This is a genomic window from Pandoraea soli, from assembly GCF_902459595.1.
GTDB lineage: Bacteria > Pseudomonadota > Gammaproteobacteria > Burkholderiales > Burkholderiaceae > Pandoraea > Pandoraea cepalis.
Genome location: NZ_CABPSG010000005.1, coordinates 1 through 56,783 on the forward strand (window position 1 = coordinate 1; position 56,783 = coordinate 56,783).

Below are 56,783 nucleotides of genomic sequence, written 5' to 3' on the forward strand. Positions count from 1 at the left end.
GGCGGCGGCATCGGCGCGTTCGTCGCGCGCAAGGTCGAGATGACCAAGATGCCGGAGCTGGTCGCGGCCATGCACTCGCTGATCGGTCTGGCGGCCGTGTGTATCGCGGTGGCGGCGGTCGCGGAACCGGCGGCGTTCGGCATTGTGCCGGCCGGGGAAACGGTGCTGCCTTCCGGTAACCGTATCGAGCTGTTCATCGGCACGTTCGTCGGCGCGATCACGTTCTCGGGGTCGGTCATCGCCTTTGGCAAGCTCTCGGGCAAGTACAAGTTCCGTTTGTTCCAGGGCGCGCCCGTCCAGTTCACGGGCCAGCACACGATCAACCTGCTGCTCGCCATCGCGATGCTCGGCTTCGGCGTCATCTTCTTCCTGTCGCAAAGTTGGCTGCCGTTCGTGCTGATGACGGCCATCGCGTTCGTGCTCGGTGTGCTCATCATCATCCCGATTGGCGGCGCGGACATGCCGGTGGTCGTGTCGATGCTGAACTCGTACTCGGGCTGGGCGGCCGCCGGTATCGGCTTCTCGCTGAACAACCCGATGCTCATCATCGCGGGTTCGCTCGTGGGTTCGTCAGGCGCCATCCTGTCGTACATCATGTGCAAAGCCATGAATCGATCGTTCTTCAACGTGCTTCTCGGTGGGTTCGGTGCAACGCCGGGCGCGAGCCCCGCGGGCGGCGAGCAACAACAACGCCCGGTGAAGTCGGGGTCGCCTGACGACGCCGCGTTCCTGATGAGCAACGCCGAATCGCTGGTGATCGTGCCGGGTTACGGTCTGGCCGTCGCCCGCGCGCAGCACGCCCTGAAGGAGTTGACCGACAAGCTCACCGAGAAGGGCGTGAATGTGCGCTACGCCATTCACCCCGTGGCAGGCCGCATGCCGGGCCACATGAACGTGCTGCTCGCCGAAGCCGAAGTGCCGTACGATCAGGTGCTGGAGATGGACGAGATCAACGGTGAATTCGGCCAGACGGACGTGGTGCTGGTGCTCGGCGCAAACGACGTGGTGAACCCGGCCGCGAAGAACGATCCGACGTCGCCGATTGCCGGCATGCCGATTCTCGAGGCGTACAAGGCCAAGACGATCATCGTCAACAAGCGTTCGATGGCGGCGGGCTACGCCGGTCTCGATAACGAGTTGTTCTATCTCGACAAGACCATGATGGTCTTCGGCGACGCGAAGAAGGTGGTCGAAGAGATGGTCAAGGCCGTCGACTAAGGCGACACGTTCGCCATTGGCCGAACTGCGGGGCTGCACGGGAAGGTGACCGGCAGCCCCGCGCTACAATGCGCGCTCCTCATTACACCCAGGAACCGCGCCATGACGCTCGGCATTGTCGCCGCTCTTCACGAAGAAATTACCGATCTGCTCGCCGAGATGGCGCCCGGCGCGCACGTCGAGTCCATCGGTATGCGCGACTACCACGTGGGCAAGCTGCATGGCCATGACTGTGTCGTCGTGCTCGCACGTGTCGGCAAGGTCGCGGCGGCCGCCACGACCGCCGCGCTGATTCACCGGTTCGCGATCGACGAGCTCGTTTTCACCGGCGTGGCCGGCGGACTCGCGCATGGGTTGTCGGTCGGCGACATCGTCGTGGCCGACACGCTCGTGCAGCACGACATGGACGCCAGCCCCCTCTTCCCTCGTTTCGAAATCCCGCTGCTCGGACGCAACGCCTTCGCCAGCGCACCGCCGCTGCGCGACGCCCTCGCGAAAGCGGCGCGCGATTGGCTCGCCGAGGAGATGGCCGCGCAAGTGCCTGTCGCGCTGCGCACCGAATGGCAGATGAGCGCCCCACGCGTGCACGTCGGGCAAATCGCGAGCGGCGATCAGTTCGTCTCCAGCGCGGGCGAGGTCAGCCGGCTGCGCGACGCGCTGCCGCAAACCCTCGCCGTGGAGATGGAAGGGGCCGCCGTGGCACAGGTGTGTCATGAGTACGGTGTCCCGTTCGCCGTGATGCGCACGCTCTCCGATAGCGCCGACGACACCGCACACGTCGACTTCCCGCGCTTTTTGCGCGAGGTGGCCAGCCATTACTCGCACGGCATCCTGCGCCGCTTCCTGACTGAACGGCACGCATGATCCGGGGACCCGCCGCGGACCATTCGAGCGCTTCGCCATCGGACCCTTCGAGGCGTCCGCCCCCGTTTGGACAATGACGGCGCACGATCTCGACACCTCGCGCCGGACGCCTTCGCGACAATGCCTTCTCTTGCATTGTCCGAAGGAGAGTTCCGATGAACGTGGAAAATCATCATGTCGGCACAGGCGCCACGGCGCATTTGAGTACGCCGGCACTGGCGTCGATCTATCGAACGCTATGCTGGAGCGACGTCGTCCAGATTCGCGCGCTCAACCCCAAGTGCAATCCGACAAAGGAGGCGATCACGGCAGCGGCCGAGCACCCGGATTGCGTATTCGGACGCGAAATCGAGCCGTACATGGGCAAAACGGCCATCGGCGAACCGGCACGCAACGCGCAACAGCAACTGGCGCTGCGTCGGCTCGCCGTGCTGGAAGACCACGAGGTGACGCTCGATTCGCTGCGGGATACGGGGTTGCCCAGTGCCATTGCCGTCGATCTTGTGCAACGGCTGAGTGCACGCCCGATGGGCTGGTCCCTCTTCGAACGGCTCGTGATCACGCCGACGCTGAACGACTGGGCGCGATCCGTGCTGGAGCGCCACGAGCCCGTGCACGTGGCCGACGATGTGCTGACGCTGCGCATCCTGCAGGCGTTCGGCCATGACGTCGCCGTGCCGTGGACGTTCGATGTCACCAACAAGTGGGTGTATTTCTACAGCGTATCGTCGGGCGACATAGGGTGCCTCACGCGACTCCTCAATACGGCCACGCGCGATCGACCGGACGATAGTGTCCGGCGCGAGGCATGCCGCAAGGCCTATCAGGCGCTGGCATACACGCACTACGGCGCAGACGGCCAACTCTGGCCGCATTGGGAAGTGAGAGGCGACCTCTGGGAGATTTATCCGGACCCTCGCGGCGAAACCTTCCGTGACGACATCGTGTCCGAGAACGCCATCACCTGCGAGACGGAGCGGTGGCTCAGAAACGTGACGCCCGTCGGATTCGTGAACGTGTCCGGCCACTCGCCGCGCACCGGCCTCGACTACGACAGCGATCTGTCGGACCCGGACAACGTGACGTGCGATCCGGAGCGCGCTCCGGTCTCGCCGAGCGAACTGCGCGTACGCCTCGCGATACTGGCGGCGCAGCGACGCGGGGAGACGCAAGCCGCACTGGCGGTACCGCTTGCATCACTTGCATCACTTGCATCACTTGCATCACCTGTACCACTTGCACCACTTGCGCCCCCTTCAGGCAGGCGGGCCGCCTGGTCACCCGCCACCGACCAGTAGCCACGACGCGCCCATCGCGCCAAAGCAAAAGACCGGCAGTCGCCGGTCTTTTGTCGTAACGTCGAACGAGACGATTCGCTTACGCTTGCGGCGCGCCGGCTTCGTCCTTGCCTTCGCCCTTAGCCTCACCGTCCGCGCGCTTGCGCACCGAACCCGCAATCAGGTCGAAGCGGAACAGACGGCATTCCAGCGCACCGTTGAACAGCGGCGTACGACGCGATTCGCGCAGACGCATCTGTCCGGGCAGGCTCATGTCGGCCGTCAACAGGTAGGCACTCCAGCCCGTGAAGCGCTGCTTGAGCGCGTCGCCGAAGGCGCGGAAGAACGCGGCGTCGACACCGTCCGGCTGATCGCGCTGGAACTGGCCGCCGCGATTGCCCTGCATGTCCGGCGATTGGTCGCCGTCATCGGCTTCGCGCGATCCGCGACGTCCGCGCACTTCGATACGCTCGCCGTACGGCGGATTTGCGACGATGATGCCGGGGCGATCCACCGGGGGCGACATATCGCGCGCATCCACCTGCTTGAGGCCGATGTCGCCCACGCCCGCACGCTCCAGGTTGGCGCGGGCCTTGGCCAGCATGTCGCCCGAGATATCGCTGCCGAAAATCGTCGGCGGCACACCGCGCACGCGGGCATCGCGTTGCGCTTCGGTGGCCTGCACCTTCAGCGCCTGCCATGCCGTGATGTCATAGCCCTTGAGCTTCTCGAAGCCAAAGCGGCGCTCGGCACCCGCGGGCACGCCCAACGCAATCTGCGCCGCTTCCGCGAGGAAGGTGCCGCTGCCGCACATCGGGTCGTACAGCACCATGTCGGCCGCCGTGTCGGTGCGCCAGCCGGCCAGACGCAGAATGCCCGCGGCCAGATTCTCGCGCAGCGGGGCCGCCCCCTTGTCCAGACGCCAGCCGCGCTTGAACAACGCTTCGCCCGAAGTATCGAGATAGAGGGTGGCGTCGGTGGCGGTCAGGAAGGCGAACACCCGCACGTCGGGCTGCGACGTATCGATGTTCGGCCGCGCGCCGGTCTTCTCGCGCAGGCGGTCGCACACAGCGTCCTTGATCCGCAGGGTGACGAATTCGAGGCTGCGCACGGGCGCCTTGATGCCGGTGACGTCCACGCGCAGCGTCTGCTGAGACGAAAACCACTCTTCCCAGCGCTGACGCAAGGCGAAGTCGTAGATGTCCTGTTCGGTGCGGTACGCCTGCTGTGCGATGCGCAGCAGCACGCGGCTGGCGATGCGCGAATGCAGGTTGGCGGCCATGCCGGCTGCCCACGGACCGGCGAAATGCACGCCACCGGGCACCTGTTTGCCCACCGACACGGGCGCCAGACGTCCCAGCTCTGCCAATTCGGCGGCGAGCGCCTCTTCCAGTCCGCGAGGACAGGGCGCGAAGAATTCGAAGGAAGCCATTTCGATGCGTACGACCGGCACGCGAAGTGCCGGCGGAGGGAATAAACCGCTATTGTACGCGCGCCGACCCGGCCGGCGTCAGCGCCGCACCGCCGGGGCAGGCCGCGAGTTTGTGCAACAGCGTCTCGACGATGGCGTCGGGCGACTCGCGGATGTCGATCACCAACGCGTCGCGCGGCTCTTCGAGCGTGTCGAACTGGCTTTGCAACAGCGCCGGGTCGAAGAAGTGCCCTCCACGCGACGCCAGGCGTTCGCCGATCACTTCCGGGGCCCCCTTCAGGTAGACGAACACGACGTCGCCGTCGTGCTCGCCCAGCACGTCGCGATAGCGCGAGCGCAACGCCGAACACGCGAACACGTGGTGACGCCCCGCCACGCGGCGCGCGACGATCGCCTCGCGAATCGCCGCCAGCCACGGGGCGCGGTCGTTGTCGTTAAGCGCCTCACCGCGCCGCATCTTTTCGATGTTCGCGGCGCTGTGAAACGAATCCGCGTCGGAAAACCCGCAGCCCAGACGCTCGGCAAGTCGTTGCCCGACCGTGCTCTTGCCGCTGCCCGATACGCCCATTACCACGACGATCATGGCTCGCCTCCTTGTAACCGGCTGACTCGCGTCAGCGTATTGACGCTGTTGCACGCCGCGCATCGCTACCTCACACCACCGTGGCGAGGCCGAGCGTCAGCAGCAACGCCACAACCGAAATGATCGTCTCGCACACCGTCCAGGTCTTGAAGGTCTGCGGCACGGTCATGTTGAAATATTCCTTGACCAGCCAGAAGCCACCGTCGTTGACGTGCGACAGGATCAGCGAGCCCGCACCCGTGGCCAGCACCATCAGTTCCGGTTTCGCCGTGGCACCGGCGGCCGCCGCGATCGGTGCGACGATGCCGCACGCCGTGGTCATGGCCACCGTGGCCGAGCCCGTCGCGATACGGATCAGCACCGCCACCAGCCAGCCCAGCAGCAGCGGCGAGAGGTGGGCGTTCGTCGCCACATCGACGATCGCCTTCGACACGCCGCTGTCCATCAGGATACGCCCGAAACCGCCGCCCGCTCCCACCACCAGCGTAATCGTGGCGATCGGCGCCAGACACTCGTTGGTGAACTTCAGGATATTGTCGCGATTAAAGCCGCGCTGCTTGCCGAACGTGAAGAAGCTTACGAGCGTGGCAATCAGCAGCGCCATCACCGAGTTACCGATCAGGCGCAGGAATTCGTTGGCGAACGTCTTCGGCGCGAAGAACAGGTCGGCCCAGCTACCGATGAGCATCAGGATCACCGGCAGCAGGATCGTGAACAGCGTGACGCCGAAGCCCGGCAGTTCGTTCAGCGCACGGTCCTTTTCGACGAACTGCGAGAGCAGCGGATTGTCCGGGTTGGGCACCACGTGGCGCGCCATGAGCTTTGCGAACAGCGGGCCGGCAATGGCCGCCGTCGGAATGCCGACGATCAGCGCGTACATGATGGTGTGCCCGATGTCCGCGTTATAGGCGGTCACGGCCAGCAACGCGGCCGGGTGCGGCGGAATCAGGCCGTGCACGACTGACAGGCCCGCGACCATCGGAATGCCCACGAGGACCATCGACGTACCGGTCCGCTTGGCGACGTTGAACGCAATCGGAATCAGCAGCACGAAACCGACTTCGAAGAACACCGGCAGACCGACGATGAACGCGATCACGACCATCGCCCAGTGCACGTTCTTCTCACCGAAGGCGCCGATAAGCGTGCGCGCAATGCGCTCGGCCCCGCCCGACTCGGCCATCATCTTGCCGAGCATCGTGCCAAGCCCCACCACCAGCGCAATGTGCCCCAGCGTGTTGCCCACGCCTGTCTCGAACGCCTTGACGATTCCCCCCATCGGCATGCCCACCGCCAGCCCGAGCACGAGCGAGACGACGATCAGCGTGATGAACGGATTCAGTTTGAAACGCGCGATCAGCAGAATCAGCGCGATTACCGCGACTAGCGCGTACACCAGCAGCAAGTTGCCTTGCACCGCGACCATGGGGGGTCTCCTCGTTTGGCTAGATGGGCGAATGCCCGAAGGGCTTGCGCCCGATTATTGGAATTGTTGGATGTGATGCGTTGCTTCGATGAAACCGGTGTTGCCTAGCGGCGCGGCAAGGCAGTCGCCGCTCGCGCGAGACGCGTAATGCCGTTCCAGTCCTGCGCGTCCACGAGCGCCTTGGGCGTCAGCCACGACCCCCCCACGCACACCACATTGGGCTGCGCGAGATACGACGGCGCCGATTCGGCGCTGATGCCGCCCGTCGGGCAGAAGCGCACGTGCCGGAACGGACCGTAAAGCGCCTTGAGCATCGGCACGCCCCCCGACGGTTCGGCCGGGAAGAACTTCACCGTGTCGTAGCCGTCGGCGAGCGCCGCGAGAATGTCGGACGGCGTCACCACGCCCGGCAGCAGCGGCAGCCCTGCCGCCCTGGCCGCCGCGCCCAGCGCGCTCGTGTAGCCCGGCGAGACGCCGAAGCGCGCGCCGGCCGCCACGGCCTGCGCCATTTCCTCCGGGCGCGTGAGCGTGCCCACGCCGACAATCAGTTCGTCGGACAGCCCCGCCACATGGCGAATGACGTCCATCGCGGCGGGGGTGCGCAGCGTGATTTCGAGGACCCGCACGCCGCCCGCGAGCAGTGCGCGCGAGACCTGCTCGCCCTGCTCGACGTTGTCGAACTGGAGCACCGGAACCACGGGGCCGGCACGCACGATGTCATTGATGTCCATAACGTTTTCCTTGAATGCAGCGACGTGACCGGGACGTCACTCAGAACCGAAGAACACGGACGCGCCGGCTTCTGCCGCGCCCACCGCCGCGCGCATGTGACCGAAGAGCAGACGCCCGGTGTCGTCGCCCGAGACCGGCACTTCAGCCATCTCGCGCGCCTCCCACGCCTGCGGGGCCACCTCGGCGTGCAGCATGCCTGCGTTCGCGTCGAGCACGATCAGATCGCCGTCGCGCACCCGTGCCAACGGGCCACCGCCCGATGCTTCGGGCGACATATGAATCACGGCGGGCACCTTGCCCGAGGCGCCGGACATCCGGCCATCGGTCACGAGTGCCACCGCGAACCCTTCGTCCTGCAAAACACCGAGCAGCGGAGTGAGGCGATGCAACTCGGGCATGCCATTGGCGCGCGGGCCCTGGCCGCGCAGCACCACGACCACGTCACAACGCAACTCGTCGGCGTCGAACGCGGCCTGAACCGCTTCCTGTGAGGCAAATACGCGTGCCGGTGCGGCCACGCGCCGATGTTCCGGCTTGACCGCCGACACCTTGATGACGCCGCGCCCCAGATTGCCGTGCATCAACCGCAAGCCGCCATCGGGGGCGAACGGTTCGGCGTGGCCGCGCAGGACGTCACGATCACCACTGTAGGCGCTACCGGCGCGCCACGCCAGCCCGTCGGGCGATAACCACGGCTCGGCGCGGTAGCGCGCAAGGCCCGGACCGGCCACAGTCTTGACGTCGTTGTGCAGCAGGCCGGCGTCGAGCAATTCCCCGATCAGGAAGCCCATGCCGCCTGCCGCGTGGAAATGATTCACGTCGGCCTTGCCGTTCGGATAAACGCGCGCCATGAGCGGCACCACGGCCGACAACGCGTCGAAATCGTCCCAATCGATGATGACGCCCGCCGCGCGGGCCATCGCCACGAGGTGGAGGGTGTGATTGGTGGAGCCTCCCGTGGCCAGCAGGCCGACGATGCCGTTGACGACGGCGCGCTCGTCGACCACATGGCCGATCGGGGTGTAGTCGGGCGTGTCGGCGCCGATGGCCAGCACGCGCGCGAGGGCACCGTCGGTCAATGCGTCGCGAAGCGGCGTGTGCGGATGCACGAAGGCCGCGCCCGGCAGGTGCAGGCCCATGATTTCCATCAGGAGCTGATTGCTGTTGGCCGTGCCGTAGAACGTGCAGGTGCCTGCGCCGTGATAGGCCTGCGACTCGGCTTCGAGCAGCGCGTCGCGGCCGACCTTGCCCGTGGCATACGCCTGACGGATCTTGGCCTTCTCGTCGTTCGACAAGCCGCTCGCCATCGGACCGGCCGGCACGAAGATCGTCGGCAGATGACCGAATTGCAGCGCACCGATCACGAGACCCGGCACGATCTTGTCGCACACACCAAGCATCAGCGCGGCATCGAACATGTTGTGCGAGAGCGCGATCGCCGTACTCATGGCGATGATCTCGCGCGAGAACAACGACAACTCCATGCCTGCGTTACCTTGCGTGACGCCGTCGCACATCGCCGGCACCCCGCCCGCGACCTGCACCGTGGCGCCGAGCTTGCGCGCGGCTTCGCGCAGACGCGCCGGGTACGACTCATACGGCTGATGTGCCGAGAGCATGTCGTTGTAGGCCGTCACTACGCCGACGTTCGGACGACGCTGTTCGCGCAAGACGAGCTTGTCGTTGGCCGGCATGGCGGCGAATCCGTGCGCCAGATTGGCACACGACAGCGCGCCGCGCTGCGGGAAGCGTCCGGCGCTGGCGTCAACGCGGGCCAGATACGCCGCACGGGTGTCGCGGCTGCGCGCGGCAATGCGCGCCGTGACGGCCATTACGGTCGGGTGCAGGGGCTTCGTTTGCTCAGACATCATGCCAGGGAACGGAAATTGCGACGCACCCAGGGGCAGGTGCGATTCGGAGCGGATTTTAGTAGAAATTCTACATCCCATCAATCGAAAGACGTCGGCATCCGGGCTTGTCCCTAGTGTTATCCGATAGTTACGTTTATTTTTACCGTATCGAGAAACGCGACCTCATAATATGGAATGTATATTTTTTGTAGTTTTTGTACATTTACACCCCAACTCGCACACCTGATGACCCGCGCCCGCGCTGCGGCGCCGGGACCTGCGGGTGCTATAGTGGGCGCCTGCTTTTGTCGATGCCCGCCATGCTGAACCGAATCAAAGCCACGCTGACCCAATTGCGCCCATCCGAGCGCAAGCTCGCGACCTATGTACTGGATGCGCCGCGCGAAGTCGTCGATCTGTCAATGAACGAACTGGCCGAGCGCGCCAGCGTCAGCCAACCGACGATCGCCCGGTTTTGTCAGGCCGTGGGATGCAGTGGCTATCGGGAGTTCAAGATCCGGCTGGCGCAGGGCATCGCGCAAGGCGTGCCTTTCGTACACCGCGACGTCCGCCCCGACGAACCGGTGCCGGGCATCGCCAGCAAGGTGCTCGATCGCACCATCGGCAGCCTCATGCAGGTTCGCAACAATCTCTCGCCCGACAGCATCGGGCAGGCCATTGAACTGCTTGCCGGGGCACGGCGCATCGAGTTCTATGGCGCGGGGGCGTCGGGGATTGCCGCACAGGACATGCAGCACAAGTTCTTCCGGCTCGGGGTACCGGCCGTGGCATACAGCGATCCGCACGTCTACGGGATGTCGGCCGCGCTGCTGCGACAAGGGGATGTGGTGGTGGCAATCTCCAACACCGGGCGCACGCAGGATCTGCTCGAAGCCGTCCAGTTGGCGCGAACGGCGGGCGCGAGCGTGATTGTGATCACGCACAGCAATTCGCCGCTGGCGCGGCTGGCGAGCGTGGCGCTCTTCGCCGATGTCGACGAAGACACCGACGTCTACTCGCCACTGACCTCGCGTATCGCGCACCTGGCCATTGGCGATGTGCTCGCCGTGGGCATGGCCCTGCGCCTGGGGGATCGCCTGCCCGCGCAGCTCGCCCGCGCGAAGGAAGTCATCAATCGCCGCAGGACGACGAACGAAGGGCGATAGCCCCGGCTATCGCCTCACCCTCGTCATTTCGCGTCGCTTAGGTCGGCGCCTATGCCGCGCGCTCAGTGCTGCTGTGCCTGCGGATTGACGGCGTTCTGTAGCGGCTTGCCGGTCAGCGCAGCGATCAGGTTGTCCGCCGCGCACGCGGCCATGGCGTGGCGCGTCTCGTGCGTTGCCGAGCCGATGTGCGGCAGCGCAACCACTTGCTTCATCTTCAGCAACGGCGAATCGACCGACACGGGTTCACGCTCGAACACGTCGAGACCTGCCCCACGCAGATGGCCCGACACCAGCGCATCGATCAGCGCCGCCTCGTCGATCACCTTGCCGCGCGCCGCGTTGATGAAGATGGCCCCCGGCTTCATCTGCGCGAATTCGTTCGCCCCGATCAACCGTTCCGTCGCCGGCGATAGCGGCACCAGCGTCACGACGAAATCGGCTTCGGCCAGCAACGCCGGAAGTGCCCGGTGCTGCGCGCCGTATGCCTGCTCTGCAGCTTCGTTGCGCGAACGGTTGCTGTACAACACCTTCATGCCGAAACCGAGCGCGGCACGGCGCGCGACCGCGCCCCCGATGCGGCCCATGCCGACGATGCCGAGCGTCTTGCCTTGCACGTCGGTACCGAAATGCGCCTCGTCGAGACTCGCCGTCCAACCGCCCGACTTCACCAGTTCAGCCAATTCGACCACGCGCCGGGCACTCGACAGAATCAGTGCGAAGACGGTATCCGCCGTGGTTTCCGTCAGCACATCGGGGGTATTCATCAGCACGATGCCGCGACGCGTGAGATCGGCCACGTCGAACTGATCGTAGCCCACGGAAATGGTCGCCCAGGCCTTGAGCCTGGGTGCGGCGTCCAGCAACGCGGGCGTGACGTTCATGCCCCCGCCGATGGCGCCCTCGGCGCGGCCCAGCGCCGCCATGAATGCTGCGCGGTTGCCGTCGTTCACCCCGTCGAATTCCGTCAGCGTAAAGGTTTCGGCCAACCGCGCGCGCACGTCTGGCGGCACGCTCTTGTACAGCACCACTTCCGGAAGACTCATCCTCTTCACTCCTTGGGGGGTTGCCGCTACCCGCACCCGCGGGCACCGGACGACATGTTCGGTATGCCGGGTCAGCGCCGAGCGCCCTGCGCATCGGCAAAAGCCCGTTCGAGAAAATCGAGGCGGTCCTGCCCCCAGTAGGGCTGGCCGTCGAAGACGAACCACGGCGCGCCGAAGACGCCGGCGCGTTCGGCGTCGTCGGTGTTGGCGTCGTAGGCCGCCTGCACGTCGGCCGTCTTCGACGCCGCGAGCAGCGACGCGCCGTCGAACGCCAGGCTGTCGGCGATAGCCTGCAACGTTGCCTCGTCGGCGATGTTGCGCTCCTCGGCCCACAGCGCCTTCGAAATGGCCGCCGTCAGCGCGAGCGCCTTGTCCGTGCCATGCGCGAGCTGCGCGGCGACGATCAAACGCGCCGCCGGATCGCCCGCCACCGGAAAGTACTTCGGTTCCAGGTTGAGTGGCACGCCGAGATATCGGGACCAACGCGCAAGCTCGACCAGACGATACGCTTGGCGCTGCGGCGCACGCTTGGCCAGCGGCAGGCCGCCCGAGCCGGCGAATATGTGGCCGATATCCATCGGCTTCAACTGGATCTGCACGTCGTAGCGACGTGCCAGTTCGACAAAGCGGGCCTGCCCCATGTAGACATAGGGCGACGGCGGTGCCACGAAATAATCGCAGGTCAGACTCACGGCGGACTCCTCTCGGGTATCGGTGGTTGGCGCGGGTGAGCGCGCAATGGTGCAGTGGCCAGTGTTGGCGATGCGCGACGACGTGGATGAAAAATGACCCGGCGCGTCAGAACGGCTTCACGACCACGAGGATCACCGCCGCGAGCAGCCCCAGCACCGGGAATTCGTTGAAATAGCGATACCAGCGATGCGTATGCGTATTGCGGCCGGTTTCGAACTTGCGCAGCAAACGGCCGCACGCGTGGTGGTAACCCAGCAGCAACACCACGATGAGCAGCTTGGCGTGCAACCAGCCGCCGTAGCGCCCGATACCGTAGTACAGCCAAAGGATCAGTCCGAAAGCGAGGGCGGGCACCGCCAATATCGTCATGAAGCGATACAGCTTGCGGGCCATGAGCAGCAGACGCTGCGTGGCAGCGGGATCGCTCTCCATCGCGAGGTTGACGAAGATGCGCGGCAGGTAGAACAGGCCGGCGAACCACGAGGCGACGAAAACGATATGGAGCGCTTTGATCCAGAGCATCGGGGACGGGCGGCCCGCAAACAGGCCATCGAATATTTGAACAGCAAGCAATGTACAACAATCCGTCGCGTCGCGAAGGGCAACGTCCCGCGTGCTCAGGCCCGGGCACCGCGACAAATCGACGCTGCGCGGCCTGCGGCGTCATCGCGCGTCGGGGCGGTCCCCGTTGGCGCGCGGCGTCATCGCGTCTCACCCGATGAAACACGACGTGGGCGACGCTCTCGCGCGGCTGTGCCAGAATACGGGCCATATTGGCGTCTTCGCCCCGCATCGGTCGGCACACCGATCATTGGCCCCCGCATGAGAATTCTTGGCATCGACCCCGGGCTGCGTGTCACTGGCTTCGGCGTGCTCGAAAAGCACGGCAGCCGTCTGCAATATGTGACGAGCGGCGTCATCCGCACCGGCGAAGGCACGCTGCCCGCCCGGCTGCGCATCATCTTCGAAAGCGTGGCGGAACTGGTCGACACCTATCGGCCCGACCAGGCCGCCATCGAGAAGGTGTTCGTCAACGTCAACCCGCAATCCACGCTACTGCTCGGACAAGCGCGCGGCGCGGCGATCGCGGCGCTGTCGGTCGGCGGGCTCGAAGTCTTCGAGTACACGCCGATGCAACTCAAGCAGGCGGTCGTCGGCTATGGCCGTGCCCGCAAGGAGCAGGTGCAAGAAATGGTCACCCGCCTGCTTACGCTCAGCGGCACGCCGGGCAAGGATGCGTCCGACGCGCTGGGCGTCGCCATCTGCCATGCCCACAGCGGCGAAACGTTCTCTGCGCTGGCCGGCGTCGCCCCAACGCTCGCGGCCAAGGGCCTGCGCGTGCGGCGCGGCCGCCTGGTCGGCTGAGCCTCATCGCCGTCACCGCTGCCGGCATCGCCCTCGTACGCTGCGCAATCTCCCGCCGCGCCGCCCCGGCAAGCGACGTCCGAAGCGCTACAATGCAGCCATGATCGAAACCGACAAACTCGCCGCCGAGCGCATCATTGCGCCGACCCCGGCCTCGCCTAACGAAGAAGCCTTCGAGCGTGCGCTGCGTCCCAAGCTGCTCGACGAATATGTCGGTCAGCGCAAGGTGCGCGGCCAGTTGGAAATCTTCATCGAGGCCGCGCGCAAGCGCTCGGAACCGCTCGACCACGTGCTGCTTTTCGGCCCGCCGGGCCTGGGCAAGACAACGCTCGCCCATATCATCGCCCGCGAAATGGGGGTGCATTTACGCCAGACGTCAGGGCCCGTGCTCGAGCGTCCGGGCGACCTCGCCGCGCTGCTGACCAATCTCGAAGCCAACGACGTGCTGTTCATCGACGAAATCCACCGGCTCTCGCCGGTCGTCGAGGAAATCCTGTACCCGGCGCTCGAGGATTACCAGATCGACATCATGATCGGCGAAGGCCCTGCGGCGCGCAGCGTCAAGCTCGATCTGCAACCGTTCACGCTCGTGGGGGCGACCACGCGCGCCGGCATGCTGACGAACCCGCTGCGCGACCGGTTCGGGATCGTGGCACGCCTGGAGTTCTACACGGCCGAAGAACTGACCGGCATCGTGCGCCGCTCGGCCGGCCTGCTCGGCGCGGCCATCGTCGACGACGGCGCCTTTGAGATCGCCCGCCGCGCGCGCGGCACGCCGCGTATCGCCAACCGGTTGCTGCGGCGTGTGCGCGACTACGCCGAAGTGAAGGCCGACGGGCGCATTACCGCCGCCGTGGCCGACGCCGCGCTCTCGATGCTCGACGTCGATTCGGTCGGCCTTGACGTGATGGACCGCAAGCTGCTCGAAGCCGTGCTCCACAAGTTCGACGGCGGCCCCGTGGGCGTGGACAACCTCGCCGCCGCCATCGGCGAAGAGCGCGACACCATCGAAGACGTGATCGAGCCGTACCTGATCCAGCAGGGTTTCCTGCAACGCACGCCTCGCGGGCGCGTCGCGACACTTGCCGCGTATCGTCACTTCGGACTGGCCGCCCCCGGCAGTGCGCCGGACAGCAGCTCGCTCTGGTCGCCCGACGCCCCCGGCAAGTGATGATGCCCGCCGCCGCTTTGACATCGTCACGCTGAACCTCGCATGTCCTCGCACGACGACCTCCCGACACCGCCTCCGGCCACGCCCTTGCAACCTGCCGGTCCGGTCGTGGGCGTATCGGGACGTGTGCGGCACGCCATTGCGATGCGGCTGGTGAGCCTGACGTCAGGCCCCGGCGCTCCGCGTCTGAACTACGACACCCCGGCTGGCGACCCCGGCCTGTTCGGCCCGGACGCCGCCTGTTGGCACGTGCACGGCGACTTCACTTCCATGATGATCGGCGGCATCAGCGCGCTGTTGATGCAGTCGTTGCATCCGCTTGCGATGGCCGGCGTCTGGGATCACTCGACCTTCCGGCAGGACGTGATCGGCCGTTTGCGCCGCACGGCCACATTCATCGGCGGCACGACGTTCGGCAATACCGCAGACGCCAACGCGCTGCTCGACCGGGTGCGACGCATCCACCTGCAAGTCAAGGGCGTTGCCCCCGACGGCCGCCCGTACGCCGCCTACGATCCGGATCTGCTGACGTGGGTGCATGTGGCCGAGACGTCGAGCTTCCTGCGCAGCTATCTCGTCTATAAGGATCCGACGTTCGCCCGCAGCGAGCAGGATCGCTATTACGCGGAAGTCTCACGCATTGCGACGGCGCTTGGCGCACGCGACGTGCCTACGAGCGTGGCGCAGATCGACGACTATCTCGCGGCCATGCGTCCGGCCTTGTGCTCGAGCGAGCGCACCGACGAAGTCGTGCGCGTGTTGCGCAATCTGCCCGCGCCCTTCACAGGCGCGCGCCTGTTCAGCGGCGTGTTGTTTCGCGCAGGCATCGATTTGCTGCCCGGCTGGTCGCAGGCGATGCTCGGCTTCGGGGAAGGGGCGATGGTACGTCGCCTGACGGTGCGGCCCACCGTGCGGCGCATGGCGCAGGTCTCCCGCTGGTCGATGCGCAACAGCGTGGCGCACCGCGCGCGACGCCGCGCATTGGCGACGCCAGATGTCGTGGTCGTGCAGTCATCGCTGGAACGCTAGGCACGTCTGCTGCACGGCCGGCCCTTGCGCAACCTGCCCGCCCGTTACACCACGCGCGGATCGACGCGATCCATGGCGGCAGCGCCCTCCGGCCTGTCGTTGCTTTCGTCTCGCACGGCGGCGTCCAGATGCGTGACATCCCCCCAACACAGCACGTGCCAGCGCTGGCCATCGTAGGCCAGGCGGTTCACGCTCGCATTGAGCAGCGGATACGCGCGCGGCTCGGTCAATGCAAGCTGCGTTGCGAGCCGATAGCAGCAATCGAGCACACCGCCATGCGCCACCAGTGCCAGATGCTGGCCCGCGTAGTCGCGCAGCAGTTGAGCGACGGATTCGGTGATACGCGTGTAGAAACCTCGCGTGGACTCGCCGCCGGGAATCACGAAATCGGGATCGCGGCTCTGCCAGCGCACATAGTCCTGCGGAAATTTCGCCTGGATCTCGTCCGGCACACGGGTTTCGAAGACCCCGTAGTGACGCTCCCGCAAACTCGCCGTGCGCACCAGCGGCAAGCCACAGGCGCGTGCGACGGGTTCCGCCGTCTGCACCGCTCGCTGCAAATCGCTCGTGAGCACGTGGTCGAAAACGCGTCCGCGCGCCGCCACCTCGCGCTCGATACGCTGCCCGAGCAAGACCGCCTGATGCTCGCCCTCGGTCGAGAGCGGGATATCGGTATGGCCTTGAATCCGTTTGGCGCGGTTCCAGTCAGTCTCGCCGTGGCGAATCAAAGTCAGGGTCGTGGTCATGCCGGTCATCGATGCGATTGCGTGTGGCGTGAGTCAAAGCGGGCGGGGGCAAACGGTGCGCCGTCAGGCCAGCGCCGGATTGAGCGTGTAGGTGCCCGTCACGCGCGCCTGCCCAAGCACGTGCGGCGCAATCGCCGCGAGCACGTCGTCGCCCCCGAAACGGCCGTCGAGCGGCATACGGGCGATATCGAGCGCGTACACAGTGAAGTGGTAGTGGTGCACGATCGTGTCGTTCCACGGGGGGCAGGGGCCGTCGTAGCCGTAGTAATCGCCGCGCATGCTCTCGTCGCCCGCAAACCAGGCCGTGTAGTCGTTCACGCCGTGACGCATGCCATCGAGCGCATCGGGGCCGAACTTGCCGCGCGGCGTGACGTGATTGCTGTGGCTGGCCGCCGGGATCTCGGACACCGACGCCGGTACGTCCACGAGCACCCAGTGATAGAAATCGACGCGCGGCAGATTCGCCGGCACTTCGCGCCCTTCCTGATTGACGTCGTCGCCCTGGCTCGGTACGTCGCTGTCGGTGCAGATCACGACAAACGAACGGGTACCGGTCGGTACATCGGACCACGCCAGATGGGGATTCTTGTTCTGCGACAGCGCCACGTGCGCCTGTGCATCCGGTTTGCCGAAGGCGAACTGTTCATCTATCGCCGCATTGTCGGCAAACGAGTCACTCCAGACTTTCATCGGTTTCTCCCAAGCATTGTCGTTTCGGAACTCGACGACGGTATCACACCGATTCGAATCGCGTGCGGGCGCGCCCTCACATCCAGACGATTCCGAGCAATTTTCGGGATAGAACCCGGGCGGATGCGGGCGGCGGAACAGGTTACGCGCAGCATCGGTAGCGCGCGCCCCCCCACCCCGAACGTCAACCAGCGTCGGGACGCGTCTGGAGCCAGAACGTGACCGGTCCGTCGTTCACGAGCGAGACGCGCATGTACGCGCCGAATTCGCCCGTTTCCACGATCGGATGGCGTGCACGCGCCTGCGTCACGAAATGATCGAAGAGCCGCTTGCCGTCGGCCGGACTGGCCGCCGGGGTGAAGCTCGGCCGGGTGCCGCTGTGGGTGTCGGCCGCCAGTGTGAACTGCGAGACGAGCAGCAAGCCGCCGGCGGCACCGTTGCCATCGAGGCTCGAGACGCTGCGGTTCATCTTGCCCGCCTCGTCAGCAAACACGCGATAGCCGAGCAGCTTCGCGAGCAGTTTGTCCGCGCTCGCCTCGGTGTCGCCTCGCTCGGCACACACCAGGGCGAGCAGGCCCGGACCGATGGCGCCCACCGTGCGGCCATCGACCGTCACGGCGGCTTCGAGTACCCGCTGGATGAGCGCGATCATCGCGTGAATCGCAACGGCACGCGCAACACGAGCGGCGATCCGGCGGCGACGCTCAAGCGAGCGTCACGCGCGCGAAGCGGCGCTTGCCGACCTGCACGACGTAGGTGCCGGCCTCGACCTTCGCACCCTTGTCGGACACGGCCTCGCCATCGATGCGCACACCGCCCTGTTCGATGTTGCGGTTGGCTTCCGACGTCGACGGCACCAAGCCGGCCTGCTTGAGGAGCTGAGCGATCCCCAGCGGCGCGCCTTCAAGAGAAACTTCCGGAATGTCATCTGGCACGCCGCCCTTGGCGCGCGCGTTGAAGTCCTCGAGCGCACGCTCGGCGTCGGCTTGCGAGTGGAAGCGCGCCACAATCTCCTGCGCAAGCAGCACCTTCACGTCGCGCGGATTGCGCCCGCCTTCGACGTCCTTGTGCAATTGGGCGATCTCGGCGAGCGTCCGGAACGAGAGCAGCTCGTAGTACCGCCACATCAGATCGTCCGAGATACTCATGAGCTTGCCGAACATCTCGCTCGGCTTCTCGCTGATGCCTACGTAATTGGCCTTGGACTTCGACATCTTCTCGACGCCGTCCAGCCCTTCGAGCAGCGGCATCGTCAGAATGCACTGCGGCTCTTGGCCGTATTGCTTCTGCAACTCGCGGCCCACGAGCAGGTTGAACTTCTGGTCGGTACCGCCGAGTTCCAGATCCGACTCCAGGGCCACCGAGTCGTAGCCTTGCATGAGCGGATAGAGGAATTCGTGGATGGCGATCGGCACGCCGCCCTGGAAACGCTTGGTGAAGTCTTCGCGCTCGAGCATGCGCGCCATGGTGTAGCGCGACGCGAGCTTGATCATGCCGTCCGCGCCCAGCTTCATCGACCATTCGCTGTTGTAGCGAATTTCGGTCTTGTTGCGGTCGAGCACCAGCGCGGCCTGCTCGAAATAGGTCTTGGCGTTCGACTCGATCTGCTCGCGCGTGAGTGGCGGACGCGTGCTGTTACGCCCCGACGGATCACCGATCAGCGACGTGAAATCGCCGATCAGGAAGATGACCGTATGGCCCAGATCCTGCAACTGGCGCATCTTGTTGAGCACCACGGTGTGGCCGATGTGGATGTCGGGCGCCGTCGGGTCCAGTCCCAGCTTGATGCGCAGCGGCTTGCCGGTCGCTTCGCTGCGCGCCAGCTTCTGGAGGAACTCCTCTTCCACGAGCAGCTCGTCGCAACCGCGCTTGGCGATCGCCAGTGCGGCCCGCGCGGCGTCGGTCACGGGATACTTCTTTTCCGAGGTGAGTGCGTGTTCACTTGTCATAACATCATTGTCCAGACTGGTTCAGGGTTTCCCTTGACCAGTCAGTAAAGGCGAAGGCCGCGGTAGCTCTGCTATAATCGCGGCTCAATTCTCGGCTCGGGCCGAAGCGACGCCGGGTTGCCCCGGAATTCCGATAGGCAATCTCGAAGCGTGCCGCTCCGCCCGGGCTTTTTTTGTAAGTTGCGCAGAATTTTACGTGATGTGGCCAAAACTCCGTGATTTTTTTGCGCGTGAACTGCTGACGCTGATCGATCCCACGCAGCCCAAGCACCGTCGCAGGAAGGTGCAAATCGTGGCAACGGTCGGTTCTGCCCTGACGTTGGGAATGGTGACCGCTTTCGGCGTGGCACCGATGGTGCCCGACGCGGCCCGCAACGGTGCGAGCGTGACATTGCCGCTCACCTTCCCCGACCTGGCCAAACAGATTCAGCAGCTCGACGCGCAATCCCAGACCTTTATTCATCAAGTGGCCCTGCGCCGCGGCGAAACCCTTGGCGACATGCTCTCGCGGCTGTCGATCCAGGACCCCGCGGCCGAGCGGTTCATTCGTGAGAACGCCGTCGCCCGTCGCCTGATCGGCGTGCCCCCAGGGAACGTCGTGCAGGCCGAGACCGATGACGACGGCAAGCTCGTCTCGCTCTCCACCGTGTTGTCGAATGGCAGCACGGCGGCCCAGCAACTGGTGATCGATCGCAACGACGGCGGTCGCCTGCGCGCCCGTATGGAGCAGCTTGCCAACGATACCGAATGGGCCATGCGCTCCGGTGCCATCGCGGGCAATTTCTTCACGGCGATGGACGATGCGGGCGTGCCCGATGCTGTCGTAGCGCAGATGGTGAACATCTTCTCCGGGGTGATCAACTTCCAGCGTGACGTGCGCCGCGGCGACCGCTTCCGCCTCGTGTACGAGGTGATCAAGCAGCAGGATCGTACCGTGCGCACCGGCCGTGTGCTGGCGATCGAGTTCATCAATCAGGGCAAGACGCACCAGGCCATCTGGTACGCCGATCCGAAGGGCTCGCCCGAGGGCGCGTACTACGGCTTTGACGGTCGTAACCTGAAACAGGCTTTCCTGCGCACGCCGGTCGAATTTTCGCGGATTTCGTCGGCCTTCGGCGGTCGCGAGCATCCGTTCCAGCACAAGTGGAAGAAGCACGAAGGCGTGGATCTGGCAGCGCCTATCGGCACGCGCGTGTTTGCGGCCGGCGACGGCGTGGTCAAGTTCGTCGGCAAGCAAAACGGTTACGGCAATCTGGTCGAGATCGATCACTCAGGCAATTACCAGACGCGTTACGCCCACCTGTCCGGCTTCGGCCAAGGCATGAAGCCCGGCACGCGTGTCACCCAAGGCCAGGTCATCGGCTTCGTCGGACAGACGGGCTGGGCCACCGGCCCGCACCTGCACTATGAACTGCGCTTCAAGGGCGTGCCGCTCAACCCGTTCTCAACGGACGTGGCGGCGGTCGCGCCGCTCTCGGGTCCGCGTCTGAAGCTATTCGACATGTACGCCGAGAACCTTCTCAAGCGCATCGATCTGATGCGCACCGTGCAGGTCGCCGAGCGCGATTGAGGTATGCTGGAGACCGCACTGTGCGGGGAGATAGGTGACTCACCTGTGCCCCCTCCCGGTGCGGATTCGATTTCTCCGGCCCCGCTCTGCCCATGACCGACATCGCTCGCCACCTCGACGCCCCAGCATCTCCCTCCCATTTCATCGGCCTGATGTCAGGCACCAGCCTCGACGGCGTCGACGGCGTGCTCGTCGCGTCAGCCACTGGGCAGGTGCTCGCAGAAGCCTATCTCCCTTTTCCGGGCGATCTGCGTGAAACGTTGATGGTGTTGCAAGCGCCCTCGGAAAACGAGCTGCACCGGGAAGCGCTGGCGGCGAACGCATTGGTGCGAGTCTATGCGGACTGCGTGCGCGAGCTGCTCACGGCCGCCGGATTGCCGGCGTCCGCTATCGCTGCCATCGGCGCCCATGGGCAGACGATCCGCCACCGTCCGGGCGAGTTCGATGGAATCGGTTATACGCGCCAACTCAACGCGCCCGCACTGCTTGCGGAATTGACTGGCATCGATGTCGTCGCAGACATTCGCAGCCGGGATGTCGCCGCCGGCGGCCAGGGCGCACCGCTTGTGCCCGCCTACCATCAGGCGGTGTTTTCGGAGGCCGGGCAAACGCGCGTCGTCTGCAATCTCGGCGGCATCAGCAATGTGACGATTTTGCCAGCGGCCGCATCCGGCCAGCCCGTCTGCGGCTTTGATTGCGGCCCGGGCAATGCGCTGCTCGATGGCTGGGCCGCCCGTCATCTCGGAACCTCGTACGACGACGCAGGCGCCTGGGGCGCCAGCGGACACGTCGACGAGGCCTTGCTGGGCACCTTGCTGAGCGAACCGTACTTCCGTCAGGCGCCGCCGAAGAGCACCGGTCGCGACCTGTTCCACGCGAACTGGCTGGATGCCCAACTGGCGGCCGCTCCAGGCGTGTCGCCGGTGGATGTCCAGGCCACGCTCGTCGCGCTGACCGCGCAGTGTGTCGCCGACGACGTGTTACGTTACGCGCCCGACTGTCGGGGCTTTTACGCCTGCGGCGGCGGAACGCGCAATCATGCGCTCATGCAAGCCATCGCAGCGCGTTTGCCGGGCATGACCGTCGCGACGACCGAGGCGCTCGGCGTACCGCCACATCAGGTCGAGGCCCGCGCCTTCGCCTGGCTCGCGCAACGTTGCCTGGTCAGGCAACCGGGGAATCTTGCGTCAGTCACCGGCGCGAATGGCCCGCGCATTCTCGGCGCGATCTATCCGCACTGAGAGAGGTTCGCCACCGATGCCACGAACGCGCTGGAGGCGTTGAGCGTGACAGCGGTGACGAGGGCAACGAAGGTGACAAGAGCAACGCCCCAATAAGAAAGGGCCCTTGCGGGCCCTGTCTCGTACTGCATCCAGATACTGCTTTCGTGCCGTTCAGACCGAGAACGAAGAACCGCAGCCACACGTCGTGGAAGCGTTCGGGTTCTTGATCACGAACTGCGCGCCATTGATGTCTTCCTTGTAGTCAATCTCGGCGCCGACAAGGTATTGATAGCTCATCGAGTCAATCAGCAGCGACACGCCGTTCTTGTCGAGCACGGTATCGTCTTCGTTGACGTCTTCATCGAAGGTGAAACCATACTGAAAGCCGGAGCAACCACCGCCCTGCACAAAAACGCGCAGTTTCAGCTCGGCGTTGCCTTCCTCGTCGATCAGTTGCTTGACCTTGTCCGCGGCGCTGTCGGTAAAGACCAGGAAAGCGGGCATTTCCGTGACGGCGGCCTCAAGCGGTGCGTTCATCGCAAATCTCCAAAAATCGGTTCGGTATCATTCTAGTCTCTATTCCCAAATTGTGCCGACGGCAGAAAAATCAAGGGCTTAGAGGCCATAAATACCGTTACGGCAGTACGGGAATATGGGTTAGCCCCATATTCTCCGGCAAGCCGAACATTAGATTCATACACTGCACGCCCTGACCGGACGCGCCCTTGACCAGATTGTCCTCGACGACGAGGATCACCAGCGTATCTTCATTGCCCGGACGATGCACCGCCATGCGCACATAGTTCGACGCACGCACCCACCGCGTTTCGGGCATCGAGCCGGCCGGCAGCACGTCGACGAACGGCTCGCCCGCGTAATACGTCTCGAACAATGCCTGGAAGTCGGTGTCGCGTGCTTCGGGCAGGATCGTCGCGTAAAGCGTCGAGTGGATGCCGCGAATCGTCGGCAGCAGGTGCGGCACAAACGTCAGCCCCACGTCGTAGCCCGCAATCGCCTCCAGACCCTGCTTGATTTCCGGGTGATGGCGATGGCCCTTCACGGCGTAGGCCTTGAAGTTGTCGGCCGACTCCGCAAGAATCAGCGACGTCTCACCCTTGCGACCCGCACCGCTCGCCCCTGACTTGGCATCGGCGATCAGGTGCTTGGGGTCGACCAGCTTGCGTCCACCGGCAAACAGCGGCGCGTAGCCCAATTGCACGGACGTGGGGTAACAGCCCGGCAGACCGATCACGCGGGCGCTCTTGATCTTGTCGCGATTGATTTCGGGCAGGCCGTAGACGGCTTCCTCGAGAATGTCGGGGCAAGCGTGGGGCATGCCGTACCACTTTTCGAACGTGGCGATATCTTTCAGGCGGAAGTCTGCCGCCAGATCGATCACGCGCACACCGGCGGCAAGCAGCTCGCGCGCTTGCGCCATGGCCACGCCATGCGGTGTGGCGAAGAACACCACGTCGCAATCGGTCAGACGGGCGTCGTCAGGTGTGCAGAATGCCAGGTCGACACGGCCTCGCAGGTTCGGATACATGTCGGCGACCGGCGTACCCGCTTCCTTGCGCGAGGTAATCGCCGTCAACGTCACTTCCGGGTGCTGTGCCAGCAAACGGAGCAGCTCCACACCGGTATAGCCGGTGCCGCCTACGATACCTACCTTGACCATGTCCTACCCCTTTCAATCAGAACCGCGATTCTATCAAGCTTCCACGACGCGTGTGGGACGGCAACACGCATGAAGCCCGCGCGAGCCACACACACCCAAGGCGACGCACAATAGAAAAAAGGCCGCGCGAGGCGGCCTTTCCTTGCATCCGCCAGAGGCAGATGCAAACAAGCACTCGGGCGATTAACGCTTCGAGAATTGCTTGCGACGGCGGGCCTTGTGCAGACCCACCTTCTTACGTTCGACTTCACGGGCGTCGCGCGTGACGAAGCCAGCGGTCGACAGCGTCGGCTTGAGCGTCGCGTCGTAGTCGATCAGTGCGCGGGTGATACCGTGACGAACCGCACCGGCCTGACCCGTTTCACCGCCGCCGGACACGTTGACCTTGATGTCGAACGTTTCAGCGTGGTTGGTCAACTCGAGCGGCTGACGCACGATCATCAGCGACGTCTCGCGAGCGAAGTACTCTTTGATCGGCTTGCCGTTGACGACGATGTCGCCCTTGCCAGCCTTGATGAAGACGCGAGCAACAGCGCTTTTGCGACGGCCGGTGCCGTAATTCCAATCATTTTTGAACATGGCGTGGCCCTTAGATCTCGAGCGACTTCGGTTGCTGCGCTTCGTGCGGATGGTTACCGTCGGCGTAAACCTTCAGCTTCTTGATCATCGCGTAGCCCAGCGGACCCTTCGGCAGCATGCCCTTCACGGCCTTCTCGAGCGCACGGCCCGGGAAGCGCTCTTGCATTTTGCCAAACGTGGTTTCGTAGATACCGCCCGGGTAACCCGTATGACGATAGTACTTCTTGTCGGTTTGCTTTGCGCCCGTAACTTTCAGCTTGGCAGCATTGACGATGATGATGTAATCACCCGTGTCAACGTGCGGCGTGAATTCCGGTTTGTGTTTGCCGCGCAGACGGCGTGCCACTTCGCTGGCGACACGGCCGAGGACTTTGTCCGTCGCGTCAATCACAAACCATTCGCGCGTCACCTCTGCCGGCTTAGCGGAAAACGTCTTCATGATCGATCCAAATAAAATACATTTGCCCCATTAACATCAACTTCCTGCTTGTCTGCCGGCCGCGTCCGCGCGATTTGCGTCGCATGGCGAAGTCCTGTGCTTGCAGGCTCTCCCTGATGTATCTTCCGTGGGCATTTCCGGAAAAGCCGTTGATTATACAGAAAAAACCACTCATCGGTAAACCGCGTTTCCCGACGCACAAAAAAAACCCGAACCTCATGGGTCCGGGTTAAATCCACCAAAGGAGGAGGGTGGAGGAGACACTGGCAGAATTGCTGTGAAGCACAACAACCAATGAATGAAGTCTAGCAAACCCGATGGTGCGACGCAAGAAAATCTATAGTACGAAATCAATCACCATAATGCGGAATGCTCGAAAAACGAGGGCGTGACAATTATTTTCATTGAAATCAAATAGTTGAGAGACAAATCCTCCGCGCGATAACCTGAGCAGTAGAGTCCCCCCCTAAATATAGGGTTTATCCTCCTGAAATCTCGATCAAAAAAACGCCAATATTGCGACGCAGCAACCCGTGCTGCCAAGGTCGGCATCCCAAGGTCGCGCCGAGCGTCGTACGCACCTCTGCGGAAGCCGTTACAATTTTCGCTTGAACGGGATATCGGGGTTTCGGAATATGGAATGCAAGGTCAGTTGGATGGGCCAGGACGGCATGGCTTTCGTCGCGCAGACGGGAAGCGGGCACATTGTCGCGATGGACGGTGCACCGGAGGGTGGCGGTCACAATCAGGCACCGCGTCCGATGGAAATGCTGCTGGTCGGCACGGGCGGATGTACCGCGTATGACGTGGTGCTGATTCTCAAGAAGAGCCGGGCCGAAGTGAAGGATTGCAGCGTCACGCTCAAGGCCGAGCGTGCCAGCGAGGATCCGAAGGTCTTCACCAAGATTCACTTCCACTTCACCGTCACGGGCCGCAACCTGAACCCCGCCACGGTAGAGCGCGCGGTGACCCTCTCTCACGACAAGTACTGCTCGGCATCGATCATGCTCGCGAAGACGGCGGAGATCACCCATAGCGTCGAGATCGTCGAAGGCTGAGAACCGCGCGGTCCGGCCATTTGTCGCCGACGCGATGACGTTAGAAACACAAAAGGCTCCCACCGGGAGCCTTTTGTGTTCTGTTCGGATGCAGAGCCGGCCGATAAGCCGGATTCTGTGAACGCGACTCGCGCCGCGCCTGACAATCATTCCTCTAGGCGACGCATCACTGCGCCGCTCAAGCTTCCTACCCGCAGGCTCCCGGGGGCCCCGTTGCCGACATCCGCACAAGGCGCATGCCGTTCACCTGCCTATTTGGAATTGCTCCGGGTGGAGGTTACCGTGCCGTGTGCGTTGCCGCACGCCGCGGTGCGCTCTTACCGCACCGTTTCACCCTTACCTGATCCGCCTGGCTTGCGCCAGGGGCCATCGGCGGTCTGTTCTCTGTTGCCCTGTTCCGCGTCTCACGACGGATGGCCGTTAGCCATCACCCTGCCCTGTGGAGTCCGGACTTTCCTCCCCCTCCCAAAGGGAGGCGGCGATTGTCTGGCCGACTCTGCGGGGCGAAGTGTATCACGCACCCCGCCGTGCCGCCGCCCTACCTCCGCGCCTAACTCTGCCCGACGTCCGCCCTCCCGGCCCACGCGCCACCGGGACACTCAGCTCGTCCGACGCCGGCCAGGCCGGAAGACCGAGGTGTCCCGATAATAGGCGGGGTCGTGGTTGGCCGGCCACCAACCGGGGATGCCCAGCACCGGCAACGGCGCGAAGTCGCGTGTCGTGAGCGGCCCACTGGCGAGCCCCGGCGCGATCCGGGCGTCAAGCCAGGCGCGGCGCGCAAGGGGTGTCCAGTCAAAGTAGGCTTGTGGCACTTCCACGATCCACGCGTGCGAGGTCACTGCCGGGTACGGGGCAACGAGCTTCTCCAGCAACGCATGTCCGAAAGGCTGCACCTCGCAGGCGCGGCCCCAATCGGCACGCCGAGCAACGAAGAGCGTGCGCCAGTCGAACATCCGTAGCGCCTTGCCGAGGGCCGGGTCGCTACACGCGAAGAGGACGGCGTTCTCGTCGAAGAGCGTGGCGGCATCGCGCGTGGCACCGCGCGTGCCTTGCACACCGTCGACGGCGATGGCGGCGGCCTGACGGGCGTTGAGCGCCGCCTTGCCGCGCGGATAGGCCAGCCAGATCAGCGCATTGAAGAAGTCATGCAGATTAGGGCGCGTCGGCACCCCGCCTGTGTCCGCGATGAAGGCCTCGTAGGCGGTGTCGGCGGGAAGCGCCTGCGGGGCGACGAATCGCAACGCCCGCCCCCGCCCACTCACCTGCCCGGCCGCCGCCGCTTGCGCCGAAAGCGCCTCGCGCCAGTCAGCGGCCAACAAGGCGTCCCGCCCCCGCTCGGCGAGCGCATCGAACCAAGGGGCGTGCCAGTCGATTGCCGGCAAGCCTGTCCGCGTGGACGCCAAAGGCGCCGACGCGTCCTCTGGACTCACCCCTTGAGCTTCCAACCGATGACTTCACCGCCACGCAGCGGCACGACAGTCGCGTCGCCCATCGGCAGCTCTGCCGGCAGTTCCCAGTTTTCGCGCACCAGGGTGATCTTGTCAGTATTGCGCGGCAGTTCGTAGAAATCCGGGCCATGGAAGCTGGCGAACCCTTCGAACTTGTCGAGCGCCCCCGCCTTGTCGAAGGCTTCGGCATACAGCTCCACCGCGTGCAGCGCCGTATAGCAACCAGCGCAGCCGCAGGCGGCCTCCTTCACGTCGCGCGCGTGCGGGGCGCTGTCGGTGCCGAGGAAGAAGCGCGGGCTGCCCGAAGTGGCCGCTTTCACGAGCGCCTCGCGATGCGTTTCGCGCTTTAGCACCGGCAGGCAGTAGTAATGCGGACGAATACCGCCCGTGAAAATCGCATTGCGGTTGTACAGCAGGTGATGCGCGGTGATCGTGGCGGCAATGGGACCGTCGGCCTGCGCCACGTACTCGGCGGCGTCCTGGGTCGTGATGTGCTCGAACACCACCTTGAGCCCTGGGAAATCTCGGCGCAGCGGCGACATCACGCGGTCGATAAAGACCTTTTCGCGATCGAAGATGTCGATGTCGCCGCTCGTCACCTCACCATGCACGAGCAGCGGCATGCCAACGTCCTGCATCGCTTCGAGCGCGCCGCGGCACTTGGCCAGATCGGTCACCCCGGCGTCGGAGTTCGTCGTGGCACCGGCGGGGTAGAGCTTCACCCCGTGCACGAAGCCCGACGCCTTCGCGCGACGGATTTCGTCGGCAGCCGTGTTGTCGGTCAGATACAGGGTCATGAGCGGCTCGAACGCATTGCCGGCCGGGCGTGCCGCGAGAATACGCTCGCGATACGCCGCGGCGAGTTCGGTCGTGGTGACCGGCGGCTTGAGGTTCGGCATGATGATCGCGCGCCCGAACTGGCGGGCGCTGTCGGGCAGCACGCTCTTGAGCACGTCGCCATCGCGCACGTGCAGGTGCCAGTCATCGGGGCGGGTGATAGTCAGTTCGTTGATCATGGGCGTTTTCCGGGAGCTGGGGGAGACGGCTAGCCCATGAGACCGTTGCGGCGCGGTGACGCGTCGGCGCGACGGACCGATTGGGCGGGAATGTACGTACACAGGGGCCAGTGCTATGCTTGTGCAACCCCATATTGTACTGGTTGCGGCGCTCCGACACGACGAGCGCAACCCATCTTCGATTGACCCGCCCCATGTGCCAACTGCTCGCAATGAATTGCGCGGAACCGACCGACATCACGTTCTCATTTACCGGTTTCGCGGCGCGTGGGGGCGGCACGGATCACCATGCGGACGGCTGGGGCATTGCGTTCTTCGAAGACAAGGCCTGCCGGCTGTTCATCGATCACCAGGCCGCCGCGAACTCGCCCATCGCCGAGCTGGTGAAGAAATACCCGATCAAGTCCAAGAACGTCATCGCGCATATCCGCAAAGCGACGCAGGGCATCGTTGAGCTGGAGAACTGCCACCCGTTCCAGCGCGAGCTGTGGGGACGCCACTGGATCTTCGCGCACAACGGCGATCTGCACGACTACGATCCGTTTCTCTCGGGCGTCTACCAGCCCGTGGGGACGACCGACAGCGAGCGCGCCTTCTGCGACATCATGCAGGGCCTGCGCAAGCGCTTCCCCGGTTCGCAGCCGCCGCTCGACGAATTGTTCCATGCGGTCGAGGACATTACGCGCACCATCACGCGCCACGGCGTATTCAACTTCGTCCTCTCGAACGGTCAGGCGTTGATCGCGCACTGTTCGACACGGCTGCACTTCATCGCCCGCCAGTGGCCGTTCACGAAGGCGCATCTGATCGACGCAGACTGGGAAATCGATTTCTCCAAGTTCACGACGCCGGCCGATCGCGTGGCGGTGATCGCCACGGCGCCGCTCACCGACAACGAAGTCTGGACGACCTTCGCGCCGGGCGAGTTGATTCTCTTCGAAAAGGGGGGACCGTCGCTGCGCACCGTAGTGCCGATTCCCGAAGCGGTTCGTCTGCGCAACGAGCAGAACACTGCCTGCCAGTAAGGCCGCGACGACGCCGACGCGCATAAAAAAAGCGTGCCCGAAGGCACGCTTTTTTCATTCCACCGGCAACAACGATCAGTGCAGGATCTTGGCCAGGAAGTCCTTGGCGCGGTCCGACTTCGGATTCGCGAAGAACTCGTCCTTCTTGTCGTCTTCGACGATGATGCCTTGATCCATGAAGATCACACGGTTCGCGACCTTCTTGGCGAAGCCCATTTCGTGCGTGACCACCATCATGGTCATGCCTTCCTGCGCCAATTCGACCATCACGTCGAGCACTTCGTTGATCATTTCCGGGTCGAGGGCCGAAGTCGGCTCGTCGAACAGCATGGCAATCGGGTCCATGCACAGGGCGCGGGCGATGGCCACGCGCTGCTGCTGACCGCCCGAGAGCTGGCCCGGGAACTTGTGGGCATGCGCCGTCAGGCCGACGCGCTCGAGCAACTTCAGCCCCTTGACTCGGGCGGCGTCCTTGCTGCGACCGAGCACCTTCACCTGCGCAAGCGTCAGGTTTTCGGTGATCGACAGGTGCGGGAACAGTTCGAAGTGCTGGAACACCATGCCAACGCGCGAGCGCAGCTTGGCCAGGTTCGTCTTCGGATCGGCGACCGATGTGCCATCGACGATGATCTCGCCTTGCTGGATCGGTTCCAGACCGTTGACGGTCTTGATGAGCGTGGACTTGCCCGAACCCGACGGGCCGCACACCACCACGACTTCACCCTTCTTGACTTCAGTGGAGCAGTCCGTGAGCACCTGGAACTGGCCGTACCACTTGGAGACGTTTTTAAGGGTAATCATTTCGCCAACCTCTTCTGAAGACGTTTAACCGACATCGAAACCGTGAAGCAGATCACAAAGTAGACCGCTCCGGCAAACACAATCATTGCGGGCAACGTGCCGTCACGCTGGCCCACCTGGTACGCCATGCCGAAGAAGTCGGCCAAGGCGATCGCGTACACGAGCGAGGTGTCCTGGAACAGAATGATGCCCTGGGTCAGCAACAACGGCACCATGTTGCGGAATGCCTGCGGCAGCACCACGAGCGCCATCGCCTGCCAGTACGACATGCCCAGCGCATAGGCCGCGGACATTTGGCCGCGCGATACGCTCTGGATACCCGCGCGAATGATTTCCGAATAATACGCCGCTTCGAACAGCGAGAAGGCGACGAGTGCCGAGACCATCCGGATGTCCCAGGTCGGCGGCACATCGAGCACCGAGCGCAGCACCTGCGGCACGATCAGGAAGAACCACAGCAGCACCATCAGCAGCGGAATCGAACGGAACAGGTTCACGTACAGATCCGCAAACCATTTCAGCACGGTCACGCCCGACAGACGCATCATCGCGAGCATCGTGCCCCAGATGATGCCCACGACCACGGCAAGCACCGTGATCTGCAGTGTGGTGATCATGCCCTTGACGAGCAGCGGCATCGCGTCGATGGCGCCACCCCATGCGAAGATCTCACCCATTATTTGCCCCCGATGTAGCCCGGCAGGCGGGTCTTGGCTTCGATGAAGCGCATGAGCACCAGCACCGCGACGTTGATGATCATGTACGCGATCGTCACAGCAATGAACGACTCATAGCTATGCGCCGTGTAATCGATGAGCTGCTTGCCCTGCCCGGTCAGTTCGAGCAGGTTCACCGTCGAAATCACGGCCGAGTTCTTGAAAATATTGACGAATTCCGAGGTCACCGGCGGGATCACCACACGGAAAGCCACGGGCAGCAGTACGAAGCGGTACGTCTGCGGCAGCGTGAGCCCCATGGCCAGGCCGGCGCTCTTTTGGCCCTTGGGCAGGGAATTGATACCGGAGCGCACCTGCTCACACACCCGGGCCGCCGTAAAGAGCCCCAGGCCGATCACGCCGGTGAGCAGCGAGACGTTCGCCGGATTGAGCGCGAACAACCACGTACGCACCGATTCCGGCAGGAAGTCGGGCGCCACGTAGTACCAGAAAAACAACTGAATAAGCAACGGGATGTTCCGGAACAGCTCGACGTAGGCCGTCGCGAAGCCGGATATCCATTTGTTGGGGATGGTGCGCATCACGCCGAGCACGGAGCCCACGATTAGCGCAATGATCCAGCCGCCGAGGCCAACTTCAAGCGTGAGCTTGAAGCCCGAGAGCAACCACCCGAAATAGGTCGTCCCCTCGCCCGTTGCCACAGGCTGGAAGAAAAAACTGAAATCGAGACCGAGAGCCATGATCTCCCCTTTTCTACTTGTCTTGCTTAAAAAGAAGCGGAAGGATTGGCTCCTTCCGCTTCGGCATTACGCACTGATGGTGCTCGGCGATTCGTGAAGCCTGCGAGGCTTACTTGGCGCCTTGAACGTCAGCGTGGTCGTTCGGCGACTTCCACAGCGCGGCCATTTCGGCCGACGGGGGGAAGTCCATATTCACGCCGCCCAGCGCAGCGATCGGCTGCTGGAACCACTTGGTGAAGTCCTTCTGCGCCTGGCCCGACTTCTGGTAATCGGCAACGGCCTTGTCCACCAGCTTCTTGAAGGCCGGATCGTCCTTGCGCATCATGCAGCCGTAGGCTTCGTACGATTGCGGCTTGCCGACGATGCTGTAGTCCTTGGCATCCTTGAACTTGGCGCGCTCGCCGGCGAGCAGGGCGTCATCCATCATGAACGCGACGGCACGGCCCGAGTGCAGCGTGATAGCGGCTTCCCCGTGGTCCTTGGCGCTGATGATGTTCATGCCCATGTTGTCCTTCTGGTTCATCTCGCGCAGCAGACGCTCCGAAGTCGTGCCCGCCGTGGTCACGACGTTCTTGCCCTTGAGGTCGGCGAAGTCCTTGATGCCCGAGCTGTTCTTCGCCAGCAAACGCGTGCCGATGATGAAGAACGTGTTCGAGAACGCGGCCTGCTTCTGACGCTCGGCGTTGTTCGTGGTCGAACCGCACTCCATGTCGATCGTGCCGTTCTGAACCAGCGGAATGCGGTTCTGCGACGTGATCGGCGTCTGCGTGACCTTCAGGTTCGGCAGCTTCAGTTCCTTCTTGACTTCGGCCACGACGGCCATCGCCACATCATTGGCATAGCCAACGACATTGTGGTTATTGTCATAGAACGAGAACGGAATCGACGATTCGCGGTTACCCAGCGAGATAACGCCGGTGTCCTTGATCTTCTTGAGCGTACCGGTTTCCTGCGCCTGGGCAGCACCTGCCATCAAGCCAACACAGCACATCGCCAATGCAATTTTCGAGAGGGTCATTCTTTAGTCTCCTTGGCAAAAAACAAATGCATTTTAGCACCGCATTTGCCCATTTTTTTATTATCGAATGTTCGGAACGTACGTCTTTCATAACGCAAATCGCCCCGAACATTCTGTTTTACGCATTATTGCGTATTACTACTTAGCCGGACAGCACCGCCTGATCAGGGGTACAGACCGCGCATCTCACGGGCCTGCAGAATCCGGGTACACGCCACGATGAATGCGGCAGTACGCAGCGAAACCTTATGCTCCTGCGCCACATGCCACACGCCGTCGAACGCTTCGCGCATGATGCGCTCCAGGCGGTGATTGATCTCTTCCTCGGTCCAGAAGAAGCTCGAGAAATCCTGCACCCACTCGAAGTACGAGACCGTCACACCACCGGCGTTGGCCACCACGTCCGGCACGACCAGAATGTTCTTGCTGCGCAAAATGTCGTCGGCCGCCGTCGTCGTCGGGCCATTGGCCCCTTCGACCACGATCTTCGCGCGGATCTTGTCGGCGTTTTTCTCGGTGATCTGGTTTTCGAGTGCCGCCGGAATCATGAACTCGCAGTCCAGCGACCAGAATTCGTCGTCCTTGATGGTCTCAGCCGCCGGAAAGCCGCCCACGCCGCCAGTTTCGGCCACGTGCTTGAGCAGGTTCGGCACGTCGAGGCCGTCGGACTTGTAGATAGTACCGGTGTGATCTTGCACGCCGATGACATGAGCACCCGCCTCGTGGAACAGACGGGCGGCAATGCCCCCCACGTTGCCGAAGCCCTGCACGATCACGCGCGCGCCGCGCACGTCCAATCCCAGACGGCGGGCCGCTTCGCAACTCACCACGAACACGCCGCGGCCAGTGGCTTCGCGACGGCCCAGCGAGCCGCCCAGCGAAATCGGCTTGCCGGTCACGACGCCGGTGGCGGTGGACCCCTCGTTCATCGAGTAGGTGTCCATCATCCACGCCATGATCTGCTCATTGGTGTTGACGTCCGGCGCAGGAATATCCTTCGTCGGCCCGATGATGATGTTGATTTCGCTGGTGTAACGACGCGTCAGACGCTCGAGTTCGCCGCGCGAGAGCTTGCGCGGGTCGACACGAATACCGCCCTTGGCACCGCCGTAAGGCACGTTCACCGCGGCGTTCTTGACCGACATCCAGGCCGACAGCGCCATGACTTCGGACAGCGTGACGTCCTGGTGAAAACGCACACCGCCCTTACCGGGGCCGCGCGACGTATTGTGCTGGACACGATAGCCCTCGAAATGGGCGATGGTGCCATTGTCGAGTTCGATCGGGCAGTCGACGATCAGGATGCGCTTGGGGCGCTTGAGGGTTTCGACCCAGCGCGACAGCGTGCCCAGGTAAGGCGTGACGCGGTCGACCTGTTGAAGGTAGTTGCCCCACGGACCGAGAGCATCGGCCTGCAGGTAAGACGGCAAGATATGTGACGTTTGCGACATTATGGAATTCTCCGGCTTCAATCTGCGCCGCACGCACATACCGTGCTTGCGACACGAATGGCTGGCACTTTACCGAGAACCCCCAAGAACAATCCAATGCCGAATAAACATGCAACTATGCATTTCGTGCATAGTTATGCCGCCCATCTGAAATCATCCCGATATTCCGAGAATCGACGCGCATCGCTCCGATCCGGCGCGAACGCCGGTCAGCCTTTGAGCTGATCGCGCACGGCCTGCCAGAACGCCTCGACCGCATCGCGTTTGGTCAGCTCGCGCCGGTTGCTGGCATCGGTATAGGCCAGACGGTCGCGATACAGGCGAATCTCCATGTCCAGATGCCATGGGGCCGCCGCCTTGCCCGGGGGCGCGAGATCGACCAACTCGCCGCGCGCGACCGAATCGATCACGGCACTTTCCGGCAGAAACGCCACACCGTGACCGGCGAGCGCCATCGCCTTGAGCGCCTCGGCCATGTCCGTCTCGTACACCTTGTCCAGATGCAGCCGGCTCGACGCATCGCCGGCGAGCAGATCGGTCATCCGGCCGAGATAGGCGTTCGCCGTGTAAGCGAGATAGGGCACCGGCGCGTCTGGCGTGCCAGGCAGCTTGAAGCGGGCGCGCTTTTGCGGCGTCGGAGCGCTGTAGGGGCTGAACCGCTCGCTGCCGAGCACGATCATCTCGTAGCGCGCCGCATCGAGTTGCAACGGCTGGCTCGGATGGTAGTAGCACATCAGGAGATCACAGCCTCCGTCGGTCAGCGACATGGCCGCGTCGTGCACATTGAGCGCACGCAAACGGCTGCGCAGCAGGCCCAGACGCTTCTCCAGCGCCTTGAGCCAACGCGGGAAGAACGTCATCGACAGCGTGTGCGGCACGGCGAAATCGAGCACCGAGTGGTCGGCCGAGCGCTGCTCGCGCAGCAAGGCGCGCGCCTCCTGCGCTTGCGAGAGCAATGCCAGAGCCTGCTCGTAGAACACTTCGCCGGCCGCGGTGAGGCGCGTGGGATAGCTCGATCGGTCGATCAGTTCACTGCCGAGCCACGCTTCGAGCGACTGAATCCGGCGCGAGAACGCGGGCTGCGTCACATGGCGCAACTCGGCCGAACGACTGAAACTGTTCGTCTTGGCGAGCGACACGAAGTCCTCGAGCCATTTGATTTCCATGTGGCACTCCCGCGTCGGCGATGTCAGCGCGCTAGTCTACTCAATCGTCCGCCCGACGGACAGGCCCGCGCCCACGTCGGTCGCCCAACGGCCCAACCGCCCTGCCTACCGCCCGACGGCCGCGTCGCCCCGCCCCCTCAGGACACGACCGTGGCAAAGTGCGACGCCTCGGCATCCCCCTCCCCGTCGCGACGCTGCTGTTGCAACGCCCACATCTGCGCGTAGAGTCCTTCGGCACGCAGCAGGTCGTCGTGCGTGCCGCGCTCCACGATGCGGCCCTTATCGAGCACGATGATCTGCGCGGCGTGCACGACCGTCGAGAGGCGGTGCGCGATGACGAGTGTCGTGCGCTCACGAGCGATGTTGCGCAATTCCGCCTGGATCGCCTGTTCGGAGCGCGAGTCCAGCGCGGAGGTCGCCTCGTCGAAAATCAGGATGTGCGGATTCTTGAGGATGGTGCGCGCAATCGCCACGCGCTGCTTCTCGCCGCCCGAGAGCTTGAGCCCGCGCTCGCCGACCATCGACTCGTAGCCGGCGGGCAGGCTCTCGATGAAGTCGTGGATATGCGCCGCTCGGGCCGCGGCGATGACCTGCTCGCGCGACGCCGACGGATTGCCGTACGCAATGTTGTAGTAAATCGTATCGTTGAACAGCACGGTGTCCTGCGGCACGATGCCGATGGCCGCACGCAGCGAGTCCTGCGTGACGTCGCGAATGTCCTGCCCATCGATGGTGATGCGCCCCGCCGCGGTGCCGGGGAAGCCGACATCGTAGAAGCGGAACAGCAGCCGCGACAGCGTCGATTTGCCCGAGCCGCTGTGTCCGACGACGGCCGTGGTCGTGCCTGCCGGCACGGTGAAATCGACGTCGTGCAGAATCTGGCGCGACGCCTCGTAACCGAAATTCACGTGATCGAAACGCACGGTGCCGCCGTGGCACACGAGCGCCGTCGCGCCCGGCGGATCGGCGACTTCACGATTCACGTCGAGCAACGTAAACATGCGATCCATGTCGGTCATCGCTTGCTTGAGTTCTCGATAGATCACGCCAAGGAAGTTCAGCGGAATGTAGAGTTGCAGCATGAAGGTGTTGACGAGCACCAGATCGCCGAGCGTCATGCGGCCACTCATCACGCCTTGGGTGGCATGCCAGAGAATCAGGATGAGTCCGGTTGCGATGATCGCCTGCTGTCCGAAGTTCAGCACCGAGAGCGAGTTTTGCGACCGAATCGCCGCCGCACGATAGCGCTTGAGGTTCTCGTCGTAACGCTGCGTCTCGAACGCCTCGTTGCCGAAATACTTCACCGTCTCGTAGTTGATGAGCGAATCGATGGCGCGCGCGTTGGCTTTCGAGTCGAGTTCGTTCATCGTGCGACGAAAGTGCGTGCGCCACTCCGTGACTTTCACCGTGAAAACGATGTAGAACGAGAGCGCCACGAGCGTGACGATGGCGTAAAAGGCGTCGTAGCGCACGACGAAGAAGCCGAGCACGAGCGCCACTTCGATGAGCGTGGGCAGAATGCTGTAGAGCGAGTACGAGATCATCGACTGGATGCCTCGCGTGCCGCGCTCGATGTCGCGACTCATGCCGCCCGTCTGACGCTCCAGGTGAAAACGCAGCGACATCGCGTGCAAATGGCGAAACACCTTGAGCGCGATTTGCCGCACGGCGCTTTCCGTCACCTTCGAGAACAGCATTTCCCGCAGTTCGGTAAAGAGCGACGTGGACAGGCGCACCATCCCGTAAGCCACGACGAGCAGACCGAGACCGCCCACGACGATCAGGCTCGCATCGCCCGATGCGCGCGCCGTGGCGGAGAAGGTCGCCACGGGGCCGAGCCCGTCCACGATGTGCTTCATGATGATGGGCACGCCGAGGTTGGCCACCTTCGCCATGACGAGGCACGACAGCGCCAGCGTGACGCGTCCGCGGAATTCGAGCAGATACGGCAACAGCGATTTGATGACTTGCCAGTCGCCGCGGGGGGGGCGAGCGGCGTCGGAGGCCCTCGGTGCAGGCTCGGCCGAAGAGTAACGTCTCATGATGGGGAGGGGCGGCGTCCGGCTCGTTCGAGGGCTTTCCGCTAAAATCGTCGATGGCGTATTTTCGCAGAACCCGGCGTCTCATGCTGAGCCGACGCCGGGCGGCTCTCCCGCCCGTGGAAACCCCAGGAAAGACCGTCGGCGGCGTGCCGCCTCCGTCTTTCCCGCGGTGTCCGACTTTTGCAGTCTTTCCGGCTCACGCAAGGATCCTCATGAGTACCTCGACCGCTGCCCTCACGGCCCTGCCCGAAGAAAAAGAACTGGCGCTGCGCGTGCTGCCGATGCCCGCCGACGCCAACGCCCACGGCGACGTATTCGGCGGCTGGATCATGTCGCAGGTCGACATTGCCGGCTCGATTCCCGCCGCGCAGCGCGCCAACGGCCGCGTGGCGACCATCGCCGTCAACTCGTTCCTGTTCAAGGAACCCGTGTTCGTGGGCGACCTGCTGAGCTTTTACGCAACGATCGTGAAGACCGGCAATACGTCGATCACCGTCTATGTCGAGGCCTACGCGCAACGCATGCGCCTGTCGCACGAGATCGTCAAGGTCACCGAGGCGATGGTCACCTACGTGGCGACCGACGAAGATCGCCGCCCGCGCCCGCTGCCCAAGCTCGACACGGCAAGCTGAACGTCCGTTGACGAAAAAAACGCCGCCGCCTCGCAAAACGAGGCGTGCGGCGCTGATGCATCTGCCGCGCCGCCGAGTCTCCCCGGCGACGGCCAGCGTTACGAAAACTGACTGAAGTCCGGCTTGCGTTTCTCGAAGAAAGCGGTGAACGCCTCACGCGCTTCCGGAGATACGAGCCGTTTGCCGAACTCCAGCGCCTCGTCGCGAATACGCGACTGCACCGCCTGTGCGCTGTCGCCCTTCATCAACTGCTTGGTCACGCGCAGCGACCCCGCCGGCATGGCCGCGAGTTGCGCGGCACGCTTCGCGGCGTAGTCGGCCAGTTCGTCCGCTGGCACGACGCGGTTGACGAAGCCCATTGCGACGGCCTCGTTCACGTCGAACGGCTCGCCGAAAAGCAGCTTCTCCGCGGCACGCTGATAGCCCGCCACGCGCGGCAGCAGCCAGCTCGACGCCGCCTCCGGACACAACGCCAGTTGCGAGAACGGCAGCGAGAAGCGTGCGGTTTGCGTGGCATACACCACATCGCAGTGCAGCAGCAGCGTCGTGCCTACACCCACCGCATTGCCTGCCACGGCCGCCACAATCGGTTTGGTTGCCTGGCTGATCGCACGCAGGAACTGGAACACGGGGGCGTCTTCGTCCTTCGGCGGTTTTTTCAGGAAGTCTTCGAGATCGTTGCCCGCCGAAAAGGCCTCCGGTTGCCCCTGGATCAGGATCACGCGCAACGACGGATCGGCCTCCGCCTCGGCAATGCCTTCGGCCATTGCCTGATACATCGCGGCGGTAATCGCATTCTTCTTGTGCGCGCGGTTGAAGGTCAGCACCTGCACCGCGCCCTGGCGATGCACCAATACGTCTTCCATCTCGTGTGTCTCCTCGGGTGTTCCGGGCATCCGGCAACGCCGGGTTACGGCCCGCCGTAGATGACAACGCCGGGGGCGATCGCGCTATTGCGAAACCGCACCCCGGCGCCCTGGGCCGTCGTGCGCCGCAGGTCTGACGATTGCCAGCCGACGGTCAACGACGCGCCCGCTTACATGCGCTCGAGAATCCCCGCCGCGCCCATGCCAGTCCCCACGCACATGGTCACCATCCCGTACTTCAGATTGTGACGGCGTAGCGCATGCACCACGGTTGCCGCACGAACTGCGCCGGTCGCGCCCAGCGGGTGACCCAGGGCAATCGCGCCGCCCATCGGGTTGACCTTGCGGGTATCGAGATCCAGATCCTTGATGACGGCAAGGGCCTGCGCGGCAAACGCCTCGTTCAGTTCGATCCAGTCCATGTCCTGCTGCGACAGGCCTGCCGCGCGCAGTGCCGCCGGAATCGCTTCCTTCGGACCGATGCCCATGATCTCAGGCGGCACGCCGCGCACGGCGAACGACACGAAACGGGCGAGCGGCGTGAGGTTGAACTGCTTGAGAATCTTCTCGCTCACGACGAGCAGCGCGCCGGCGCCATCCGACGTCTGCGAGCTGTTGCCGGCCGTGACCGACCCCTTGTTCGCGAACACCGGACGCAGTTTTCCCAGCCCTTCGATCGACGTATCCGGACGCGGGCCTTCGTCGAGCGACAACGTGCGCGTCTTGATGGACACTTCGCCGGTGGCCAGATTCGGGAAGCGTTCGACGATCTCGATCGGCGTGATCTCGTTCGTGAATTCGCCCGCCTGTTGCGCCCGGATCGCCTTCTGGTGCGAGGCCAGCGCGAAGGCGTCCTGCGCGTCGCGCGTCACGCCCCACTGCTGCGCCACCTTCTCGGCGGTCAGCCCCATGCCGTAGGCGATGCCCACGTTCTCATCGCGCTCGAAGATCGACGGCGAGAGCGACGGCGTGTTGCCCATCATCGGCACCATGCTCATGCTCTCAATCCCCCCGGCGAACATCGCGTCGGCTTCGCCCACACGAATGCGGTCGGCCGCCATGGCGAGCGCCGTCAGGCCGGAGGCGCAGAAGCGATTGACGGTCACCCCGCCCACCGTGTTCGGCAGGCCCGAGAGCAGCGCACCGATACGCGCCACGTTCAGGCCCTGCTGGGCTTCGGGAATGGCACAGCCGATGATCGCGTCTTCGATGACCTTCGGATCGAGATCCGGCACCTGTGCGAGCGCGCTCTTGAGAATGGTCGCGAGCAGGTCGTCCGGACGCGTGTTCTTGTAGCTGCCCTTGGGTGCCTTGCCGATCGGCGCGCGCGTGGCGGCAACGATGTAGGCGTCTTGCAGTTGTTTGCTCATGTCAGTCTCCGATCGGCTTAGTTGCGTACCGGCTTGCCGGATTGCAGCATGCCCATGATGCGTTCCTGGGTCTTCGACGTGCCCAGCAGGTCGATGAAGGCGCGACGCTCGAGCGCCAGCAGCCAGGCTTCGTCCACAAGGCTGCCCGCTTCGACGTCGCCGCCGCACACGGCTTCGGCAATGCGCGAGGCGATCAGGAAGTCGTGCGCCGAGATGAAGTTGCCGTCGCGCATATTCACGAGCGACGCCTTGATCGTCGAAATCCCCGAGCGGCCCGCCACCGGAATGCCGGCCGGCTTGAGCGGCGGACGGTAGCCTGCCACCGCCAACGCGCGCGCCTCGTTGCGGGCGACCGACAGCAGTTCGTGAACGTTGTAGACGATGGTGTCGGTCGGCTTCAGATAGCCCATGTCGCGGGCGTCGAGCGCCGAGGCCGAGACCTTTGCCATCGCGGCGTTGGTGAACGACTTGGTGACGAACTGGAGATACTGCACGCTCCCCGCCGCGGTCGCGGCGTCGGCCGCGCGGATCGCCGCTTCCTTCAGGCCACCGCCGGCCGGCACCAGGCCCACGCCGACTTCCACGAGACCGATGTAGCTCTCGAGCGCCGCCACGCGCTTCGCGCTATGCAGCAACAGCTCGCACCCGCCGCCCAGCGCAATGCCGGAGACGGCCGAGACGACCGGCACCTGCGCGTACTTCACACGCATCATGCCGTCCTGGAACTTCTTGATGAACGGCTCGATGCCCTTCGCGCCGCCCATCATGAAGGCGGGCATGGCGGCTTCCAGATCGGCGCCGGCAGAGAACGGCCCGCCCGGCGCGCCGAGTTTGAGCGACGTCGGCTGCCACACGACCACACCGCGATATTGCTGCTCGGCAAGATCGATGGCGCGGGTCAGACCGTCGATGACGGCCGGTCCGATGGTATTCATCTTCGTCTTGAACGAGACGACAAGCACGTCGTCCTGCCCCGGGGTCTCGTCGACCCACAGGCGCACGGCGTCGTTCTCTTCAATGGTCTTGCCGAACTGGCGCGGGTCGGCGCTGGCGTCACCCACGAGCGATGCGGGGAACACCTGACGCTGATACACCGGCAGCGTGCTGCGCGGCACAAAGGCGTTCTTGGCCGGGGCATACGAGCCCGCCGCCGTGTGAACCCCACCCGCTTCGGCCACCTTGCCGCTCGTCACCCACTGGGGTAACGGGGCGTTCGAGAGCGCCTTGCCCGCGTCGATGTCTTCCTGCACCCACTGCGCGATGTCCTTCCAACCCGCAGCCTGCCAGTCCTCGAACGGACCGGTGCTCCAGCCGAAGCCCCAGCGAATCGCGAAGTCGACTTCACGCGCGTTGTCGGCGATCTGTTCGAGATACACGCCGATGTAGTGGAACACGTCGCGGAACACAGCCCACAGGAACTGTGCCTGCGGGTTCGTCGATTCGCGCAGCAGACGCAGACGCTCTGCCGGGGCCTTCTTCAGAATGCGCACAACCATCTCGTCGGCCTTCTTGCCCGACTCGACATACTCGCCCGATTGCGGGTCGAGCACCTTGATGACCTTGCCTTCCTTTTTGTAGAAACCCGCGCCCGTCTTCTGACCCAGTGCGCCCTTTTCTACGAGTGCCTTGAGCACGGGCGGCGTGGCATACGTCGCGGCGAACGGGTCGTCCTTGAGGCCGTCCTGCATCGTCTTGATGACGTGCGCCATCGTGTCCAGGCCAACCACGTCGGCCGTGCGGAACGTGGCCGACTTGGCACGACCCAGCTTGCTGCCGGTCAGGTCATCGACCACATCGAACGGAATGCCATACTTCTGCGCTTCGGCGAACACCGCCAGAATCGAGAACACGCCCACGCGGTTGGCGATGAAGTTCGGCGTATCCTTCGCGCGCACCACGCCCTTGCCGAGCGTGGACGTGAGGAACGTTTCGAGTTGGTCGAGAATCTCCGGCGCCGTGGTGGCGGTCGGGATCAATTCGACCAGATGCATATAGCGCGGGGGATTGAAGAAGTGCACGCCGCAGAAGCGCGACTTCAGATCGGCATCGAAGCCTTCCGAGAGTTCGGTGATCGACAGACCCGACGTGTTCGACGCGAAGATCGCGTGCTTGGCCAGATGCGGCGCGACCTTCTTGTACAGGTCGTGCTTCCAGTCCATGCGCTCGGCGATCGCTTCGATCACCACGTCGCAGCCGGCGAGGGTGGCAAGGTCGTCCTCGTAATTCGCCGCTTCGATGTATTGCGCGTCGGCCTTGTCGGCGAACGGCGCGGGGCTCAGCTTCTTCAGGCTGTCGATGGCACGCAGGACAATGCCGTTCTTCGGGCCTTCCTTGGCCGGCAGATCGAACAGCACGACGGGCACTTTCGCATTGACGAGGTGCGCAGCGATCTGCGCACCCATCACGCCGGCGCCCAGCACAGCGACCTTGCGTACGACCAGGGGTTTGTTGGTTTGGCTCACGGTGATCTCCTCCGATCTCAGAACAGGTCGACGTCGACTTCCATCAGCGTCTTCGCACCGGCACGGGCCATGCGGATTTGCGACGCGGTCTCCGGCAGCAACTTGGCGAAATAGAAACGCGCCGTGGCGAGTTTCGATTCGTAGAACTTGTCGCCGCTGCCTTGCTTGTCAAGCGCAATGCGCGCCATGCGTGCCCAGAAGTACGCGAACACGAGATGGCCGACCACACGCTGATACGGCACCGAGGCGGCGCCCACTTCGTCTGGATTGGCCATGGCCTTCATGCCGATTTCCATCGTCAGCTTCTGCACCTTATCGCCGATGTCCGCAAGGGGATTGACGAACTCCTGCATTTCTTCCTTCGTGCCTTCGGCCTCGACGAAGTCCTGCACGAGCTTGCCGAACTTCTTGAGCTTCGCCCCCATGTCGCCGAGCACCTTGCGGCCCAGCAGGTCGAGCGCCTGAATCGAGTTCGTGCCCTCGTAGATCATGTTGATGCGAGCGTCGCGCACATACTGCTCCATGCCCCACTCGGAGATGAAGCCGTGGCCGCCGTAAATCTGCATCGCATGGTTGGTGCACTCGAACGCGTTGTCGGTCAGGAAGGCCTTGATGATCGGCGTAAGCAGCGCGACCAGATCCGCCGCCTCACGACGCTCGGCTTCGTCACCGTGCGACAGTTCCTTGTCGATGTGCAGCGCGGTCCAGTATGAGAACGCGCGACCGCCTTCCACATAGGCTTTCTGCGTGAGCAGCATGCGGCGCACGTCCGGATGCACGATGATCGGATCCGCCGGCTTGTCCGGCGCCTTCGGGCCGGTGAGCGAGCGCATCTGAATGCGCTCCTTCGCGTACACCAGCGAGTTCTGGTAAGCGACTTCCGTCAGGCCCATGCCCTGCATGCCCACGCCCTGACGCGCGGCGTTCATCATCACGAACATGGCATTCAGGCCCTTGTTCGGTTCGCCAACGAGCCAGCCGCGCGCGCCGTCGAGGTTCATCACGCAGGTGGCATTGCCGTGAATGCCCATCTTGTGCTCGATCGAGCCGCACTTGATGCCGTTGCGCTCACCCGGTGCGCCATTCGCGTCGGGGATGAACTTCGGCACGACGAACAGCGAGATACCCTTCGTTCCCGGCGGCGCATCCGGCAGGCGCGCCAGCACAAGGTGGACGATGTTGGCGGCCATGTCGTGCTCGCCGGCGGAGATGAAGATCTTGGTGCCGGAGATGGCGTACGAGCCGTCGCCATTCGGCTCGGCCTTCGTACGCAGCATGCCCAGGTCGGTGCCGCAGTGCGGCTCGGTCAGGCACATCGTACCGGTCCATTCGCCCGATACGATCTTCGGCAGATAGGTGGATTGCTGCTCGGGCGTGCCATGCGCATGCAGGCACTCGTAAGCGCCGTGCGACAGGCCGGGATACATCGTCCAAGCCTGGTTGGCGGAATTGAGCATTTCATACAGGGCGTTGTTGACCACCTGCGGCAGCCCTTGGCCTCCGAACGCGGGGTCGCACGCCAGCGAGGGCCAGCCGGCCTCGACGTATTGCTGATAGGCCTGCTTGAAGCCGGTCGGCGTCGTGACGACGCCATCGCCTTCGTACTTGCAGCCCTCGCGATCGCCCACCTGGTTCAGCGGGAAGACGACTTCGCTGCAGAACTTGCCAGCCTCTTCGAGCACCTGGTTGATGGTGTCGGCATCGATGTCCGCGTGTTTCGGCAATGCCTTCAATTCGTTTTCCACGCCCAGCAGCTCGTGCAGAACGAATTGCATGTCGCGCAGCGGCGCGTTGTACTGTCCCATGACCTACTCCTCCGAACAAATCGAATTGAATCGCGGACGGCTCACGCCTCACCCGCGCTGATAAGACGAAATCAGTTTTTCCAGCGCCACCCGGGTCATCTCGACCGCCCCCGGCTCCCGAAGGAACCGCGCGTCGTGATGCAGGCCCAGCGTCAGGCTGTACATTTCAAAAAGCATCAGACGCGGATCGGTGTCCGCACGCAGATGCCCCTCCTCCTTGGCCTGCGTAATCGCACGCAGCAGGGCCGATCGCCACAACCGCACGCTCTTCATCAAGGCCTCGCGCACCGGGCTGGCCGCGCGATCGTCGTACTCGACGGCACCGCTGATATAGATACAGCCCGTCGTCACCTCGCGAATGCGCTTGTCCATCCAGCGATCCACCAGCGCCCTGAGTCGCGGCAAGCCGCGCGGCGCATCCATGCCAGGGGCGAACACCTCAGCCTCGAAACGCCGGTGATATTCACGCAGCACTTCAATCTGCAAGTCTTCGCGCGAACCGAAGTGCGCGAAAACGCCGCTTTTGCTCATCTGCATACGATCGGCCAGCAAGCCGATCGTCAGCCCCTCAAGTCCATCGCGCCCCGCAAGTTCCAGCGCGGCATTCAGGATGGCGGCTCGTGTCTGTTCACCCTTTCGCATGTGTTTGGCATCGCTTTGGTTATCCGTTCTCCGATGCTAACCAAAAAATCGAACGGCCGTCCTATTATTGAGGGACGCCCATGGGTGGACAAGGAATTTATTAGATCGGAATACCTAATCGGTAACCGTCGAAGGGCGGGGTTTGGCGGCGTCGGCACGGGGCCGAGGGCAATGAGCAACGGCGGAAAATCCGTCGGAATCCGGGCAAAGTCAGTCGTATCTGCCGCGCGTGAGAAGCCGCATCGTCAGGCGATAGAGGCGATACGCCGTCCACTGGCGAAAGCGCCGCCAGCGCGAGCGAGCGCCATAGCGGTCGGGGTCGATGAGACGCGCCTCGCCGAAGGCTTGGCGGATATGGTCGCGCAGTTCGATGACCAACGGATCGTCGAGCACCACCACATTGGCTTCGTGATTCAGGAACAGCGACAGCGCATCCAGATTGGAGGAGCCGACCGTCGCCCATACGTCGTCGACGACCGCCACCTTGCCATGCAGTTGACGCACGTCGTACTCGCCGATGCGCACGCCGGCATCGAGCAACTTGGCGTAAAGCCAGGGCACCGCGGCGTCGAGCAGTCGGAACTCGTTGCGCCCGATCAGCAGATGCACCGCCACGCCGCGTTTGGCCGCCTGCGTCAGAGCACGTCGCAGTCGGCGGCCGGGCACGAAATACGGATTCGCGAGCCAAACTTCGTGGCGCGCGCGCCCCAGCGCCATCAGGTACGCCTTTTCGACCGCGCGACGATTGTGCAGGTTATCGCGTGCCACGAAGGCTGCCTGACCGGCGTAAGGGGCGTGCAGACGCCCACGTTGCCCGCGACGCCGATGACGGAACGGCGTCCCCAGATACCCCGGCGCGACCCGCAACCATTGAATGTGAAACGCGATGGAGATGTCGGCGACGATGGGACCGCGGCATTGCACGGCGAAGTCCCAGCGCGGATCGTCCATGCGCGTGTCGCCACCGGCGTTGTCGTCGTCGATGATGTTGATGCCGCCGACGAATGCCACCGCGTGATCGACGATGGCCAGCTTGCGGTGCGTGCGCGAGAAACCGAACTTGCCGAACAGCCGCGGATTGTAGATGCGATACGCCACGCCGCTCTCGCGCCAGTCGGCGAGAAACGGCAGTCGGCGGCTCGTGCCGATGCCGTCGAGAATGACGCGTACCGTAACGCCGCGTTGCGCGGCGCGTTGCAGCGCGGCGGCGACCTGCTGCCCCGCCTCGTCGGCTTCGAAGATATACGTCTCGAGCGCCACGTCGCGGGTGGCGCCGTCGATGGCGGCGATGAGGGCTGTGAAGTAGCGCTGACCGAGATAGAGCAGTGTCAGATCGTTATCGCGGGAGAACGGCAGGTACTTGCTCATCGGTACGCGATGCCGCGGCTAGCGCACGCGCAACGGCAACTGCCGGATGGCATCGCCGTTCGATGGTGAGAAACAGCGCGCGGCGGCCGCCTCCCACGGCAGCCAGGCGTAGGCGACATGCTCGCGCGGCGAGAGCGTCACGGCGGTGTTCTGCGGCACGCACAAGCCGAACCAGTGTTCCGTATTGCGCGTCACGCCCGGTGCATAGCGATGGGCCCAACGCGGATAGATGTTGTACTGAATTTCGTGCTGCCAATCGGTCAGGGCAGCGGCGGGCACCGGGGTTCCGTTTGCCACGCGAATACCGGTTTCCTCGAAGACTTCGCGCACGGCCGTCTCGAGCAGCGGTTCGTCGAGCTGGTCCTTGCTGCCGGTGACCGACTGCCAGAAGTTCTCGGCGTCGGCACGCTCGATGAGCAGAACGTCGAGCGCCGGCGTATAGATCACGACGAGCACGGATTCGGGAATCTTGAAGGGCTTCATGCAGGCGGCGAAATTCGATGACGGCACCGACGACCGGCACCGATGACGCATTGTATAGGGCAAACGCCGGGTGTTGCGGCACGCGCGATGCCCCGAAAAACGAAAACCCCCTCGCCTGACGGCAGAGAGGGTTTTCAGCTTGCGCGCGGGGCCGGCGAGCGGCCCCGTGAGGCCACGTCAGGCCTTGGGCGCTTCCGGCTGGCGCAGACGGATATGCAGGTCGCGCAGTTGACGCTCGTCGACCGACGACGGTGCCTGCGTGAGCAGATCCTGCGCGCGCTGCGTCTTCGGGAACGCGATCACGTCACGGATCGAATCGGCACCGGCCATCATCGTGATGACGCGGTCGAGACCGAACGCGATACCGCCGTGCGGCGGCGCGCCGTACTGCAGCGCGTCGAGCAGGAAGCCGAACTTCGCACGGGCTTCTTCCTCGCCGAGATTGAGCGCACGGAACACCTTGCTCTGCACGTCTTCCTGGAAGATACGGACCGATCCGCCGCCGATTTCCCAGCCGTTGAGCACCATGTCGTAGGCTTTGGCCAGGCACTTGCCCGGATCGGTCTCGAGGTAGTCGATATGCTCGTCCTTCGGGCTCGTGAACGGGTGATGGCACGCAACCCAGCGGGCGTCTTCCTCGTCGTACTCGAACATCGGGAAGTCGACGACCCACAGCGGACGCCAGCCGGCTTCGAACAGGCCGTGGCTCTTGCCGAACTCCGAGTGACCGATCTTCAGGCGCAGCGCGCCGATGCCGTCGTTCACCACCTTGGCCTTGTCCGCACCGAAGAAAATGATGTCGCCGTCTTGCGCGCCGGTACGCTCGAGAATCGAGGCAACGGCGGCGTCGTGCAGGTTCTTCACGATCGGGCTTTGCAGACCGTCGCGACCCTTGGCCACTTCGTTGACCTTGATCCACGCCAGGCCCTTCGCGCCGTAGATCTTCACGAAATCGGTGTAGGCGTCGATTTCGCTACGCGAGATCTCCGCACCACCGGGCACGCGCAGCGCAACCACGCGGCCGCCTTCGGTCGTGGCCGGCACCGAGAACACCTTGAAGTCCACGTCGCCCATCACGTCGGTCAGCTCGGTGAATTCCAGCTTCACGCGCAGATCGGGCTTGTCGGAGCCGAAGCGACGCATCGCTTCCGCGTACTCCATGACCGGCACCTTGGCGTCGAGGTCGACGTCGATGGCTTCCTTGAACACGTGACGAATCATGTTCTCGAACAGATCGCGGATTTCCTGCTCCGTGAGGAACGAGGTTTCGCAGTCGATCTGCGTGAATTCCGGCTGACGGTCAGCGCGCAGGTCTTCGTCGCGGAAGCACTTGGTGATCTGGTAATAGCGGTCGAAGCCGGCCACCATCAGGAGCTGTTTGAAGAGCTGCGGCGACTGCGGCAGCGCGAAGAACATGCCGGCGTTCACACGCGAGGGCACCAGATAGTCGCGCGCGCCTTCCGGGGTGCTCTTCGTGAGCATCGGGGTTTCGATGTCGATGAAGCCTTGCGCGTCGAGATACTTGCGCACTTCCATCGCCACCTTGTAGCGCAGGCGCAGGTTGTATTGCATCTGCGGACGACGCAGATCCAGCACGCGATGCGTGAGGCGCGTGGTTTCCGACAGGTTCTCGTCGTCGAGCTGGAACGGGGGCGTGACCGACGGATTGAGCACTTCGAGCGCGTGGCACAGCACTTCGATCTTGCCGCTCGTCAGGTTGGCGTTTTCGGTGCCCGCCGGACGGCTGCGCACCAGGCCCGTGATCTGCACGCAGAACTCGTTGCGCAGGCCTTCGGCGGCCTTGAACATCTCCGCGCGGTCCGGATCGCACACGACCTGCACCAGACCTTCGCGATCGCGCAGGTCGATGAAGATGACCCCGCCGTGATCGCGGCGGCGATTGACCCAGCCACACAGCTTGACCGTTTGGCCCAGTTGTTGCTCGGTCACCAGACCGCAGTAGGAGGTACGCATGGACATTTTGCTGTTCCGATTTTCAAAAAATGGCGCCGGCGATTCCCGGTGGCTCAGAGGAGCGGACCGGGACGTTGCTGGCGCGGGTTGTGGGCGGGCGCCACCACGCCCATCGATACGATGTACTTGAGGGCGGCATCGACCGTCATGTCGAGTTCGACCACGTCGCTCGCCCGCATCATCAGGAAGAAGCCCGACGTCGGGTTCGGCGTCGTGGGGACATAGACGCTCACGTACTCGCCCTGCAAGTGGTTGACCACGTCGCCGCCCGGCGCGCCGGTCAGGAAAGCGATGGTCCAGGAATCCGCGTGCGGATATCGCACGAGCAACGCCTTGCGAAATGCGTTGCCGTTGCTCGACAGCAAGGTGTCGGACACCTGCTTGACGCTGCCGTAAAGCGGTCCAACGATGGGAATGCGCGTCAGAACGGCTTCCCACCAGCCGACCAGCTTCTGGCCGATGAAATTATGCGCCAGAAGACCGACGACGAACACGAACCCGAGCGTCACCACCACGCCGAAGCCAGGCACGCGCATGCCGATGAGGTGCGACGGCTGCCAGTCGTCCGGCAACAGCAGCAAGGTCTGATCCATCGTGCCGATGATCAGGCCGAGTACCCAGAGCGTGATGGCGAGCGGCACCAGCACCAGCAGGCCGGTGAGGAAAATCGTCTTCAACGCGGGTTTTTTAACGCGCATGGCAGGGCTCGCGAAGGTGGGCGGCTATGGGGTATATATCAGCGGACGAATCCGCGTTCCGGCGTTCCGGCGTTCCGGCGCATCGGTCCTGCCGCGCATCCGGCCGCCGGGCTCGAACGCGCACCGTTCTGTCTATCTCAGTGGCAGGCGCAACCGCCGCCACAGCTTGCCGCCGGCGCGCTCGACGCCTCGCCGCCAGACGACGAGGTCGAAGCGCACGACGACGCGCTCTCGCCCGAGGCCGCTGCCGGCGCCGCCGGCGCTGCGCCCGAGGCCGGCGCACTCGCGCCGCCCGAACCGCCACGGAAATCGGTCACATACCACCCCGAACCCTTGAGCTGGAACCCCGCCGCAGTCACTTGCTTGCGAAACGTGTCCTTGCCGCATTCCGGGCACTGGGAGAGCGGATCATCGCTCATTTTTTGCAGCACATCCTTGGCGAAACCGCATGTTTCGCAACGATAAGCATAGATAGGCATGGTACTTTCCGACGGAAAAAGGCGCGCAAAGCCTTGAATTATAACCGCTTCACAAGGCTTTCGGGATTTGTCCAGCCACATATGGGGCCGCAACGCCCCAAGATCAAGATGGGTCGTTGACGTAATCCGCGTAGTGAAAGGCTTCCCGGCCCGGGTCGTCAGATCGTCGACGCCTGCGGCTCCCGCGACTGCGCATGCTCTGCGTTGGGTTGGAGGAGCGAGCCAACGACCATGCCGGCGATCGAGGCCGCCAGACCCGCCAACTGCGCCGGCACCATGGCCTCGGGCGCCAGCCATTCGCACCCAATCCAGACGACCAGGCCGAAGAGCACGGCGAGCGTGCCGCCCAGCGAGCTCGAACGCTTCCAGTAAAGTCCGAACGCCAGCGGCACGAAGCAGCACACGAGCGTGACCTTGTATGCGCTCTCGACCATATGGAAGATCGACGCCGTGGAATTCAGCGCGTACACCAGCACCAGCGCCGTGAAACAGAGCACGACGATACGCATCAGTCGCAGCAGGTGCTTGTCGTCGATACGACCGCGCAGCATCGGGCGGACGATGTTCTCCGCGAACGTCACCGACGGCGCCAGCAGCGTGGCCGACGCGCAACTCTTGATGGCCGAGAGGAGCGCGCCGAAGAACATCACTTGCGCCACGATCGGCACACTAGTGAGCACCAACTGCGGCAGAATCTGTTGCGGATCGGTGCCGATGTACTTCTGCACCATCGACGGAGCGATCAGCAGGGCCGAGTAGGCCAGGAAGATCGGGATGAACGTGAAGAAGAAGTACAGCACGCCGCCCGTGACCGAACCGGCGACCGCCACATTTTCCGACTTGGACGACATCACGCGCTGGAACACGTCCTGTTGCGGAATCGAGCCGAACATCATGGTAATGCCCGCGGCAATGAACGCCAGCACTTCCGTTGGGTTCAATTCCGGCAGGAACGCGAACTTGCCGGCCTCCGCCGCGTGCGCGATCACCGCGCTCGCCCCACCCGGCACCATGCCGGAGACCTGCACGGCGATGTACACAAGCCCCACGACGATGATGATCATCTGGATGAAGTCGGTCACCGCCACCGAGATCATGCCGCCGAGCAGTGTGTATGCCAGCACCGAGACCGCGCCGATGACCATGCCCATGGGCTCGGACATTGCGCCACCAGACACCGCGTGAAAGACGAGTCCCAGCGCCTTGATCTGCGCGCCGACCCAGCCGAGGTACGAGATCACGATGGCGATACTCGTCACCACTTCGACCGTCCGGTTGTACCTGAGCTTGTAGAAGTCGCCGATCGTCATGAGGTTCATGCGATACAGCTTGCGGGCGAAGAACATGCCGACGAGCACCAGGCACATCGACGAACCGACCGGATCCGAGACCACGCCGCGCAGCCCTTCGCCGAGGAAGGTGGCGGGAATGCCGAGCACCGCTTCGGAGCCGAACCAGGTGGCGAAGACCACGGCGATGACCATGCCGTAGGGCAGGCGGCGGCCGGCCACGGTGAAATCCTTGGTATTGCGGACCTTGAGGGCGGCCAACAGCCCGATGGCCACTGAAATGACCCAATACAGTATGACAAACCAGATCAGCATAACGCGGCCCCCGCCAATCCCCGGGGCGTCGGTCATGGCGCGGCGGCGTCAGTCTTGCGCCCGGTCCGGCCTCAAAAGGCCGCCGCGCAAGCGAACGATACCGCGCCTTGGGCCGCAGCCTTCAGGGCAACAAAAAATCAGGTCGTGCATGACGGGGCCGATGCGACGGAGCGCCTTTGTCTGCCCGCTTTTGCCACCTGTCGAAAAAATTTCGGCCGATTATAGCGGCGCGAGCGTCACGCGGGGAGGAAAAATCACGACAGCCCGTTCGATGACGGCAAATATCGGGAATTGCCCAGCGTCTGGGGTGACGTTGCATGCTGATGGTACAAGTGGGTCATGACTGCCGGCACGGCAAAACAGGGGCTATACGCTCAGCGCCGGCGCCAGATCATCCAGTGTTCGGCCCCGGCGAAGACCGGCACCGAGTCGTCGACCCGCCGGTCCACCTCGCAGACGAAGTCCTGACCGAGCAGCGCATCGAGGGCGTCCGGCGCGATGCCGAACGGCGGGCCCTTCAGCGTTTCCTTGAGGAAGAAAAATCCGGCCAGACGTCCACCTTGGGGCAGCAGTTGCGCCATCCGGCGTGCGTAGTCCTGCCAGAGGGTGCGGGGCAAGGCGCAGAGAAACGCGCGCTCGTAGACCACCTCGAGCGCGAACGGCGGCGTATAGGTGAAGAAATCGGCCTGTTCCACGAGCGCCGCGTGTGGACCGAGCCGCGCCTTGGCCGACGCGACGGCGGTCGCCGAGAAGTCGATGGCCCGCACCGGCCAGCCTTGCGTGTCGAGCCACGCGGCCTCGTACGCCGAGCCGCAGCCCGGGATCAGCGTGGCCCGGGGCGCTCCCTCGCCTGCTACGAAGTCGCGCAGCGCCTTGGGCACCCCGGCCGCGTCCCAAGGCATGAAGGCACTTGCGAAGCGCTCGTCCCAGAATTCCGCGCGCGACGGATCGCGATGGGAGAACGACGGGACGGCGGGCGCGGCGGGCGCACCGCCCGTCGTCGGGCGGTCATCCTCGCGAGGGGCAGCGAATGCGACGTGAGATGGTCGGACGATGGGCACCGTGGGCTCCTCTATTTTCAGAATCCGCCGTAGAGCCAGACAAACGCCGTCAACACGCCGATGGCGACGCCGCCCACCAGACAGAACGCGCCCGTCAGCAGCCGATTCGTGCGGCGCTGCTCCTGAAGTAACGCGAGCAGCACGGTGTCATCCTGCGGACGCGCGTGCGCGGCGAGCGCCTGGTGGATGAGCCGCGGCAGCTGCGGCATCGTCTTGCTCCACTGCGGCACTTCGGCCTTCAGCCGTTCAAGCCAGCCGCGCGGGCCAATCTGCTCGGCCATCCACCGTTCGAGGAACGGCTTGGCCGTCTTCCACAAATCCAGATCCGGGTCGAGCTGACGGCCGAGGCCTTCGATATTGAGCAGCGTCTTTTGCAGCAACACGAGCTGCGGCTGGATTTCGACGTTGAAGCGACGCGACGTCTGGAACAGGCGCATGAGCACGAGTCCGAGCGAAATCTCCTTGAGCGGGCGGTCGAAGTAAGGCTCGCAGACGGCGCGAATCGCCCCTTCGAGTTCTTCCACGCGCGTGTCGGCCGGCACCCAGCCCGACTCCAGGTGCAGCGACGCCACCCGGTGGTAGTCGCGACGGAAGAACGCGAGGAAGTTCTGCGCGAGGTAGTTCTTGTCGAACTCGGACAACGCGCCGACGATGCCGCAGTCGAGTGCGATGTACCGGCCGAACGTTGCAGGGTCGAGGCTGACCAGGATATTGCCCGGATGCATGTCGGCGTGGAAGAAGCCGTCGCGCAGGAACTGCGTGAAGAAGATCTCGACGCCCTCGCGCGCGAGCTTCTTGAGGTCGACGCCCGCCTCGCGCAGCACATCGATCTGGCTGATGGGCACGCCGTGCATGCGCTCCATCACGAGGACCGAGCTGGAGCTGAATTCCCAATAAATCTCGGGCACCATCAGCATGCCCGAATCGATGAAGTTGCGGCGAAGTTGCGCGGCGTTGGCGGCTTCGCGCATCAGGTCCAGTTCGTCGTGCAGATACTTGTCGAATTCCGCGACCACTTCACGCGGCTTGAGCCGCTTGCCGTCCGGCCACAACCGTTCGACCCAACCGGCTAGATCGCGCATGAGCGCAAGATCGCTGTCGATCACGTTGAGCATATTCGGTCGGAGGACCTTGACCGCGACTTGCTTGCCGGCGTGCTCACCGTCGCGAACCCGGGCGAAGTGCACCTGCGCGATCGATGCGCTCGCGACCGGGGTGCGCTCGAATTCCACGAAGGCTTCTTCGAGCGGATGGCCCAGCGACTTCTCGATGCTCGCACGCGAAACCGCCGGATCGAACGGGGGCACCTGATCCTGGAGACGCGCCAGTTCCTGCGCGATATCGGGCGGCATCAGATCGCGGCGCGTCGAGAGTACCTGCCCGAACTTCACGAAAATCGGCCCCAGCGATTCGAGCGCGAGGCGCAGGCGTTCGCCGCGCGGCGCTTTGAGCCCACGGCGTCCGAACGACAACACGCGCAGCAGCCCGCGTGCGGCGGGATGGGGAATGCTCGACAGCACCAGTTCGTCGAGCCCGTATCGGTAGCTGACGAAAAAGATCTTGATCAGACGCAGAAGGCGCATCGTTCAGCGACCTCCAAGGGGGCGGGATACCGCGGCGGCTGCCCCGTCGCGCCCGGCCGTCTGGCGTTCGAGCTTCTCCAGGCGCTTTTCCAGCCGCGCGAGATCGTCGCGCAGCGTGCCGATGCCGCTGCGCATCGCATCGAGGCGCCCACGCCCGACCAGCAGCGGGTTCTCTTCCACGAGGTAATCGGCGAGCGAGCGCGCCAGCGTGCCGCCGGTGCGGCGTGCGCCGGCCACCGCTGCCTTGCCCGTTTCGGTCACCCGGTGCGCCGCGGCGTCGCCGATCACCTTGCTCAGGTCTTCGGCCACCTCCCAGCGCAGATGCTGGGCCAGATAGGAGACCGTATTGGCAAACTCGGCATCGCCTTCGATCTTGACGTGTCGCATGACGGCCGCCTGACCACCGCCCGCGAAATCGGCGAGCGCCGCCGGCGGCACCGCGATGCTGACGTCGCAAGACAGGTTGGCATCGGCGGCGACCAGATAGCCGTCGTCGCCCACGCGCAGACGCAGGTCGATGGCCGACATGGCCAGCCGGGCAGACGCCCCGATGTGATGGCGCAGACGGTCTCGCGCCCACGGTTCGCGGGCAAGCAAGTGGTTCACAGTGGCGGCAAAGGCTTTGGCGGCTACGGTCATGAGCTTGGCGGCCGGCCGACGATGAGCGCCGGTCGTACCGAAAGACGCCGCCCGGCAACGATCGGCGGACGGCAAAAACAAAAGAGCCCGCGCTTCAGACGCGGGCTCTCATTGTAAGGCAGGTTACGGCAAAACCGTCGTGCGCTTAGCTAGCCTGTTGAATCCCGGCGAGCACCCAGCCGCCGCTACCGGTCACCGGCTTGGTCAGGTTCCATACTTCGTTGAACGGCTCAGCCGCGGCACCCTCGGCTTCGCGGATCAGGCCCGAGAAACGAACGCTTGCCACATACTCGACGGCCGATTCCTCGATGCCGAGCAGTTCGGCGTTGAGTTGCACGACGTCCGTGCGGTTGGCCGACTTGCCGCGCTCTTCGAGGTCCATCTTGATTTCCGCGAACATCTGCGGCGTGGTGAACTCGTTGATATCGGCCTGATCACCTTTGTCCCAGGCGGCTTGCAGACGGTTGAAGTACACCTTGGCACTGCGCAGGAAACCGTCGACATCGAAGCCGGCCGGCACGCCGAACGGGGCGGCTGCGGCAGCGGCACCCGCAGCGGCGGGCACGCCCGACAGCGACGGCTGGGCCGACGACGCCGGTTGTGCCGGTTGTGCCGGTTGTTGCGACTGGCTGTCCCACGACTGGCGCAGCGTGTTGTTCGACGCGTCGTTACCCGCGCCAGCGTATGCCGGCGTCTGGGACTGCGACTTATTGCCGCGGAAACGACGGATCAGCCACATCACGGCGAAGGCGATCAGCGCAATCATGATGACGTTGGCCATCATGCTGGCGAACGCGCCGCCCAGGCCGAAGTGCGAAAGCAGGGCCGCGATCCCGAGACCGGCCGCCAGACCGGCGATCGGGCCGAGCCAGCGATTGGCCGGCTTGGCGGCAGCCGCGGCCCCTGCGGCACCGGCCCCTGCAGCCGCCGGTGCGGCTTGCTGCGGTGCGGTGCCCGGCGTGGCTTGCGTCGGTTGTTGCGGCGCTTGCTGGCGCTGCGTCACGGTGCTGGACTGCTTGCCGATGCTCCGGCCGCCGCCAACGCGTTTGGCATCGGCGTCCGCGATCGTCATGCCGACCGCCACTACGCCGGCCACCACGCCCAACAACAGCTTGTTTTTCAGGAACTGGAACATCGTTCTGGTCTCTCCGTGGAGTTTATAGGTTGCTGTCTACTGACAGGCGTCAACCGGAATGGTTCAGCACTTTTTTACGTACCGAAACCAAATGAGGCGACGGCCGATTCTGCCACAGCAGAATTAGCTTGTTCTTAGAGAAACGCCCCGGCGCGGTTTTTTTCCGCAGTCCGGGGCGCTGGGGTGCGTCAGGTAAGTGAGTGCGGACTCAGAATTTGCGTCCGATATGCAGCGCGACGACCCCTGCGGTCAGGTTGTGATATTCCACACGTTCGAGACCGGCCTGTTCCATCAGGGACTTGAGCGTTTCCTGGTCCGGGTGCATGCGAATCGACTCGGCCAGATAGCGGTAGCTGTCGGCGTCGCCCGCAATGCGCGAACCGAGCCACGGCAGCACCTTGAACGAATAGGTGTCGTACGCCTTTTCGAGCGGCTGCCAAACCTTCGAGAACTCCAGCACCATGACCTTGCCGCCCGGCTTGATCACGCGGCGCATTTCGGCGAGCGCGGCGTCCTTGTGCGTCATGTTGCGCAGGCCAAACGCCACGGTGACCACATCGAAATAGTTCGACGGGAACGGCAGCTTTTCGGCGTCGCACAGCAGGGCCGGGGTGACGATACCCGCGTCGAGCAGGCGGTCGCGCCCCACGCGCAGCATCGATTCGTTGATGTCGGTGAGCCAGACTTCGCCGGTCGGGCCGGCCGCGCGCGCAAACGCCTTCGAGAGGTCGCCCGTGCCGCCCGCGATGTCGAGCACCTTGAAGCCGGGGCGCACGGCGGCGCGTCCGATCGTGAAGGCTTTCCAGATCCGGTGCAG

Annotated in this window: 53 protein-coding genes and 1 other RNA gene (1 of these 54 running past the window's edge); 12 read left to right on the plus strand and 42 right to left on the minus strand. The window is 64.1% G+C overall.

Annotated features, from left to right (window positions below; genetic code table 11):
• The 3 genes from PSO31014_RS10330 to PSO31014_RS10340 all read left to right on the plus strand — a co-directional run.
• On the plus strand, positions 1–1,218 hold a 1,218-nt coding region (locus tag PSO31014_RS10330; RefSeq protein WP_150551550.1), incomplete at its 5' end, for an NAD(P)(+) transhydrogenase (Re/Si-specific) subunit beta.
• Positions 1,219–1,320: 102 nt separating this feature from the next.
• A complete protein-coding gene (locus tag PSO31014_RS10335; protein ID WP_150551551.1) occupies positions 1,321–2,082 on the plus strand; it encodes a 5'-methylthioadenosine/adenosylhomocysteine nucleosidase in 762 nt (253 codons plus the stop codon).
• A 155-nt stretch (positions 2,083–2,237) separates the two neighbouring features.
• Positions 2,238–3,380 carry a hypothetical protein gene (locus tag PSO31014_RS10340; RefSeq protein ID WP_150551552.1) on the plus strand — a complete coding sequence of 381 codons (1,143 nt, stop codon included), beginning with the start codon at positions 2,238–2,240 and terminating at the stop codon, positions 3,378–3,380.
• A 79-nt stretch (positions 3,381–3,459) separates the two neighbouring features.
• On the opposite strand, the gene PSO31014_RS10345 is transcribed toward PSO31014_RS10340, so the two are convergent.
• The 5 genes from PSO31014_RS10345 to edd form a co-directional block, all read right to left on the minus strand.
• On the minus strand, positions 3,460–4,791 hold the full coding sequence (locus tag PSO31014_RS10345) for a THUMP domain-containing class I SAM-dependent RNA methyltransferase (RefSeq protein WP_150551553.1): 1,332 nt from the start codon (positions 4,789–4,791) through the stop codon (positions 3,460–3,462).
• A 49-nt stretch (positions 4,792–4,840) separates the two neighbouring features.
• A complete protein-coding gene (locus PSO31014_RS10350; RefSeq protein ID WP_017235666.1) occupies positions 4,841–5,374 on the minus strand; it encodes a gluconokinase in 534 nt (177 codons plus the stop codon).
• Positions 5,375–5,444: 70 nt separating this feature from the next.
• Positions 5,445–6,800: a GntP family permease gene (locus tag PSO31014_RS10355; protein ID WP_150551554.1), complete on the minus strand. Its 1,356-nt coding sequence runs from the start codon at positions 6,798–6,800 to the stop codon at positions 5,445–5,447.
• Positions 6,801–6,904: 104 nt separating this feature from the next.
• Positions 6,905–7,531, minus strand: a complete 627-nt coding sequence (gene eda / locus PSO31014_RS10360) for a bifunctional 4-hydroxy-2-oxoglutarate aldolase/2-dehydro-3-deoxy-phosphogluconate aldolase (protein WP_150551555.1) — start codon at positions 7,529–7,531, stop codon at positions 6,905–6,907.
• 36 nt (positions 7,532–7,567) lie between these two features.
• A complete protein-coding gene (gene edd, locus PSO31014_RS10365) occupies positions 7,568–9,400 on the minus strand; it encodes a phosphogluconate dehydratase (protein WP_174976485.1) in 1,833 nt (610 codons plus the stop codon).
• Between the two features lie 302 nt (positions 9,401–9,702).
• Here edd and PSO31014_RS10370 point away from each other — a divergent pair, with 302 nt between their 5' ends.
• Positions 9,703–10,548 (plus strand): MurR/RpiR family transcriptional regulator, encoded by an 846-nt coding sequence (locus PSO31014_RS10370; RefSeq protein WP_150551556.1) that lies wholly within the window; start codon positions 9,703–9,705, stop codon positions 10,546–10,548.
• Between the two features lie 62 nt (positions 10,549–10,610).
• Here the strand turns inward: PSO31014_RS10370 and PSO31014_RS10375 are convergent, their stop codons facing one another.
• The 3 genes from PSO31014_RS10375 to PSO31014_RS10385 all read right to left on the minus strand — a co-directional run bounded on the left by PSO31014_RS10375 (position 10,611) and on the right by PSO31014_RS10385 (position 12,806).
• Positions 10,611–11,591, minus strand: a complete 981-nt coding sequence (locus PSO31014_RS10375; protein ID WP_150551557.1) for an NAD(P)-dependent oxidoreductase — start codon at positions 11,589–11,591, stop codon at positions 10,611–10,613.
• A gap of 71 nt (positions 11,592–11,662) precedes the next feature.
• Positions 11,663–12,283, minus strand: a complete 621-nt coding sequence (locus tag PSO31014_RS10380; protein ID WP_150551558.1) for a 2-hydroxychromene-2-carboxylate isomerase — start codon at positions 12,281–12,283, stop codon at positions 11,663–11,665.
• Positions 12,284–12,389: 106 nt separating this feature from the next.
• The gene (locus PSO31014_RS10385) at positions 12,390–12,806 is read right to left on the minus strand and encodes a CopD family protein (protein ID WP_150551827.1); all 417 of its coding nucleotides are present in this window, start codon (positions 12,804–12,806) and stop codon (positions 12,390–12,392) included.
• A gap of 300 nt (positions 12,807–13,106) precedes the next feature.
• Here PSO31014_RS10385 and ruvC point away from each other — a divergent pair, with 300 nt between their 5' ends.
• From ruvC to PSO31014_RS10400, 3 genes are all read left to right on the plus strand, one after another.
• The gene (ruvC, locus tag PSO31014_RS10390) at positions 13,107–13,649 is read left to right on the plus strand and encodes a crossover junction endodeoxyribonuclease RuvC (RefSeq protein WP_150551559.1); all 543 of its coding nucleotides are present in this window, start codon (positions 13,107–13,109) and stop codon (positions 13,647–13,649) included.
• 100 nt (positions 13,650–13,749) lie between these two features.
• Complete coding sequence (gene ruvB / locus PSO31014_RS10395; RefSeq protein WP_150551560.1) at positions 13,750–14,820, plus strand: Holliday junction branch migration DNA helicase RuvB; 1,071 nt, start codon at positions 13,750–13,752, stop codon at positions 14,818–14,820.
• Between the two features lie 42 nt (positions 14,821–14,862).
• The gene (locus PSO31014_RS10400; RefSeq protein ID WP_246176583.1) at positions 14,863–15,849 is read left to right on the plus strand and encodes an oxygenase MpaB family protein; all 987 of its coding nucleotides are present in this window, start codon (positions 14,863–14,865) and stop codon (positions 15,847–15,849) included.
• Positions 15,850–15,893: 44 nt separating this feature from the next.
• On the opposite strand, the gene PSO31014_RS10405 is transcribed toward PSO31014_RS10400, so the two are convergent.
• The 4 genes from PSO31014_RS10405 to tyrS form a co-directional block, all read right to left on the minus strand.
• Positions 15,894–16,595: a histidine phosphatase family protein gene (locus PSO31014_RS10405; RefSeq protein ID WP_150551561.1), complete on the minus strand. Its 702-nt coding sequence runs from the start codon at positions 16,593–16,595 to the stop codon at positions 15,894–15,896.
• Positions 16,596–16,658: 63 nt separating this feature from the next.
• Complete coding sequence (locus tag PSO31014_RS10410; protein ID WP_150551562.1) at positions 16,659–17,285, minus strand: YbhB/YbcL family Raf kinase inhibitor-like protein; 627 nt, start codon at positions 17,283–17,285, stop codon at positions 16,659–16,661.
• 184 nt (positions 17,286–17,469) lie between these two features.
• On the minus strand, positions 17,470–17,937 hold the full coding sequence (dtd, locus tag PSO31014_RS10415; protein WP_150551563.1) for a D-aminoacyl-tRNA deacylase: 468 nt from the start codon (positions 17,935–17,937) through the stop codon (positions 17,470–17,472).
• 52 nt (positions 17,938–17,989) lie between these two features.
• Positions 17,990–19,234 carry a tyrosine--tRNA ligase gene (gene tyrS / locus PSO31014_RS10420; protein WP_150551564.1) on the minus strand — a complete coding sequence of 415 codons (1,245 nt, stop codon included), beginning with the start codon at positions 19,232–19,234 and terminating at the stop codon, positions 17,990–17,992.
• 199 nt (positions 19,235–19,433) lie between these two features.
• On the opposite strand from tyrS, the gene PSO31014_RS10425 reads away from it, so the two are divergent.
• Together PSO31014_RS10425 and PSO31014_RS10430 are read left to right on the plus strand one after the other, a co-directional pair.
• Positions 19,434–20,804 (plus strand): M23 family metallopeptidase, encoded by a 1,371-nt coding sequence (locus PSO31014_RS10425; RefSeq protein WP_150551565.1) that lies wholly within the window; start codon positions 19,434–19,436, stop codon positions 20,802–20,804.
• A 92-nt stretch (positions 20,805–20,896) separates the two neighbouring features.
• Positions 20,897–22,045: an anhydro-N-acetylmuramic acid kinase gene (locus tag PSO31014_RS10430; protein ID WP_150551566.1), complete on the plus strand. Its 1,149-nt coding sequence runs from the start codon at positions 20,897–20,899 to the stop codon at positions 22,043–22,045.
• A 153-nt stretch (positions 22,046–22,198) separates the two neighbouring features.
• Here PSO31014_RS10430 and erpA read toward each other — a convergent pair whose 3' ends face one another.
• The 4 genes from erpA to rplM all read right to left on the minus strand — a co-directional run bounded on the left by erpA (position 22,199) and on the right by rplM (position 24,723).
• The gene (gene erpA / locus PSO31014_RS10435) at positions 22,199–22,564 is read right to left on the minus strand and encodes an iron-sulfur cluster insertion protein ErpA (protein WP_017235649.1); all 366 of its coding nucleotides are present in this window, start codon (positions 22,562–22,564) and stop codon (positions 22,199–22,201) included.
• A gap of 97 nt (positions 22,565–22,661) precedes the next feature.
• Positions 22,662–23,705 (minus strand): N-acetyl-gamma-glutamyl-phosphate reductase, encoded by a 1,044-nt coding sequence (gene argC, locus PSO31014_RS10440; protein WP_150551567.1) that lies wholly within the window; start codon positions 23,703–23,705, stop codon positions 22,662–22,664.
• 183 nt (positions 23,706–23,888) lie between these two features.
• Positions 23,889–24,284: a 30S ribosomal protein S9 gene (gene rpsI, locus PSO31014_RS10445; RefSeq protein WP_010805092.1), complete on the minus strand. Its 396-nt coding sequence runs from the start codon at positions 24,282–24,284 to the stop codon at positions 23,889–23,891.
• A 10-nt stretch (positions 24,285–24,294) separates the two neighbouring features.
• Positions 24,295–24,723, minus strand: coding sequence for a 50S ribosomal protein L13 (gene rplM / locus PSO31014_RS10450; protein WP_010805091.1), 429 nt, complete (start codon positions 24,721–24,723; stop codon positions 24,295–24,297).
• A gap of 635 nt (positions 24,724–25,358) precedes the next feature.
• On the opposite strand from rplM, the gene PSO31014_RS10455 reads away from it, so the two are divergent.
• Entirely contained in the window at positions 25,359–25,781 is a 423-nt protein-coding gene (locus PSO31014_RS10455; protein ID WP_150551568.1) for an OsmC family protein, read from the plus strand.
• 88 nt (positions 25,782–25,869) lie between these two features.
• Here PSO31014_RS10455 and rnpB read toward each other — a convergent pair.
• The 3 genes from rnpB to pyrC form a co-directional block, all read right to left on the minus strand.
• An RNA gene (gene rnpB / locus PSO31014_RS10460) (RNase P RNA component class A) lies at positions 25,870–26,279 on the minus strand.
• A 101-nt stretch (positions 26,280–26,380) separates the two neighbouring features.
• Complete coding sequence (locus tag PSO31014_RS10465; RefSeq protein ID WP_150551569.1) at positions 26,381–27,163, minus strand: DUF3025 domain-containing protein; 783 nt, start codon at positions 27,161–27,163, stop codon at positions 26,381–26,383.
• Between the two features lie 44 nt (positions 27,164–27,207).
• On the minus strand, positions 27,208–28,245 hold the full coding sequence (gene pyrC / locus PSO31014_RS10470; RefSeq protein WP_150551570.1) for a dihydroorotase: 1,038 nt from the start codon (positions 28,243–28,245) through the stop codon (positions 27,208–27,210).
• Positions 28,246–28,439: 194 nt separating this feature from the next.
• Between pyrC and PSO31014_RS10475 the strand changes: the two genes are divergently transcribed.
• Complete coding sequence (locus PSO31014_RS10475) at positions 28,440–29,270, plus strand: class II glutamine amidotransferase (protein WP_017235643.1); 831 nt, start codon at positions 28,440–28,442, stop codon at positions 29,268–29,270.
• A 75-nt stretch (positions 29,271–29,345) separates the two neighbouring features.
• Here PSO31014_RS10475 and PSO31014_RS10480 read toward each other — a convergent pair whose 3' ends face one another.
• The 7 genes from PSO31014_RS10480 to PSO31014_RS10510 all read right to left on the minus strand — a co-directional run bounded on the left by PSO31014_RS10480 (position 29,346) and on the right by PSO31014_RS10510 (position 37,165).
• On the minus strand, positions 29,346–30,071 hold the full coding sequence (locus tag PSO31014_RS10480; RefSeq protein WP_017235642.1) for an amino acid ABC transporter ATP-binding protein: 726 nt from the start codon (positions 30,069–30,071) through the stop codon (positions 29,346–29,348).
• On the minus strand, positions 30,068–30,748 hold the full coding sequence (gene gltK, locus PSO31014_RS10485) for a glutamate/aspartate ABC transporter permease GltK (protein WP_150551571.1): 681 nt from the start codon (positions 30,746–30,748) through the stop codon (positions 30,068–30,070). The genes PSO31014_RS10480 and gltK overlap by 4 nt, the downstream gene beginning before the upstream one ends.
• The gene (locus PSO31014_RS10490; RefSeq protein ID WP_150551572.1) at positions 30,748–31,488 is read right to left on the minus strand and encodes an amino acid ABC transporter permease; all 741 of its coding nucleotides are present in this window, start codon (positions 31,486–31,488) and stop codon (positions 30,748–30,750) included. Before PSO31014_RS10490 ends, gltK begins: the two co-directional genes overlap by 1 nt.
• Positions 31,489–31,597: 109 nt before the next feature.
• Positions 31,598–32,506, minus strand: coding sequence for a glutamate/aspartate ABC transporter substrate-binding protein (locus PSO31014_RS10495; protein WP_150551573.1), 909 nt, complete (start codon positions 32,504–32,506; stop codon positions 31,598–31,600).
• Between the two features lie 164 nt (positions 32,507–32,670).
• The gene (locus PSO31014_RS10500) at positions 32,671–33,957 is read right to left on the minus strand and encodes a Glu/Leu/Phe/Val family dehydrogenase (RefSeq protein WP_150551574.1); all 1,287 of its coding nucleotides are present in this window, start codon (positions 33,955–33,957) and stop codon (positions 32,671–32,673) included.
• 209 nt (positions 33,958–34,166) lie between these two features.
• Complete coding sequence (locus PSO31014_RS10505; RefSeq protein WP_150551575.1) at positions 34,167–35,123, minus strand: LysR family transcriptional regulator; 957 nt, start codon at positions 35,121–35,123, stop codon at positions 34,167–34,169.
• Between the two features lie 137 nt (positions 35,124–35,260).
• On the minus strand, positions 35,261–37,165 hold the full coding sequence (locus PSO31014_RS10510; protein WP_150551576.1) for an ABCB family ABC transporter ATP-binding protein/permease: 1,905 nt from the start codon (positions 37,163–37,165) through the stop codon (positions 35,261–35,263).
• A 212-nt stretch (positions 37,166–37,377) separates the two neighbouring features.
• Between PSO31014_RS10510 and PSO31014_RS10515 the strand changes: the two genes are divergently transcribed.
• Positions 37,378–37,797, plus strand: a complete 420-nt coding sequence (locus PSO31014_RS10515; protein WP_017235634.1) for an acyl-CoA thioesterase — start codon at positions 37,378–37,380, stop codon at positions 37,795–37,797.
• Between the two features lie 98 nt (positions 37,798–37,895).
• Here the strand turns inward: PSO31014_RS10515 and PSO31014_RS10520 are convergent, their stop codons facing one another.
• The 16 genes from PSO31014_RS10520 to ubiE form a co-directional block, all read right to left on the minus strand.
• On the minus strand, positions 37,896–38,663 hold the full coding sequence (locus PSO31014_RS10520) for an enoyl-CoA hydratase (RefSeq protein ID WP_150551577.1): 768 nt from the start codon (positions 38,661–38,663) through the stop codon (positions 37,896–37,898).
• Between the two features lie 170 nt (positions 38,664–38,833).
• Positions 38,834–40,033: an acetyl-CoA C-acyltransferase gene (locus tag PSO31014_RS10525; RefSeq protein WP_150551578.1), complete on the minus strand. Its 1,200-nt coding sequence runs from the start codon at positions 40,031–40,033 to the stop codon at positions 38,834–38,836.
• 17 nt (positions 40,034–40,050) lie between these two features.
• Positions 40,051–42,495, minus strand: coding sequence for a 3-hydroxyacyl-CoA dehydrogenase/enoyl-CoA hydratase family protein (locus tag PSO31014_RS10530; RefSeq protein WP_150551579.1), 2,445 nt, complete (start codon positions 42,493–42,495; stop codon positions 40,051–40,053).
• A 17-nt stretch (positions 42,496–42,512) separates the two neighbouring features.
• Positions 42,513–44,300 (minus strand): acyl-CoA dehydrogenase C-terminal domain-containing protein, encoded by a 1,788-nt coding sequence (locus PSO31014_RS10535; RefSeq protein WP_150551580.1) that lies wholly within the window; start codon positions 44,298–44,300, stop codon positions 42,513–42,515.
• 48 nt (positions 44,301–44,348) lie between these two features.
• The gene (locus tag PSO31014_RS10540) at positions 44,349–44,942 is read right to left on the minus strand and encodes a TetR/AcrR family transcriptional regulator (RefSeq protein ID WP_150551581.1); all 594 of its coding nucleotides are present in this window, start codon (positions 44,940–44,942) and stop codon (positions 44,349–44,351) included.
• 210 nt (positions 44,943–45,152) lie between these two features.
• Positions 45,153–46,310 carry a cardiolipin synthase ClsB gene (gene clsB, locus PSO31014_RS10545; protein WP_150551582.1) on the minus strand — a complete coding sequence of 386 codons (1,158 nt, stop codon included), beginning with the start codon at positions 46,308–46,310 and terminating at the stop codon, positions 45,153–45,155.
• Between the two features lie 18 nt (positions 46,311–46,328).
• Entirely contained in the window at positions 46,329–46,793 is a 465-nt protein-coding gene (nudB, locus tag PSO31014_RS10550; RefSeq protein WP_150551583.1) for a dihydroneopterin triphosphate diphosphatase, read from the minus strand.
• Positions 46,794–46,970: 177 nt separating this feature from the next.
• Positions 46,971–48,773, minus strand: coding sequence for an aspartate--tRNA ligase (gene aspS, locus PSO31014_RS10555; RefSeq protein WP_017235626.1), 1,803 nt, complete (start codon positions 48,771–48,773; stop codon positions 46,971–46,973).
• 47 nt (positions 48,774–48,820) lie between these two features.
• Positions 48,821–49,465 carry a DUF502 domain-containing protein gene (locus PSO31014_RS10560; protein WP_150551584.1) on the minus strand — a complete coding sequence of 215 codons (645 nt, stop codon included), beginning with the start codon at positions 49,463–49,465 and terminating at the stop codon, positions 48,821–48,823.
• 137 nt (positions 49,466–49,602) lie between these two features.
• The gene (locus PSO31014_RS10565) at positions 49,603–49,944 is read right to left on the minus strand and encodes an FmdB family zinc ribbon protein (protein ID WP_150551585.1); all 342 of its coding nucleotides are present in this window, start codon (positions 49,942–49,944) and stop codon (positions 49,603–49,605) included.
• A 158-nt stretch (positions 49,945–50,102) separates the two neighbouring features.
• Entirely contained in the window at positions 50,103–51,548 is a 1,446-nt protein-coding gene (locus PSO31014_RS10570) for a high affinity choline transporter 1 (protein ID WP_150551586.1), read from the minus strand.
• A 374-nt stretch (positions 51,549–51,922) separates the two neighbouring features.
• On the minus strand, positions 51,923–52,609 hold the full coding sequence (locus PSO31014_RS10575) for a methyltransferase domain-containing protein (RefSeq protein ID WP_150551587.1): 687 nt from the start codon (positions 52,607–52,609) through the stop codon (positions 51,923–51,925).
• A 17-nt stretch (positions 52,610–52,626) separates the two neighbouring features.
• Positions 52,627–54,192, minus strand: a complete 1,566-nt coding sequence (gene ubiB, locus PSO31014_RS10580) for a ubiquinone biosynthesis regulatory protein kinase UbiB (protein WP_150551588.1) — start codon at positions 54,190–54,192, stop codon at positions 52,627–52,629.
• A 3-nt stretch (positions 54,193–54,195) separates the two neighbouring features.
• A complete protein-coding gene (locus tag PSO31014_RS10585) occupies positions 54,196–54,831 on the minus strand; it encodes a ubiquinone biosynthesis accessory factor UbiJ (RefSeq protein ID WP_174976471.1) in 636 nt (211 codons plus the stop codon).
• A gap of 145 nt (positions 54,832–54,976) precedes the next feature.
• A complete protein-coding gene (locus PSO31014_RS10590) occupies positions 54,977–55,966 on the minus strand; it encodes a Tim44 domain-containing protein (protein ID WP_150551590.1) in 990 nt (329 codons plus the stop codon).
• A 208-nt stretch (positions 55,967–56,174) separates the two neighbouring features.
• Positions 56,175–56,783 carry the 3' portion of a bifunctional demethylmenaquinone methyltransferase/2-methoxy-6-polyprenyl-1,4-benzoquinol methylase UbiE gene (ubiE, locus tag PSO31014_RS10595; protein WP_150551591.1) on the minus strand. Its footprint extends 126 nt past the window's final position, so the window shows 609 of its 735 coding nt (coding positions 127–735); its start codon lies beyond the right edge, outside the window — the gene reads right to left on this strand; its stop codon occupies positions 56,175–56,177.

Coding starts and splice junctions, on each gene's coding strand:
- PSO31014_RS10335 (WP_150551551.1), top strand. CDS start 1,321: ATGACGCTCGGCATTGTCGCCGCTCTTCACGAAGAAATTACCGATCTG.
- PSO31014_RS10340 (WP_150551552.1), top strand. CDS start 2,238: ATGAACGTGGAAAATCATCATGTCGGCACAGGCGCCACGGCGCATTTG.
- PSO31014_RS10345 (WP_150551553.1), bottom strand. CDS start 4,791: ATGGCTTCCTTCGAATTCTTCGCGCCCTGTCCTCGCGGACTGGAAGAG.
- PSO31014_RS10350 (WP_017235666.1), bottom strand. CDS start 5,374: ATGATCGTCGTGGTAATGGGCGTATCGGGCAGCGGCAAGAGCACGGTC.
- PSO31014_RS10355 (WP_150551554.1), bottom strand. CDS start 6,800: ATGGTCGCGGTGCAAGGCAACTTGCTGCTGGTGTACGCGCTAGTCGCG.
- eda (WP_150551555.1), bottom strand. CDS start 7,531: ATGGACATCAATGACATCGTGCGTGCCGGCCCCGTGGTTCCGGTGCTC.
- edd (WP_174976485.1), bottom strand. CDS start 9,400: ATGTCTGAGCAAACGAAGCCCCTGCACCCGACCGTAATGGCCGTCACG.
- PSO31014_RS10370 (WP_150551556.1), top strand. CDS start 9,703: ATGCTGAACCGAATCAAAGCCACGCTGACCCAATTGCGCCCATCCGAG.
- PSO31014_RS10375 (WP_150551557.1), bottom strand. CDS start 11,591: ATGAGTCTTCCGGAAGTGGTGCTGTACAAGAGCGTGCCGCCAGACGTG.
- PSO31014_RS10385 (WP_150551827.1), bottom strand. CDS start 12,806: ATGCTCTGGATCAAAGCGCTCCATATCGTTTTCGTCGCCTCGTGGTTC.
- ruvC (WP_150551559.1), top strand. CDS start 13,107: ATGAGAATTCTTGGCATCGACCCCGGGCTGCGTGTCACTGGCTTCGGC.
- ruvB (WP_150551560.1), top strand. CDS start 13,750: ATGATCGAAACCGACAAACTCGCCGCCGAGCGCATCATTGCGCCGACC.
- PSO31014_RS10400 (WP_246176583.1), top strand. CDS start 14,863: ATGTCCTCGCACGACGACCTCCCGACACCGCCTCCGGCCACGCCCTTG.
- PSO31014_RS10405 (WP_150551561.1), bottom strand. CDS start 16,595: ATGACCACGACCCTGACTTTGATTCGCCACGGCGAGACTGACTGGAAC.
- PSO31014_RS10410 (WP_150551562.1), bottom strand. CDS start 17,285: ATGAAAGTCTGGAGTGACTCGTTTGCCGACAATGCGGCGATAGATGAA.
- dtd (WP_150551563.1), bottom strand. CDS start 17,937: ATGATCGCGCTCATCCAGCGGGTACTCGAAGCCGCCGTGACGGTCGAT.
- tyrS (WP_150551564.1), bottom strand. CDS start 19,234: ATGACAAGTGAACACGCACTCACCTCGGAAAAGAAGTATCCCGTGACC.
- PSO31014_RS10425 (WP_150551565.1), top strand. CDS start 19,434: ATGTGGCCAAAACTCCGTGATTTTTTTGCGCGTGAACTGCTGACGCTG.
- PSO31014_RS10430 (WP_150551566.1), top strand. CDS start 20,897: ATGACCGACATCGCTCGCCACCTCGACGCCCCAGCATCTCCCTCCCAT.
- erpA (WP_017235649.1), bottom strand. CDS start 22,564: ATGAACGCACCGCTTGAGGCCGCCGTCACGGAAATGCCCGCTTTCCTG.
- argC (WP_150551567.1), bottom strand. CDS start 23,705: ATGGTCAAGGTAGGTATCGTAGGCGGCACCGGCTATACCGGTGTGGAG.
- rpsI (WP_010805092.1), bottom strand. CDS start 24,284: ATGTTCAAAAATGATTGGAATTACGGCACCGGCCGTCGCAAAAGCGCT.
- rplM (WP_010805091.1), bottom strand. CDS start 24,723: ATGAAGACGTTTTCCGCTAAGCCGGCAGAGGTGACGCGCGAATGGTTT.
- PSO31014_RS10455 (WP_150551568.1), top strand. CDS start 25,359: ATGGAATGCAAGGTCAGTTGGATGGGCCAGGACGGCATGGCTTTCGTC.
- pyrC (WP_150551570.1), bottom strand. CDS start 28,245: ATGATCAACGAACTGACTATCACCCGCCCCGATGACTGGCACCTGCAC.
- PSO31014_RS10475 (WP_017235643.1), top strand. CDS start 28,440: ATGTGCCAACTGCTCGCAATGAATTGCGCGGAACCGACCGACATCACG.
- PSO31014_RS10480 (WP_017235642.1), bottom strand. CDS start 30,071: ATGATTACCCTTAAAAACGTCTCCAAGTGGTACGGCCAGTTCCAGGTG.
- gltK (WP_150551571.1), bottom strand. CDS start 30,748: ATGGGTGAGATCTTCGCATGGGGTGGCGCCATCGACGCGATGCCGCTG.
- PSO31014_RS10490 (WP_150551572.1), bottom strand. CDS start 31,488: ATGGCTCTCGGTCTCGATTTCAGTTTTTTCTTCCAGCCTGTGGCAACG.
- PSO31014_RS10495 (WP_150551573.1), bottom strand. CDS start 32,506: ATGACCCTCTCGAAAATTGCATTGGCGATGTGCTGTGTTGGCTTGATG.
- PSO31014_RS10500 (WP_150551574.1), bottom strand. CDS start 33,957: ATGTCGCAAACGTCACATATCTTGCCGTCTTACCTGCAGGCCGATGCT.
- PSO31014_RS10505 (WP_150551575.1), bottom strand. CDS start 35,123: ATGGAAATCAAATGGCTCGAGGACTTCGTGTCGCTCGCCAAGACGAAC.
- PSO31014_RS10510 (WP_150551576.1), bottom strand. CDS start 37,165: ATGAGACGTTACTCTTCGGCCGAGCCTGCACCGAGGGCCTCCGACGCC.
- PSO31014_RS10515 (WP_017235634.1), top strand. CDS start 37,378: ATGAGTACCTCGACCGCTGCCCTCACGGCCCTGCCCGAAGAAAAAGAA.
- PSO31014_RS10520 (WP_150551577.1), bottom strand. CDS start 38,663: ATGGAAGACGTATTGGTGCATCGCCAGGGCGCGGTGCAGGTGCTGACC.
- PSO31014_RS10525 (WP_150551578.1), bottom strand. CDS start 40,033: ATGAGCAAACAACTGCAAGACGCCTACATCGTTGCCGCCACGCGCGCG.
- PSO31014_RS10535 (WP_150551580.1), bottom strand. CDS start 44,300: ATGGGACAGTACAACGCGCCGCTGCGCGACATGCAATTCGTTCTGCAC.
- PSO31014_RS10540 (WP_150551581.1), bottom strand. CDS start 44,942: ATGCGAAAGGGTGAACAGACACGAGCCGCCATCCTGAATGCCGCGCTG.
- clsB (WP_150551582.1), bottom strand. CDS start 46,310: ATGAGCAAGTACCTGCCGTTCTCCCGCGATAACGATCTGACACTGCTC.
- nudB (WP_150551583.1), bottom strand. CDS start 46,793: ATGAAGCCCTTCAAGATTCCCGAATCCGTGCTCGTCGTGATCTATACG.
- aspS (WP_017235626.1), bottom strand. CDS start 48,773: ATGTCCATGCGTACCTCCTACTGCGGTCTGGTGACCGAGCAACAACTG.
- PSO31014_RS10560 (WP_150551584.1), bottom strand. CDS start 49,465: ATGCGCGTTAAAAAACCCGCGTTGAAGACGATTTTCCTCACCGGCCTG.
- PSO31014_RS10565 (WP_150551585.1), bottom strand. CDS start 49,944: ATGCCTATCTATGCTTATCGTTGCGAAACATGCGGTTTCGCCAAGGAT.
- PSO31014_RS10570 (WP_150551586.1), bottom strand. CDS start 51,548: ATGCTGATCTGGTTTGTCATACTGTATTGGGTCATTTCAGTGGCCATC.
- ubiB (WP_150551588.1), bottom strand. CDS start 54,192: ATGCGCCTTCTGCGTCTGATCAAGATCTTTTTCGTCAGCTACCGATAC.
- PSO31014_RS10585 (WP_174976471.1), bottom strand. CDS start 54,831: ATGACCGTAGCCGCCAAAGCCTTTGCCGCCACTGTGAACCACTTGCTT.
- PSO31014_RS10590 (WP_150551590.1), bottom strand. CDS start 55,966: ATGTTCCAGTTCCTGAAAAACAAGCTGTTGTTGGGCGTGGTGGCCGGC.